At 68.3% G+C, this 57,671-nt stretch carries 42 protein-coding genes (1 of these 42 running past the window's edge); 20 read left to right on the top strand and 22 right to left on the bottom strand.

Translation table 11 applies throughout. The features are described 5' to 3' along the window. The 3 genes from MEU52_RS21930 to dxs all read left to right on the top strand — a co-directional run. Positions 1-1,217 carry the 3' portion of a glycosyltransferase family 9 protein gene (locus tag MEU52_RS21930; protein WP_238120844.1) on the top strand. 10 nt of this gene lie to the left of the window's left edge, so only the last 1,217 of its 1,227 coding nucleotides appear in the window; its start codon lies off the left edge, out of view; the stop codon is at positions 1,215-1,217. A 49-nt stretch (positions 1,218-1,266) separates the two neighbouring features. Further along, entirely contained in the window at positions 1,267-2,172 is a 906-nt protein-coding gene (locus MEU52_RS06050; RefSeq protein WP_238120845.1) for a glycosyltransferase family 2 protein, read from the top strand. A 128-nt stretch (positions 2,173-2,300) separates the two neighbouring features. Next, entirely contained in the window at positions 2,301-4,232 is a 1,932-nt protein-coding gene (gene dxs, locus MEU52_RS06045) for a 1-deoxy-D-xylulose-5-phosphate synthase (RefSeq protein ID WP_238120846.1), read from the top strand. A 117-nt stretch (positions 4,233-4,349) separates the two neighbouring features. Here dxs and MEU52_RS06040 read toward each other — a convergent pair whose 3' ends face one another. The 7 genes from MEU52_RS06040 to MEU52_RS06010 all read right to left on the bottom strand — a co-directional run bounded on the left by MEU52_RS06040 (position 4,350) and on the right by MEU52_RS06010 (position 15,540). After that, positions 4,350-5,279 carry an MBL fold metallo-hydrolase gene (locus MEU52_RS06040; RefSeq protein ID WP_337927102.1) on the bottom strand — a complete coding sequence of 310 codons (930 nt, stop codon included), beginning with the start codon at positions 5,277-5,279 and terminating at the stop codon, positions 4,350-4,352. Continuing rightward, entirely contained in the window at positions 5,276-7,432 is a 2,157-nt protein-coding gene (gene scpA / locus MEU52_RS06035) for a methylmalonyl-CoA mutase (protein WP_238120847.1), read from the bottom strand. Before scpA ends, MEU52_RS06040 begins: the two co-directional genes overlap by 4 nt. 102 nt (positions 7,433-7,534) lie before the next feature. Then, complete coding sequence (locus MEU52_RS06030; protein WP_238120848.1) at positions 7,535-7,882, bottom strand: hypothetical protein; 348 nt, start codon at positions 7,880-7,882, stop codon at positions 7,535-7,537. 22 nt (positions 7,883-7,904) lie between these two features. Continuing rightward, the gene (locus MEU52_RS06025) at positions 7,905-9,743 is read right to left on the bottom strand and encodes a methylmalonyl-CoA mutase subunit beta (RefSeq protein ID WP_238120849.1); all 1,839 of its coding nucleotides are present in this window, start codon (positions 9,741-9,743) and stop codon (positions 7,905-7,907) included. Between the two features lie 103 nt (positions 9,744-9,846). Beyond that, positions 9,847-11,076 carry an SAM-dependent methyltransferase gene (locus tag MEU52_RS06020; protein ID WP_238120850.1) on the bottom strand — a complete coding sequence of 410 codons (1,230 nt, stop codon included), beginning with the start codon at positions 11,074-11,076 and terminating at the stop codon, positions 9,847-9,849. A gap of 710 nt (positions 11,077-11,786) precedes the next feature. Continuing rightward, positions 11,787-13,814: an acetyl-CoA carboxylase biotin carboxylase subunit gene (locus MEU52_RS06015; RefSeq protein ID WP_238120851.1), complete on the bottom strand. Its 2,028-nt coding sequence runs from the start codon at positions 13,812-13,814 to the stop codon at positions 11,787-11,789. Between the two features lie 193 nt (positions 13,815-14,007). Continuing rightward, entirely contained in the window at positions 14,008-15,540 is a 1,533-nt protein-coding gene (locus MEU52_RS06010) for an acyl-CoA carboxylase subunit beta (protein WP_238120852.1), read from the bottom strand. 229 nt (positions 15,541-15,769) lie between these two features. Here MEU52_RS06010 and MEU52_RS06005 point away from each other — a divergent pair, with 229 nt between their 5' ends. The 3 genes from MEU52_RS06005 (at position 15,770) to MEU52_RS05995 (ending at position 20,440) form a co-directional block, all read left to right on the top strand. Continuing rightward, positions 15,770-17,194 carry a short-chain fatty acyl-CoA regulator family protein gene (locus MEU52_RS06005; protein WP_238120853.1) on the top strand — a complete coding sequence of 475 codons (1,425 nt, stop codon included), beginning with the start codon at positions 15,770-15,772 and terminating at the stop codon, positions 17,192-17,194. Positions 17,195-17,307: 113 nt separating this feature from the next. Beyond that, complete coding sequence (locus MEU52_RS06000) at positions 17,308-18,939, top strand: SH3 domain-containing protein (RefSeq protein WP_238125006.1); 1,632 nt, start codon at positions 17,308-17,310, stop codon at positions 18,937-18,939. A 103-nt stretch (positions 18,940-19,042) separates the two neighbouring features. Further along, the gene (locus MEU52_RS05995; RefSeq protein ID WP_238120855.1) at positions 19,043-20,440 is read left to right on the top strand and encodes a glutamate--tRNA ligase; all 1,398 of its coding nucleotides are present in this window, start codon (positions 19,043-19,045) and stop codon (positions 20,438-20,440) included. A gap of 42 nt (positions 20,441-20,482) precedes the next feature. Here the strand turns inward: MEU52_RS05995 and MEU52_RS05990 are convergent, their stop codons facing one another. Further along, positions 20,483-21,631 (bottom strand): DUF2865 domain-containing protein, encoded by a 1,149-nt coding sequence (locus tag MEU52_RS05990; protein WP_238120856.1) that lies wholly within the window; start codon positions 21,629-21,631, stop codon positions 20,483-20,485. A gap of 264 nt (positions 21,632-21,895) precedes the next feature. Then, entirely contained in the window at positions 21,896-22,984 is a 1,089-nt protein-coding gene (locus MEU52_RS05985) for a TRAP transporter substrate-binding protein (protein WP_238120916.1), read from the bottom strand. 217 nt (positions 22,985-23,201) lie between these two features. On the opposite strand from MEU52_RS05985, the gene MEU52_RS05980 reads away from it, so the two are divergent. Continuing rightward, positions 23,202-23,735, top strand: coding sequence for a CreA family protein (locus MEU52_RS05980; protein WP_238120857.1), 534 nt, complete (start codon positions 23,202-23,204; stop codon positions 23,733-23,735). Positions 23,736-23,757: 22 nt separating this feature from the next. Here MEU52_RS05980 and MEU52_RS05975 read toward each other — a convergent pair whose 3' ends face one another. Then, positions 23,758-24,093, bottom strand: coding sequence for a hypothetical protein (locus tag MEU52_RS05975; RefSeq protein ID WP_238120858.1), 336 nt, complete (start codon positions 24,091-24,093; stop codon positions 23,758-23,760). Between the two features lie 463 nt (positions 24,094-24,556). Between MEU52_RS05975 and cysS the strand changes: the two genes are divergently transcribed. From cysS to MEU52_RS05955, 4 genes are all read left to right on the top strand, one after another. Continuing rightward, positions 24,557-25,945 (top strand): cysteine--tRNA ligase, encoded by a 1,389-nt coding sequence (gene cysS / locus MEU52_RS05970; RefSeq protein WP_238120859.1) that lies wholly within the window; start codon positions 24,557-24,559, stop codon positions 25,943-25,945. Continuing rightward, complete coding sequence (locus MEU52_RS05965; protein ID WP_238120860.1) at positions 25,942-26,442, top strand: GNAT family N-acetyltransferase; 501 nt, start codon at positions 25,942-25,944, stop codon at positions 26,440-26,442. The genes cysS and MEU52_RS05965 overlap by 4 nt, the downstream gene beginning before the upstream one ends. Before the next feature lie 44 nt (positions 26,443-26,486). Beyond that, entirely contained in the window at positions 26,487-28,085 is a 1,599-nt protein-coding gene (gene cimA, locus MEU52_RS05960) for a citramalate synthase (protein ID WP_238120861.1), read from the top strand. A gap of 261 nt (positions 28,086-28,346) precedes the next feature. Beyond that, positions 28,347-28,748, top strand: a complete 402-nt coding sequence (locus MEU52_RS05955) for a DoxX family protein (RefSeq protein WP_238120862.1) — start codon at positions 28,347-28,349, stop codon at positions 28,746-28,748. An 82-nt stretch (positions 28,749-28,830) separates the two neighbouring features. Here MEU52_RS05955 and MEU52_RS05950 read toward each other — a convergent pair whose 3' ends face one another. The 8 genes from MEU52_RS05950 to MEU52_RS05915 all read right to left on the bottom strand — a co-directional run bounded on the left by MEU52_RS05950 (position 28,831) and on the right by MEU52_RS05915 (position 36,487). After that, positions 28,831-30,894 carry a heavy metal translocating P-type ATPase gene (locus tag MEU52_RS05950; RefSeq protein ID WP_238120863.1) on the bottom strand — a complete coding sequence of 688 codons (2,064 nt, stop codon included), beginning with the start codon at positions 30,892-30,894 and terminating at the stop codon, positions 28,831-28,833. Positions 30,895-30,902: 8 nt separating this feature from the next. Continuing rightward, complete coding sequence (locus tag MEU52_RS05945; protein WP_238120864.1) at positions 30,903-31,511, bottom strand: hypothetical protein; 609 nt, start codon at positions 31,509-31,511, stop codon at positions 30,903-30,905. Between the two features lie 82 nt (positions 31,512-31,593). Beyond that, positions 31,594-32,064, bottom strand: coding sequence for a hypothetical protein (locus MEU52_RS05940; protein WP_238120865.1), 471 nt, complete (start codon positions 32,062-32,064; stop codon positions 31,594-31,596). Between the two features lie 121 nt (positions 32,065-32,185). After that, positions 32,186-32,491: a hypothetical protein gene (locus MEU52_RS05935; RefSeq protein WP_238120866.1), complete on the bottom strand. Its 306-nt coding sequence runs from the start codon at positions 32,489-32,491 to the stop codon at positions 32,186-32,188. Continuing rightward, the gene (locus MEU52_RS05930) at positions 32,481-32,750 is read right to left on the bottom strand and encodes a FeoC-like transcriptional regulator (protein WP_238120867.1); all 270 of its coding nucleotides are present in this window, start codon (positions 32,748-32,750) and stop codon (positions 32,481-32,483) included. Before MEU52_RS05930 ends, MEU52_RS05935 begins: the two co-directional genes overlap by 11 nt. Positions 32,751-32,763: 13 nt before the next feature. Then, positions 32,764-35,148, bottom strand: coding sequence for a Fe(2+) transporter permease subunit FeoB (gene feoB, locus MEU52_RS05925; protein ID WP_238120868.1), 2,385 nt, complete (start codon positions 35,146-35,148; stop codon positions 32,764-32,766). Beyond that, positions 35,148-35,621 carry a FeoA family protein gene (locus MEU52_RS05920; RefSeq protein ID WP_238120869.1) on the bottom strand — a complete coding sequence of 158 codons (474 nt, stop codon included), beginning with the start codon at positions 35,619-35,621 and terminating at the stop codon, positions 35,148-35,150. Before MEU52_RS05920 ends, feoB begins: the two co-directional genes overlap by 1 nt. A 308-nt stretch (positions 35,622-35,929) precedes the next feature. Continuing rightward, positions 35,930-36,487, bottom strand: coding sequence for a manganese efflux pump MntP (locus tag MEU52_RS05915; RefSeq protein ID WP_238120870.1), 558 nt, complete (start codon positions 36,485-36,487; stop codon positions 35,930-35,932). A 364-nt stretch (positions 36,488-36,851) separates the two neighbouring features. Here MEU52_RS05915 and MEU52_RS05910 point away from each other — a divergent pair, with 364 nt between their 5' ends. Further along, entirely contained in the window at positions 36,852-37,220 is a 369-nt protein-coding gene (locus MEU52_RS05910) for a hypothetical protein (RefSeq protein ID WP_443266071.1), read from the top strand. A gap of 24 nt (positions 37,221-37,244) precedes the next feature. Here MEU52_RS05910 and MEU52_RS05905 read toward each other — a convergent pair whose 3' ends face one another. Together MEU52_RS05905 and MEU52_RS05900 are read right to left on the bottom strand one after the other, a co-directional pair. Then, entirely contained in the window at positions 37,245-37,610 is a 366-nt protein-coding gene (locus MEU52_RS05905; RefSeq protein ID WP_238120871.1) for a DUF167 family protein, read from the bottom strand. A 3-nt stretch (positions 37,611-37,613) separates the two neighbouring features. Further along, positions 37,614-37,904, bottom strand: coding sequence for a YggT family protein (locus MEU52_RS05900; RefSeq protein WP_238120872.1), 291 nt, complete (start codon positions 37,902-37,904; stop codon positions 37,614-37,616). Positions 37,905-38,247: 343 nt separating this feature from the next. Here MEU52_RS05900 and MEU52_RS05895 point away from each other — a divergent pair, with 343 nt between their 5' ends. From MEU52_RS05895 to MEU52_RS05885, 3 genes are all read left to right on the top strand, one after another. Continuing rightward, on the top strand, positions 38,248-39,198 hold the full coding sequence (locus MEU52_RS05895; RefSeq protein WP_238120873.1) for an acetyl-CoA carboxylase carboxyltransferase subunit alpha: 951 nt from the start codon (positions 38,248-38,250) through the stop codon (positions 39,196-39,198). A 356-nt stretch (positions 39,199-39,554) separates the two neighbouring features. Continuing rightward, complete coding sequence (locus MEU52_RS05890) at positions 39,555-40,730, top strand: L,D-transpeptidase family protein (protein WP_443266069.1); 1,176 nt, start codon at positions 39,555-39,557, stop codon at positions 40,728-40,730. A gap of 498 nt (positions 40,731-41,228) precedes the next feature. Next, a complete protein-coding gene (locus MEU52_RS05885; RefSeq protein ID WP_238120874.1) occupies positions 41,229-41,633 on the top strand; it encodes a hypothetical protein in 405 nt (134 codons plus the stop codon). Positions 41,634-41,774: 141 nt separating this feature from the next. Here MEU52_RS05885 and secA read toward each other — a convergent pair whose 3' ends face one another. After that, a complete protein-coding gene (gene secA / locus MEU52_RS05880; protein WP_238120875.1) occupies positions 41,775-44,555 on the bottom strand; it encodes a preprotein translocase subunit SecA in 2,781 nt (926 codons plus the stop codon). A 521-nt stretch (positions 44,556-45,076) separates the two neighbouring features. On the opposite strand from secA, the gene MEU52_RS05875 reads away from it, so the two are divergent. The 5 genes from MEU52_RS05875 (at position 45,077) to MEU52_RS05855 (ending at position 56,702) form a co-directional block, all read left to right on the top strand. Then, a complete protein-coding gene (locus MEU52_RS05875; protein ID WP_238120876.1) occupies positions 45,077-46,321 on the top strand; it encodes an efflux RND transporter periplasmic adaptor subunit in 1,245 nt (414 codons plus the stop codon). Between the two features lie 31 nt (positions 46,322-46,352). Then, entirely contained in the window at positions 46,353-49,541 is a 3,189-nt protein-coding gene (locus MEU52_RS05870; protein ID WP_238120877.1) for an efflux RND transporter permease subunit, read from the top strand. A gap of 152 nt (positions 49,542-49,693) precedes the next feature. Continuing rightward, positions 49,694-53,068, top strand: coding sequence for a transglutaminase family protein (locus tag MEU52_RS05865; RefSeq protein ID WP_238120878.1), 3,375 nt, complete (start codon positions 49,694-49,696; stop codon positions 53,066-53,068). Between the two features lie 214 nt (positions 53,069-53,282). Continuing rightward, complete coding sequence (locus MEU52_RS05860; RefSeq protein ID WP_238120879.1) at positions 53,283-55,811, top strand: circularly permuted type 2 ATP-grasp protein; 2,529 nt, start codon at positions 53,283-53,285, stop codon at positions 55,809-55,811. Positions 55,812-55,817: 6 nt separating this feature from the next. Continuing rightward, on the top strand, positions 55,818-56,702 hold the full coding sequence (locus MEU52_RS05855; protein ID WP_238120880.1) for a transglutaminase family protein: 885 nt from the start codon (positions 55,818-55,820) through the stop codon (positions 56,700-56,702). On the opposite strand, the gene MEU52_RS05850 is transcribed toward MEU52_RS05855, so the two are convergent. Next, the coding region (locus MEU52_RS05850; RefSeq protein WP_238120881.1) for a malonyl-CoA decarboxylase domain-containing protein at positions 56,683-57,671 on the bottom strand (989 nt) is incomplete at its 5' end. The genes MEU52_RS05855 and MEU52_RS05850 overlap by 20 nt on opposite strands.

The raw sequence follows: 57,671 nt of genomic DNA, 5'->3' as shown, positions 1-57,671 counted from the left end.
AAAATCTTTTCCGCTTCAAAAGCGCGTTTCGCTCCAAGGGCACAAGCCCTCCCCCACTCGGCACCCCGGTTCCGCAGATCTGGCCCGCGGCGTGGCAGAAGCTGCAAAGCCTGGGGCCATCGCCCTCGATCCTGGTGGTCAAGCTCGACCATATCGGCGACTTCATCTCGGTCTTGCCCGCCCTGCAGCGGCTCAAGGCGTGCTTTCCCACCTCGCCTCTCGCGCTCCTGTGCGCGCCCTTCCTGCGGGATCTGGCCGCGTCCACGGGCCTGTTCGAGACCATCCACGTCTATGATTTCTTTGGCGAGCGGCGGCCGGTCGCGGGCTATGCGGGCGCCACGCATGTGGCGGAGCTGAAGGCCCTGGGCTTGCCGCCTTATGATCTCGTGATCGATTTTCGCTATGACGACGATGCCCGCGTGCTGCTGTGGGGCGTCGATGCGCAGATGCGGGTCGCCTACGCCGGGCCCCAGCGGCTCCCGCTGGATTTTGCGGTGCCGGAAATCTACCCGCTGACACGGCCGCAGGCTGCCGCCGCCGCCCTCGACGCCAAGACGCGCATGATCGTTCTGGTGGAGGCCCTGGCCACGGCGGGGGAACGCGGCGCCTATCAGGGTCCCCTGGGGCGGGCCGGCCAGCCGTTGGACCCGGCCTATGTGGTGCTGGCGCCCGGCGCACGCCTGCAGATCAAGCGCTGGCATCACGCCGGCTGGCTGGGGCTCGCCCGGGCGCTGCTGGAACGCACGGAACTTGATCTGGTGCTGATCGGCCATGGGGATGAGGCGGCAGAAGCCCGGGCCCTGGCGGCGGAGCTGGGCTCGGACCGGGTCCGCGATCTCGTCGGCCAGACGACCCTCGAGCAGGTGCCGGACCTGCTGCGGGGGGCGCGTGCCTTCGTCGGCGTCGATTCCGGCATGGCGCATCTGTCGGCGGCGCTGGGGATCCCCTCTGTCGTGCTCTTCTCCGGTTTCGCCGACATTCGCGTGTGGGCGCCGGCCGGCCCGCGCACCGTCGTTCTGCATTCCGCCGCCGCCTGCGCGCCCTGCCGCCTGCCCAGCCACGCGCAGTGTCCCCACGCCTTCGCCTGCATGACGGTGATCGGACCGCAGAACGTCCTCGCTGCGCTGGCGCTGGTGGCGTGTGACGAGAGCTTGGCCGCGCTGGGGGGTGGCGCCGCGCCGACACTTGCGGCACAGGTGTGGGAGACGCGGGCGTAGCCTGTCGCCCCCGTGCCGAGGGCGCGCCCGCGAAAACCGAGGCTGCCTCTTGTCGACCCTTTCTCCCGAACCCGCGCCGCGTGTGACCGTGGTGTTCGTGACCTATAATTCCGGCGCCGTGATTGGGCGCGCCATCGCCAGCGTGCCACCCGAGTGTGCCGTGGTGGTGGTGGACAATGCGAGCCCGGAGGGCACCGCCTGGGCGGCCCATCTCTCGCGACCGGCGGAGCTCGTTCCCTTGCCGCGCAACACCGGTTTCGGCACCGCCTGCAACGCGGGCGCCCGGCGTGCGACGACGCCCTATGTGCTGTTCCTCAACCCCGATGCCGCCTTGGCGCCGGATACGGTGGCGCGCCTGCTGGCAGCGGCGGCAGCCTACGGGGAAGACGCGGTGCTGATGCCCGCCATCATCGGCGAGGACGGCCGGTTGATGCGCAAGGAGGGCACCATCTTCGAGAAGGTGCGCCGTTCGGCCCGCCTTTCGGCCGAAGAGATCGCCGGCGACTATTGCACCCGCTTCATCCATGGCGCCGCCTTCCTGATGGCGCGAGCCGCCTTCTTCCGCCTGGGCGGGTTCGACGAGCGCATCTTCCTCTATCATGAAGATGACGACCTTTCCTGGCGGGCGCTGGCCCAGCATATGCCCATCATCGTGGTGCCGGCGGCGCGGGTGATCCATGCCGGCGGCGGCTCCTCCACCCCCAGCCTCTCCCAGACCTTCCGCATCAATCGCTTCAAGCAGCAGTCCGAGCTTTACGTGCGCGCCAAATATGGCCGCGCCCGCCCGCGCGCGGTGACGGCGCTGAAGCTCTTGGCCGGCTGCGGGCTGGCGGCGCTGCTGCTCAATCCGCACCGGGTGGCGGTGCGCGCCGGCAAGCTGCGCGGGCTGTTCGATGCCGTTCCGTCCGCTCAGGCCTCCGATCGCGGCGCTGCGGATGCCCCCCCGGCGCCTTGAAGCCGCCCCATCCCAGCGCAAGAAGCGGACCAGACACAGGTCGAATGGTTAATGTGGTGCGTTGCGCCATCCGATTTCCCTGTGTAAGCCTCGCGTGTCGCCGGCGCGGACCGGTGCGGAGTGGTTCCGTGACGTCTTTGAAGACCCCGTTGCTCGATACCATCACTGATGCGGCCGACGTGCGGCGCCTGCCCCAGGACAAGCTGGCTCAGCTTGCGGCCGAGCTGCGGGCGGAAACCATTGATGCGGTCTCCGTCACCGGTGGGCATCTGGGCGCGGGACTGGGCGTGGTGGAGCTCACGGTGGCGCTGCACCACGTCTTCAATACGCCCCATGATCGGTTGATCTGGGACGTGGGCCACCAATGCTATCCCCACAAGATCCTCACCGGCCGGCGCGACCGCATCCGCACCCTGCGCCAGGGCGGAGGGCTTTCCGGCTTCACCAAGCGCTCGGAAAGCGTCTACGACCCGTTCGGCGCGGCCCATTCCTCCACCTCCATTTCCGCCGGGCTCGGCATGGCGGTGGCGCGTGATCTCGCCGGTGAAGACCGCAACGTGGTGGCGGTGATCGGCGACGGCGCCATGTCGGCGGGCATGGCCTATGAGGCCATGAACAATGCCGGCGCCATGGATTCGCGCCTCATCGTGATCCTCAACGACAACGACATGTCCATCGCCCCGCCCACCGGGGCCATGTCGGCCTATCTGGCGCGGCTCATCTCCGGGCAGACCTATCTGTCGCTCAGGGAGATCGGCAAGCAATTGGCCGGCCGCCTGCCCAAGTTCGTGGAGCGCGGCGCCCAGCGAGCCGAGGAGTTCGCCCGCGGCTTCTGGACCGGCGGCACGCTGTTCGAGGAGTTGGGCTTCTATTACGTGGGCCCCATCGACGGCCACAATCTCGACCACCTGCTGCCGGTGTTGAAGAATGTGCGGGATGCCAAGCATGGGCCCATCCTGGTCCATGTGGTGACCCAGAAGGGCAAGGGCTACGCCCCCGCCGAGGCCAGCGCCGACAAATACCATGGCGTGGTGAAGTTCGACGTGCTCACCGGCACCCAGCAGAAGGCCAAGTCCAATGCCCCGGCCTATACGCGGGTGTTCGCCGAGAGCCTGATCGCCGAGGCGCGGCGTGACGACAAGGTGGTGGCCATCACCGCCGCCATGCCGTCTGGCACCGGGCTCGACCTGTTCGGCCAGGTGCACCCGGATCACACCTTCGACGTGGGCATCGCCGAGCAGCATGCGGTGACATTCGCGGCCGGGCTCGCCACCGAGGGCTTCAAGCCCTTCTGCGCCATCTATTCCACCTTCCTGCAGCGCGGCTATGACCAGGTGGTGCATGATGTGGCCCTGCAGGGGCTGCCGGTGCGCTTCGTCATCGATCGCGCCGGGCTGGTGGGGGCGGATGGGGCGACCCACGCCGGCGCCTTCGACATCGCCTTCCTCGCCTGCCTGCCGGGCATGACCGTGATGGCCCCCGCCGACGAGGCGGAGCTGACCCATATGATCGCCACCATGGTGGCCCACGACGCCGGCCCCAGCGCCGTGCGCTTCCCCCGCGGTGAAGGGGTGGGCGTGGAGCGACCGGCCACGGGTGAGGTACTGCCCATCGGCAAGGGCCGCCTGGTGCACGGCACCGGCACTGGCGACGTGGCTTTGCTCTCCCTCGGCACCCGCCTCGGCGATGCCGTGAAGGCGGCGGAGCGGCTGGAGGAGCAGGGCATTCAGGTGAGCGTCGCCGACGCCCGCTTCGCCAAGCCCCTGGATCGCGAGCTGGTGCTGGGTCTCGCTGCCGGCCATGGGGCCCTGATCACCATCGAGGAAGGCTCCATCGGCGGCTTCGGCAGCCATGTGCTGCAACTCCTCACCGACGAAGGCGCGCTGGACCAGGGCACCTTGAAGGTGCGCGCCATGGTGCTGCCCGACCTCTATATCGACCAGGATACCCAGGCCCGCCAGCTGGCCGAAGCCCATCTCGACGCCGACGCCATCGTCGCCAAGGCGAAGAGCCTGCTGATGCCGGCTAAGGCCGAGCGGGGGCTGTTCAAGGCCGGGTGAGGGGTTGGGTTTGTCCGGTACCCGGATGGCCCTCTCTTCTCCCGCGTGCTGAAGAGGCGGCGGATGATCGAGATCCTCGCCGTGAAGCATGCCGCCCGGCATTTTCCCTAGGCGCGGCTATGCCCCCAGCACCGCCGCCACATTGCGCCGGTGCACCGCCTCGTACGGCGCGAAGGCGCCAATGGCGCCGGTGGCAAAGGCGTCTGCGGCGAAGGTTTGGAGGTCGAGGGTGGCCAGCGTCGGTTCGGCCTTCAGGCGCAGCAGTTGGGCCAGATAGAGGCGGGTGGCGGTGATGAGGCCGGGGCCATAGCCGCCGGTGGCGATGACCACCTCGGCGCCGTGGTTGGGCAGGATGCGGCGGGTGGCGAGGGCCTCCAGCGCATCGAGATGGGCGAGGTGCGCCGCCAGCCGGTCCGGCTCGTCCACATAGGTGATGGGATCTTCCAGCGTGTCGCCGGCCAGCAGCACCCGGTCGGGCACCAGCGCCACCAGGCCGTCGCGGCTGTGAATGTCCATGGGGTGGAGCGTCACGGTGAGCCCGCCGATGGCAAGGGTCTCCGGTCCATCGATGGTGCGGGTGGGCAATACCAGGGGACGGATCGGCGGGTCGCCGCTCTCCAGCCGGACGCGGTGCCGGGCCAGCAAGGCGGCGGTCGCGGCGGTGGCCATGATCTCGCAATCGGCGAACACCCCGTTGCCGGCCACATGGTCGTCATGCCAGTGGCTGAGCACCACGGTGATGCGACGCACCCCGCGCGCCTCCAGGCAGGCGCGGATCAGATGGGCGTGGGTGAGGGAGATGTGGGTGTCATAGACCAGCGCCGCCTCGCCGTCCCACACCGCGTAGGAGGCGATGCCGAGGGCATAGGCGCCGTCATCCAGCCAGTTCTCAGTGGCGCTGTGCAGGCGGGTGCCGGGCACGCGCCCATCATAGAAGGCGAGGATGTGGGGCGCCGGCTCCAGAATGCGCAAAGTGGAGCCCATCGGCGCCAGACGGCAGCTCCCGGCGGCAGGCGAGGGCGCGCCGCCGGGGAAAGCGCTTGTCACTCGGCCGCTTCCAGCGTGTGGCCGAGACGGTGGGACAGAGTGTGGAGCAGCTCGGTGGCCGCATCGGCGATCACCGTGCCGGGCGGGAAGATGGCCTCGGCGCCGAACGCCTTGAGGGCCTCGTAATCCTGCGGCGGCACCACGCCGCCCACCACCACCATGATGTCGGGCCGGCCTTCGGCTTCCAGCGCCTTCTTCAGCGCCGGAACGAGGGTGAGATGGCCGGCGGCCAGAGAGGAGATGCCCACCACGTGCACGTCGTTCTCCACCGCTTGGCGGGCGGCTTCCTCCGGGGTGGCGAACAGCGGGCCGATATCCACGTCGAAGCCGAGATCGGCGAAGGCGGAGGCGATCACCTTCTGGCCACGGTCGTGGCCGTCCTGGCCCACCTTGGCCACCAGGATGCGCGGCCGGCGGCCTTCCTGCTGCTCGAAGGTCTCCACCAGCTTCTGCACCTTGCCCACCTTGTCGGTCATGGCCGAGGCCTCCCGCTTGTAGACGCCGGAAATGGCCCGGATCTCCGCCCGGTGGCGGCCGAACACCTTCTCCAGCGCATCGGAAATCTCGCCCACGGTGGCCTTCACCCGGGCGGCGTTAATGGCGAGCTCCAGGAGGTTGCCGTTGCCGGCCGCGCCATTGGTCAAGGCGGTCAGGGCGGCGTCCACCTCGGCCGGGTTGCGCTCGGCGCGCAGGCGCTTGAGCTTGTCGATCTGGGCGGCGCGGACGGTGGCGTTCTCCACCTTCAGCACGTCGATGATGCGATCTTTCTCGGGCTTGAACTTGTTCACGCCCACCACGGTCTGTGCGCCGCCGTCGATGCGGGCCTGGGTGGTGGCCGCCGCCTCCTCAATGCGCAGCTTGGGAATGCCGGCCTCGATGGCCTTGGCCATGCCGCCCAGCTCTTCCACTTCCTGGATGTGCGCCCACGCCTTGGCGGCGAGATCGTAGGTGAGCTTCTCCACATAGAAGGAGCCGCCCCACAGATCGATCTGCCGGGTGGTGCCGCTTTCCTGCTGCAGCAGGATCTGGGTGTTGCGGGCGATGCGGGCGCTGAAGTCGGTGGGCAGGGCCAGCGCCTCGTCCAGCGCGTTGGTGTGCAGCGACTGGGTCTGGCCCTGGGTGGCCGCCATAGCCTCGATGGCCGTGCGCATCACATTGTTGAACACGTCCTGGGCGGTGAGCGACCAGCCGGACGTCTGCGAATGGGTGCGCAGGGGCAGCGACTTCGGGTTCTTGGCGCCGAGGTCGGTCATCAGCCTGGTCCACAGGAGGCGGGCGGCGCGCAGCTTGGCCACCTCCATGTAGAAGTTCATGCCGATGGCCCAGAAGAAGGAGAGGCGTGGCGCGAACTTGTCGATGCCGAGGCCGGCGGCGACGCCGGCGCGGCCATATTCCACGCCGTCCGCCAGGGTGTAGGCCAATTCCAGGTCCTGGGTCGCACCGGCTTCCTGCATGTGGTAGCCGGAGATGGAGATGGAGTTGAAACGCGGCATCTCCTTCGATGTATAAGCGAAGATATCGGAGATGATGCGCATGGAAGGCGCGGGCGGATAGATATAGGTATTCCGGACCATGAACTCCTTCAGAATGTCATTCTGAATGGTTCCGGAAAGCTGGTCGTGCCGCACGCCCTGTTCTTCCGCCGCCACCACATAGAGCGCCAGAACCGGCAGCACCGCGCCGTTCATGGTCATGGACACGCTCATCTGATCCAGCGGGATGCCGGAAAACAGGGTGCGCATGTCATAGATGGAATCGATGGCGACGCCCGCCATGCCCACGTCGCCGGCCACCCGCGGATGGTCGCTGTCATAGCCGCGGTGGGTGGCGAGATCGAAGGCCACCGAAAGGCCCTTCTGGCCGGCGGCGAGGTTGCGCCGGTAGAAGGCGTTGGAATCCTCGGCCGTGGAGAAGCCCGCATATTGGCGGATCGTCCAGGGCTGGGTGGCATACATGCCCGCATAGGGCCCGCGCAGGAACGGGGCGATGCCGGGATAGGTGTCGATATAGCCAAGATCGGCGATGTCGGCGGGGCCGTAGAGCGGCTTCACCGCGATGCCCTCGGGCGTGGTCCACGGCGCGGCGGCGGCGGACGGCTGGGCGAGGTCGGGGGCGCGCCAGTCGATGGCGGCGAAATTCGGGATCTGGCTCATTGTTCTATCCCCTTGAATGCGTCGGCTCGGGCGTGTCGCCCCTGGCCGGTCCGGGTGGCGTCCCGGGCCGGGCTGCGATCTCGTGTTTGGTCGCGGGCGCCATCAGGCGCGCTGCGCGAACCGGGACCCGGAGCCACGCGGCTTCGGCGCGGTCCAGTGGCCGGAAGCGGCGTCCCTCTTCCTCCGGCCCCCTCCGGAAAACCCTTCCATCTGCCGCTCCAGCTGCCCCTTCGCGATGCCGCGCAGGTGGCCGAGGACGAAGGGCATGCGGCTCACCGTGCCGGCGCGGATGCCTGTGGTTGCTCTCACCAGTCGAGAACCCGCATAGGTCACTTTGCCACCCTTCCCCTCCGGCTTGAAGTCGGAAGTGGCAGAAGGGGCCCGGTCCGCGACGACGGCTCTGGTTGCCGCCGCGCGGAGGGGCGTGGGGAGGAGGGGCGAGCGCGCCATGCCGAGCTCCTTCCGCTGCCGCTCAGGCGAGCCCGGCGGCGCTTTGCGCGGCCGCCAGGGTGTCGAGCAGGTTGCAGCCCATGAAGACGAAGCCGTCGACCCCGGCCGCCTTCAGCTCCGCCTCGATGGCCGCCGGCTTGCCGGCCAGCCACACGGCGCTCGCGCCAGCGGCTTTGAGCGCCTTCACGGCCGCAGCCGCCTCGGTGCCATAGACCTCGTCGGAGGAGGTGAGGCAGGCGAAGGGCGTGCCGGAGGCCTTGAAGGCGGCGACCAGCGCATCGAGATCGGCGAAGCCGTCGGGCACCGCCGCGGCAATGCCGCCGGCCTCGAAGAAATTCTTGGCGAAGGTGGCGCGGGCGGTGAAGGCCGCCACCGGGCCCAGCACCGCCAGGAACACCTTAGGCGCGCCGGTTTCGGCCTTGTCGCGCAGGGCTTCATACGGCTCGGCGATGCGGTAGGGCGTCAGCGCGCCATCGCCGGCGGTCGTATGGTCAGCGCTGAGCGGCGCCAGCACCTCGGGCATCTCCTGCACCAGGATGGGGAATTCAGAGGTGCCGGTGATGGGGGCCTTGCGGGTGGCCACATCCTTGTCGCGGGCCGCCTTCACCTCGGCGATCTCCGCCTGCAGCCAGCGCTCTTCCAGCACCGGCAGAATGCCGCCGCGCTGCTCGATGGTGCGGAACAGATCCCAGGCGGCGGCTGCGAGGCCGTCCGTATAGGCTTCCACCGCGCCGGCGCCGGCGGCGGGATCGGCCACCCGGTGCACGTTGGATTCCTCGATCAGCATCACCTGGGTGTTGCGGGCGAGGCGGCGGGCAAAGGCATCGGGCAGGCCCAGCGCCTGCGTGAAGGGCAGCACGGTGACGCTGTCGGCGCCGCCCACGCCGGCGGCGAAAGCGGCCACCGTGCTGCGCAGCAGGTTCACATAGGGATCACGCCGGGTCATGGACCGCCAGGCGGTGGTGGCATGCACTTTCAGCGGCATTGCGGCGAGCCCGCATTCGCGCAGCACGGCGCCCCACAGCAGGCGGATGGCGCGGAACTTGGCGATGGTCGCGGTCTGGTTCACATCCGCCACCAGGGAGACCTCGATGCGCCGCGCCGCCTCTTCGAGCGTCACGCCGTCTTCCGCATACATCTTCAGGTAGCGCACCGCCGCGGCGAGCACCGCCGCCAGCTCCTGCGCATCGGAGGCGCCGGCCTCGTGGAACACCGCGCCTTCGGCCCGGCAGATGGGGCCGGTGAAGCCCTTGGCGGCCAGGGTGGCGGAGGTGTCGCAGAAGCGCCGCGCCAGGTCCGCCCAGGTCATGGGCGGGTTCACCGGCAGGCCGCCCATGGCGGCATAGCTGCCGAGCGGGTTCAGGCCGAAGGAGGCTTGAACGCTCTTGGGATCGAGCCCGCGCTTTTCCACCAGATCGGCGAAGGCGAGGGCGCTGGCCGGGCCGACGAAGCCGCCCAGCTCGAAGCGGGTCTCGATGAGATCGAGCATCACCCCCTTCAGCACCACATCGAGATCGGCGCCGTTGGGCAAGCCGAAGCCATAGGCCAAGGGCGAGCTGGCGAACACCAGCGACAGGCCGGAGGCGCCGCCGTCCAGATCTTCCAGGGCCTGGGCGTTGGCGGCGGCGAGGTCCGGCTGGTCCACCCGCATGGAGATGGTCCAGGGCGCCCCGGCGGGCCGGCCGGCGACGATGGGGGCCGCGGGCTTGCGCTCGGGCAGCGCGTCGAGGGCGAGCCCGTCATAGGTGCGGGTCACCATCTTCTTGTCATAGGGCGTGCCCTTGAGCACGCCTTCCACCAGCTTCAGCCAATCCTCACGGGTCACGTGGGGCAGGTCGGTGGCGAAGGGCAGGGTGGTCATGGCTAAGCCTCCGGGACGAAAGGATGGACGCCGATAGCGCCCGCGCACCGCGCAAGGGCGGGGCGGGCTGCGGCGGTGAAGGGAAGGAGTGGGGCACGGCGCATCAGCGGGCCTCCCGCGCGGCGAGGGCGCGCTCGTCGTCGATCATGTAGTCGCGCAGCACCGGCACGTCGTCGCGCTTTTCGGACAGCAGCAGCTGGAACACCATGTTGGAGCCGTGCAGGAAGCCGAGCTCCACCGCGGCGAGGTAGAATTCCCACATGCGGCCGAAGCGCTCGCCCATCATGGCATCCACCTCGGCGCGCTTGGCCATGAAGTTCTGCCGCCAGGCGCGGATGGTCCAGTAATAATGCAGCCGCAGCACCTCGCAATCGTCCACCCAAAGGTGGCTGCGCTCGGTGGAGGCGAACACTTCCGACAGGGCCGGCACATAGCCGCCGGGGAAGATGTATTTGCGGATGAAGGGGGCGGTGGTGCCGGGCGGCGACATGCGGCCGATGGCATGCACCAAAGCGAAGCCGCCTTCGTCCAGAAGGTTGCGGACGGTGGTGAAATAATCGTCGAAATGGGCGACGCCCACATGCTCCATCATGCCGATGGAGACGACGCGGTCGAACTTGCCCTTCAGCTGGCGGTAATCCACCTCGCGGAAATCGATGCTGTCGGCCACTCCCGCCGCCTCCGCCAGTCGCCGGCTCTCGGCCAGCTGCTCGGGCGAGACGTTGATGGCGGTGACCTTGGCGCCGCATTCCTTGGCCATATAGATGGCGAGCGCGCCCCAGCCGGAGCCGATCTCCGCCACCCGCATGCCGGGGGTGATCTTCAGCTTGGCGGCGATGTGGCGGAACTTGTTGCGCTGGGCATCGGCCAGCGGCTCGTTCGGCTCGCGGAAATAGGCGCAGCTGTAGGTCATGGTCTCGTCCAGCCACAGCCGGTAGAACGTGGCCGGGTGGTCGTAATGGGACGAGACGTTCTCCTTGGCCTTGCCGATGGGGTTGGCCTGCTGGAACCGCCGCACCGAGCGCCACGCCTGGCGCAGCGCCTGCTGCACCGGGTGGCTGCCGAGGCCCTTGCGGTTGATGGAGAACAAGGAGAGCAGTTCGAACGCGCCAGCCCCATCCTCGAAGCTGAGGCGGCCATCCATATAGGCCTCCGCCGCCACCAGTTCGGGATTGAAGAACAGCTCGCTCTCCAGCTTCTTGTCATGCATGCGCACGGTGACCGACGGGCCGTTGACGCCGGTGCCGAACACGTGGCGGGCCCCATCGGCGGTGAGAACCGTGAGCTGGCCCTTCTCGACGAAGCGCTTCAGAAGGTGGGAGAGAAGGCGCATTCAGAAGGCTCCGATGGTCGCTGCCGGAAAAGCGGCGCAGGGGGGAGCCCTTCTCATATCCGAAATACCTCCGCCGCTCACCTCGCTCCCGCAGGGCCCCGCGCCCGCGACCCAACCGCCGTCACTCACACCCCAACCTCCGTCGCCCTCCGGCTTGACCGGAGGGCCCATGAGGCGCTCGGCACCAAGCGCGGCGCTCTGGATGCTCCGGTCAAGCCGGAGCACGACGGTGGTGCGGGGGAGCGGCGGGAGCGCGCGCTCGTCCAGCGCGACGCCTCGCGGCGCGATCGGGTCGGTGCCGTCGCCGTCGTCCCAACCGCTGTCGCCGTCGTCCCACTCCCCGTCGCCGCACCCCCCGTCGCCCTCCGGCTTGACCGGAGGGCCCATGGGGCGCGCGGCATCCGGCGTTGCGCCAAGGATGCTCCGGTCAAGCCGGAGCATGACGGTGGTGCGGGGGAGAGGCGTGGGGGTGGCGCTGGGCGGCGTGGCCCGGTGCGGTGCCGTCTCCGGTCGAGCGATTCCGTAGGATGCTGGCGCTTGTGGTGCGGGGGGCACGATCCCGTGCGCCCCCGTTGCCGGCCACTGGTCGGCCGCCCCCGTCCCCACCCTTTCCTGCGCGCAGGGAAAGGCGGCCGCCTGGTGGCGGGCAAGGCCCGCCCCCGCAGGTGCGGGAGGGGCGGGATGGGGGAGAGCCGGATCCATGGCGCGGATCACGCGAACTCGAGGATCACCGCATCCACCGCCAGGCTGTCGCCCGGCTTGGCGTGGACCGCCTTGATGATGCCGTCGCGTTCCGCGCGCAGCACGTTCTCCATCTTCATCGCCTCGACGATGGCGAGGATCTCGCCGTTCTTCACCTCCTGGCCGGGAGTGACGGCGATGGAGACCACCAGGCCCGGCATGGGGCAGAGCAGTTCCTTGCCGCCGCCGGCATTCTCCTTCTTCGGCATCAGGGCGGCGAGGCCGGCGGACAGCTCCGTATAGACCCGCGCCTTGGTGGCAATGCCGCGATGGGCGAGGGCATAGCCATTGGTGATGGGGCGCACCTGCATGGCCACCTGGTCGGCGTCGATGGTGCCGGTCCACACCGGCTCGCCCGGCTTCCAGCTGGAGCGCAGCAGGTGGGCGTGGCCGGGGTTGCCGTCCGTGTCGAAGATCTGGACCTTGTAGCCGCCGTCCACCGCTTCCACCTCGCAGGGGGTGGCGATGGTGTCCTCACCGGCGGAGAGGTTGACGATGCGCCGCTTGGCAAAGGCCACCGGCACGCCGGAGGTCTGGCCGGAGATCTGACGCTTGCGGGTATTCTGGATGTGGTCCACCACCGCCGCCACGGCGGAGAGGTAGTGCACCAGCTCGCCTTCCGGCGCGCGGGGGAAGAAGCCGTCCGGATATTCCTCGGCGATGAATCCGGTGGAGAGGCGGCCGTCCTGCCAGCGCGGATGGGCCATCAGCGCCGAGAGGAAGGGGATGTTGTGGCCGATGCCGTCGATGGCGAAGGCGTCGAGCGCATCCGCCTGGGCCTCGATGGCCATGGCCCGGGTGGGGGCGTGGGTCACCAGCTTGGCGATCATGGGATCGTAGAAGATGGAGATTTCGCCACCCTCATAGACGCCGGTGTCGTTGCGCACGGTGATGGGGCCGTCCTTGCCTTCCTGCGGCGGGCGATAGCGCACCAGGCGGCCGGTGGAGGGCAGGAAGTTGCGGTAGGGATCTTCCGCATAGATGCGGCTTTCCACCGCCCAGCCGGTGAGCTTCACGTCGTCCTGGGTGACGGTGAGGGGCTCGCCAGCGGCCACGCGGATCATCTGCTCCACGAGGTCGATGCCGGTGATGAGCTCGGTGACCGGATGCTCCACCTGCAGGCGGGTGTTCATTTCCAGGAAGTAGAAGCTCTTGTCCTGGCCGGCGACGAATTCCACGGTGCCGGCGCTGTCGTAGCCCACCGCCTTGGCGAGGGCGACGGCCTGCTCGCCCATCTTCTTGCGGGTGGCCTCATCGAGCAGCGGCGAGGGGGCTTCCTCCACCACCTTCTGGTTGCGGCGCTGGATGGAGCATTCGCGCTCGCCCAGATAGATCACGTTGCCGTGCTTGTCGCCCAGCACCTGGATTTCGATGTGGCGCGGATCGACGATGAACTTTTCCACGAACACGCGGTCGTCACCGAACGAGGACTTGGCTTCGGAGCGGGCGCGGTCGAAGCCGTCCTGCACCTCGTCGCGGGAGTGGGCGATGCGCATGCCCTTGCCGCCGCCGCCGGCGGAGGCCTTGATCATCACCGGATAGCCGATCTCGTCGGCGATCCTCGCGGCTTCCTCGCCGGTTGCGATCTCGCCGAGATAGCCCGGCACGGTGGAGACCTTGGCCGCGGCCGCCGCCTTCTTGGATTCGATCTTGTCGCCCATCGCCTCAATGGCGTGGGGATTGGGGCCGATGAAGACGATGCCGTGCTCGGCCAGCATCTGCGGGAAGGAGGCGCGCTCGGAGAGGAAGCCGTAGCCGGGATGCACCGCCTCGGCGCCGGTGAGCTTGCAGGCCTCCACGATCTTCTCGGCGATGAGGTAGGACTGGGCGGCGGGCGGCGGGCCGATGAACACGGCCTCGTCGGCCATCTCCACATGCAGGGCGTCCTTGTCCGCCTCGGAATAGACGGCCACGGTCTTGATGCCCATCTTGCGCGCCGTCTTGATGACGCGGCAGGCGATCTCGCCCCGGTTCGCGATCAGGATTTTCGAGAACATTGAAGTGTCTCCTGCGCTCAAGGCGCCGAATATCTTAGGAAACCAAGGGTCCCTCCCACTCTCCGGCTGCCCCCACCCCAACCTTCTCCCGCAAGCGGGAGAGGGAGCGATGCGGCGCCTGAAGAAAAGCCCTTTCCCGCGTGCGGGGGAGGGTTGGGAGGGGGCACGCTCCCCAATTGGGGAGCGCCGCGTGTCACAGCGGCACGTTGTCGTGCTTGCGGTGGGGCTGCTCCAGCTTCTTGGTGCGCAGCATGGCGAGCGCGCGGGCGAGGCGCCGGCGGGTGGAATGGGGCATGATCACCTCATCCACGAAGCCCCGCTCCGCCGCCACGAAGGGCGAGAGGAAGCGCTGCTCGTAATTCTTGGTCTGGGCGGCGATCTTTTCCGGGTCGTCCATGTCGGCCCGGAAGATGATTTCCACCGCGCCCTTGGCGCCCATCACCGCGATCTGAGCGGTGGGCCAGGCATAGTTCACGTCGGCGCCCACATGCTTGGAGGCCATCACGTCGTAAGCGCCGCCGAAGGCCTTGCGGGTGATGACGGTGACCAGCGGCACGGTGGCCTGGGAATAAGCGAACAGGAGCTTCGCGCCGTGCTTGATGAGGCCGCCGTATTCCTGCGCGGTGCCGGGCAGGAAGCCGGGCACGTCCACGAAGGTGACGATCGGGATCTCGAACGCATCGCAGAAGCGCACGAAGCGGGCCGCCTTGCGAGAGGCGTCGCTGTCGAGCACGCCGGCCAGCACCATGGGCTGGTTGGCGACGAAGCCCACCGTGCGGCCCTCGATGCGGCCGAAGCCGGTGACGATATTCTTGGCGTAGGCGGCCTGGATCTCGAAGAAGTCGCCCTCGTCCACCACCTTGAGGATCAGTTCCTTGATGTCATAGGGCTTGTTCGGGTTGTCCGGCACCAGGGTGTCGAGGCTCTCGTCATAGCGGCCGGGCTCGTCGAACGAGGGCCACTGCGGCACGCCTTCCTGGTTGTTGGAGGGCAGGAAATCGATCAGCCGCCGGCACTCCAGCAGCATCTCCACATCGTTCTCGAACGAGCCGTCGGCTACCGAGGACTTGGAGGTGTGCACCTTGGCGCCGCCCAGCTCTTCCGAGGTGACGGTCTCGTTGGTCACCGTCTTCACCACGTCCGGGCCGGTCACGAACATGTAGCTCGTGTCGCGCACCATGAAGATGAAGTCGGTCATGGCCGGCGAATAGACGTCGCCGCCGGCGCAGGGGCCCATGATGAGCGAGATCTGCGGGATGACGCCCGAGGCCTGGACGTTGCGCTTGAACACCTCGCCGTAGCCGCCCAGCGCCGCCACGCCTTCCTGGATGCGGGCGCCGCCGGCATCGAACAGGCCGATGATGGGGGCGCGGGTCTTCAGCGCCATGTCCTGGATCTTGGTGATCTTGCGGGCATGCTCCTCGGAAAGGGAGCCGCCGAACACCGTGAAGTCCTTGGCGAACACGAAGACCTTGCGGCCGTTCACGGTGCCCCAGCCGGTCACCACGCCGTCACCGGGGATCTTCTGATCCTCCATGCCGAAATCGACGCAGCGGTGCTGCACGAAGGTGTCGTATTCCTCGAACGTACCGCGATCCAGCAGCAGCTCGATGCGCTCGCGGGCGGTGAGCTTGCCGCGGGCGTGCTGAGCCTTGATACGGCGCTCGCCGCCGCCGAGGCGGGCGATTTCGCGCCGGCTTTCCAGCTCTTCGAGGATTTCCTTCATGGGACGCGCCCCTCTTGCGGGTGGTTGTAATGCGAGTTTAACCGCGCGGAGGGCGAAGAAAAGCGCGAGAGGCATTTCGCCCGTCGCGCTCTTCTCCCGCCCTGACCGGCATGCGGCCTCGGCGCTCGCTAGCAGGAGTTGCAGGGCATTTGAAAGTGTAAAAGTTTTGTGTTGTAATTTGTGAAAATTTTACAAATTGGTACTGGTGGCTCTCGGGCGGAGGTGTGCGGTGCGGCAGAAGGTCTATGCGGGCCACGCGGTGCGCCGCCTGCGGGAAAAGCTCGGCCTCAGGCAGAGCGAGCTGGCGCAGCGGCTCGGCGTCTCGCCCTCTTATGTGAACCAGATCGAGAGCAACCAGCGGCCGCTGACCGCCTCGATCCTGATCGCCATTTCCCGCACCTTCGCGGTGGACATCACCTCGTTCGGCGCCGAGGACCTCGACCGGCTGGTGGCGGACCTGCGCGAGGTGGCGGCCGATCCGCTGTTTGGCGATCTCGACCTCGGGCTGCAGGATGTGAAGGCGGTGGCCAATCTCTCGCCGGCCTTCGCCCATGCCTTCCTGCGCATGCATGTGGCGCTGCGGCGCACGGCGGAATGGCGCGCCTCCCTTGATGACATGCTCACCGCCGGGGTGCCGCCCCGGGCGGACGAGGCCAAGCTCATCCCCTATGAGGAGGTGCGCGACTTCTTCCATTACATCGACAATTATGTCGACGGGCTGGATCGGGCGGCGGAGGCCACGGCGCTGGCGCTCGGCGTGCTGGATGGGGCGGACCCCGCCGCCGCGTTCGCCCATCACCTGGCGGACCGCCATGGGGTGGCGGTGGAGATCGGCCCGGCCGATCCGGCGGCGCCGCTCGCCCAGCTGGATCTGCGCATGCGCCGGCTCACGTTGTCCGGGGTGCTCCCCAGCTCCACCCGGGCCTTCCGCATGGCCGCCACCATCGCCCAACTGGAGCATGTGGACCTGGTGCGCGAGACAGTGGCCTCCGCCAGCTTCCGCAGCCAGACCGCCGCCGACATCTGCCGGCTGGCCCTGTTCAACTATTTCGCCGGCGCCGCCATGCTGCCCTATCGTCGCTTCCTGGAGCGCGCGCGCACCCTGCGGCACGATCTCGACCGGCTGGTGCTGGAAACCGGCGCGAGCCTGGAGCAGGTGTGCCATCGCCTCTCCACCCTGCAGCGGCCCGGCGCCAAGGGCGTGCCCTTCTATTTCGCCAAGGTGGATCGCGCCGGCAACATCACCAAGCGCCATTCCGCCACCCGTTTCCAGTTCGCCCGTCACGGCGGCGCCTGCGCCGTCTGGAATGTGCATGAGGCGTTCGAGCTGCCCGGCCGCACCCTGGTGCAACTGGGGGAGATGCCCGATGGGGTGCGCTATATCTGCCTGGCGCGGGCGGTCACGGCGCCGCCCCTGCGCCATGGCGCGCCGGTGCGGGCGTTCGCGTTCGGGCTCGGTTGCGAGGTCTCCTTCGCCCATGACATGGTCTATGCCGATGGGCTGGACCTGAAGACGGCGCCCGTGGGCCGGCTGGGGGTGTCCTGCCGCATCTGTCCGCGGCGGGATTGCGATCTGAGGGCGTTTCCACCCCTCGACCGGGATATCCGGATCGACGAAAATGTGCGGGATATCATCCCGTTCACCATCTCCTGACGCAAAAGCGCCGTGCTCTCGCTTGGGAATGGCCCCGCCTTCGCACATGAAACGCCATGGCGCGCGGGCTAAATTGCAGAATCGGCTCGCGTGAGCCGCACAGGGAGTACTCCATGAGGATGCTGAGACTTGCCGGCATGTTTGCCGGCTTGGCCGTGGCGGGCATCGGGGGGGTGGCTCAGGCCGCGGCGCCGGGTTTCTCCACGGCGAATGTGAATATCCGCACCGGGCCGGATACCGAGTTCCCCTCCCTTGGGGTGATTCCCGATGGATCGCCGCTGCAGATCGAGGGCTGTCTGCAGGACGAATCGTGGTGCGACGTGGACTGGAACGGCTATCGCGGCTGGGTCTACAGCGAATATCTCGGCTATGAGCTGCCGGCCGCCGCGGGTGTTCCCGTGGCGCAGCGCCGGGTGGAGGTGGTGCCCGACATCGGCCTCGCCGCCATCGGCATTCCCATCGTCGCCTTCGCGGCCGCGGACTATTGGAATCGGAATTACGTCAATCGGCCCTGGTATGTGAACCAGCCCTGGTATGCCGACCGCTACCGGTGGGAACGCTATGCGCCGCCGCCGCGCCCGGGCTGGCGCCCGCCGCCGCCCGGTCCACGTCAGCCGGGCTGGTGGCGCAACAATTACGCGCCGCCGCCGAATATGGCCCCACCGCCGCCGCCCGGCGCTTGGCATCGTCCCCCGCCGCCGGCCCAGCCGGCCCCCGGTCCCGGCTGGGCCGGCGGCCCGGGCGGTCCCGGTCGTCCGGGCGGTCCCGGCGCGCCTGGAGTCATGCCCGGGGCGCCCGGTGGTCCCGGCCGTCCGGGTGGCCCCGGCGCGCCTGGAGTCATGCCCGGGGCGCCCGGTGGTCCCGGCCGTCCGGGTGGCCCCGGCACGCCTGGAGTGACGCCCGGGGCGCCCGGTGGTCCCGGCCGTCCGGGTGGTCCCGGCACGCCTGGAGTCATGCCCGGGGCGCCCGGTGGTCCCGGCCGTCCGGGCGGTCCCGGCACGCCCGGAGTGACGCCCGGGGCGCCCGGTGGTCCCGGCCGTCCGGGCGGTCCCGGCACGCCCGGAGTGACGCCCGGGGCGCCCGGGGCGCCCGGCCGTCCTGGCGGTCCCGGCGCTCCCGGTGTGATGCCCGGGGCGCCCGGTGGTCCCGGCCGTCCTGGCGGTCCCGGCACGCCCGGGGCGCCCGGTGGTCCCGGCCGTCCGGGTGGTCCCGGCACGCCTGGAGTGACGCCCGGGGCGCCCGGCGGTCCCGGCCGTCCGGGTGGTCCCGGCACGCCCGGAGTGACGCCCGGGGCGCCCGGTGGTCCCGGCCGTCCGGGTGGTGCCGCTGCTCCCGGAGCTCCCGGCGGCCAGCGTCCGGCGCTGACCCCGCAGCAGCAGCAGATGCAGCGTCAGCAGCAGATGCAGTTGCAGCAGCAACAGCAGCGGGCCCAGCAGATGCAGCGGGCTCAGCAGGAGAAGGCGCAACAAATGCAGCGCCAGCAGCAGATGCAACAGCAGCAGCAACAGCAGCGGGCTCAGCAGATGCAGCGGGCCCAGCAGGAGAAGGCGCAACAACTGCAGCGCCAGCAGCAGATGCAACAGCAGCAGCAACAACAGCGGGCGCAGCAGATGCAGCGGGCCCAGCAGGAACGGGCGAAGCAGATCCAGAAGATCCAGCAGCAGATGCCGCAGCAGCGGCAGCAGCAGGGTCAACAGGGCAACCGGCCGCAGTGCCAGGGCCCCAACTGCCCGCCTCAGCGCTGAAACCCTTGAAGCCGGGCGGTGCGCCGCCCGGCTTCCTCACAGGTGCGCGCAAGCCCAACTGCGCCATCGACGCGGGCCCGAGACCGGTTTATGGCCTTGGCCCATGTCCACAGCGTCCGATCTCCCCACCTCCCAAACACCCGCTGCCTCGTCCGAGGGGCGCGCGGTGCTGCGTTTCGCGCCCTCGCCCACCGGCCTGCTGCATGTGGGCAACGCCCGCACGGCGCTGCTCAATGCCCTGCTGGCGCGGCGCGATGGCGGCACCTTCATTCTCCGCCTGGACGATACCGATACCGCACGCTCCCGCCCCGCGTTCGCGCAGGCCATCGTCGAGGATCTCGCGTGGCTCGGTATTCCGCCCGACCGCTCTTTTCGCCAGTCGGATCGCCTGCCCCACTACGAGGCGGCGGCGGCGCGGCTGAAGGCGGCGGGGCGCCTCTATCCGGCCTATGAGACGGAAGACGAGCTGGAGCTGAAGCGGCGCCTGCAGCGGGCGCGGGGGCTGCCGCCGGTCTATGATCGCGCGGCCCTCGCCCTCACCGACGCGGCGCGGGCGGAGCTGGAGGCCCAGGGGCGCCGCCCCCATTGGCGGTTTCGCCTCGCCCACCGCACGGTGACCTGGAACGACGGGGTGCGCGGCCCCCAGCATGTGGACACGCAGAGCCTGTCCGATCCGGTTCTGGTACGCGCCGACGGCTCCTTTCTCTACACGCTCCCCTCGGTGGTGGATGACCTGCTGATGGGCGTGACGCAGGTGGTGCGCGGCGAGGACCATGTCACCAACACCGCCGTGCAGATCGAGATCATGGACGCGCTCGGCGGCACGCCGCCCGCCTTCGCCCACCACAATCTGCTGACCTTGCCCAGCGGCGAGGGCCTGTCCAAACGGCTCGGCCATCTCTCACTGCAGGCGCTGCGGGAGGCGGGCGAGGAACCCCTGGCGGTGGCTGCGGCGGCGGTGCTGGTGGGCACCTCTGCGGCGCTCCAGCCGGTGCCCAGCCTCGCGGCCTTGGCGGCGCTGGTGGATCTGTCCCATATCTCCCGCGCGCCCGCGCGGTTCGATCCCGATGAGCTGCACGGCCTCACCGCCCGCACCCTGCATGGGCTGCCTTTCGCGGCGGTGGAGGCGCGGCTGGCGCAGGCGGGCATCGGCGGGGGCGAGAGCTTCTGGCTGGCGGTGCGCGGCAATCTCGCCACCTTCGCCGATGCGGCCGAGTGGTGGGCCATCTGCGCCAGCCCCATGGCGGGACAGGTGAGCGACGAGGATCGCGATTTTCTGGCCGCCGCCGCCGCGCTGCTGCCGCCGGCGCCGTGGGATTCCACCACCTACGGGGTCTGGATCAAGCGGGTGAAGGCGGAATGCGGTCGCGGTGGCCGCGCCCTGTTCCATCCCCTGCGGCTGGCCTTGACCGGGCGCGAGACCGGGCCGGAGCTGGCCAGCCTTCTGCCGCTGCTGGGTCGGGAGCGCGTCGCAACCCGGCTCGCCGGCAAGGCCGGCTAAGCAGCGCCGGCCCAGCCGCTAGGTCGTCCCTCCGGGGGCGGCCTATTGCGCGTCGGCGGCGGGCTGGGCGTTGCGGGAGCGGGGCAGGGGGATGATCTTCACCGGCCGCTGGCCGGGCTGTTCCGAGGCCGGTGCCAACGGGGCGGAGGCGGTGGCGGTGGGGCTGCCCTGGGGCGCATCGGTCACCGCGGGGGCCTGGGCCGCCGCGGTCTTGCCCTTGGCGCCGGGGGCAGTGTCCACGGGCTTGGGCTGCGACATCTCGCGCGCCTGCTCCTCGGTCACCAGAATGTCGCCCTTCTGCAGGGTGGTGGCGTCCTCGATGCCGGCAAGGGCCTGTGACCAGGACTGGCCGGGCGCGCGGCACGAGCAGGAGGGCACCACTTCCTTGCGATAGCGCAGGGCGTTGGGCAGCGACATGTAGGACTGGCCGGAGATGCTGACGGCGCTGCGGATGTCCTCACCGGAGAAGGTGAACAGCTGGGTATCCGCATTGGGGCACAGGCGCTTGCACTGCATGTCTTCCGACGCAAACCGGCTGGCGTTGGAGGAGCGCGAAAGCGGGAAGAAATAGCCGTCGCAGGTGCGCACGCAGACGGTGCGCGAATAGCTGGACGGGGCGGCCGGCGCCACGGCGCTCAGGTCCACATCGGGAGAACTGTCCTCGGAATCGCTCTGCACGGGGGCGCCGAAGATGGCTTCCAGGAAGTTGCGCGGGCGCTGGGGCTGGGCGCCGCCGCCACTGCCGCGCACGGCGGCCGTGTATTGCGCGCCGCAATTGTTCTGCGCCAGGGCCAGGATGAGCGCCCGCCGCTGGCCGGCCTGGTCGCCACCGCCCCGCTCGAGGCCGGCGACGGACGAGCGCAGCCGGGAAATCTGGTCGTCGATCTGGTCGCACTGGGGCGGGCGCGGCGGGCCCTGGAAGATCAGGAAGCCGCGGGGCGCGTCGCAGCCCATGCCGCGGGCCTGCGCCGACAGGCGCTCCAGATCTCCGCGCAGCTTGGCCGCCTGGCGCTGCCGGGCGGCCCAGGAATCGTTGCCCCGATCAAGGGAGGCCAGCGAGGCTTCCAGCTGCGCGCAGCTCGCACCCTGCTGGGCCCAGGCGTGGGTCGCGGTGGCGGAGACGGCGGCCGGAATGGCCAGGGCGGCGAGCAGCCCGCGAGCGAGGGTGCCGAAGCGTCGCGAAAATCCCATCCTGAAGTCTTCTCAGATCCGTCGATGCCGCCGCGCGGTGCGCGCTGGAATGCGAATGGCGCCCCTGATCCGGGAGACGCCGCCTGCCTCGTCTATAAACCGGCGGGCCACCGAAATGGTGACCAAACTGTGGAAATCCACCTCGCCCGCCCGCCTTAACCGCCCCATCCGCGCAGCGGTGGGCTCAGGGCCTGATGCTGCCGCGGCCGGCTCACGCACCCGTGATGCCGGTCCGCGCCAGAACTGGCCGCGGCTCCGCGCGCGTCAGCTTTTGCCGCGATTGCGGATGTTGAAGCCGTCGAAGGCGTATTCGGCGATCTGCCACCACACCAGCTGCTCGGTGCGGATGGCGTTCATGGAGTCGAGGCCGCGCTTGAACATGGGGTTGGCGGCGGCGAGCTCCGCATAGAGCTCCTGGGCCGCCTTGTAGCCCGCTTCCATGATGGACGGGGGGAACGGCTTCAGCTCGGCCCCCTGCTGCACCAGGCGACGCAGCGCCGGCGGGTTCACCCAGTCGTATTTGCCCAGCATCCAGTTGTTGGCGGCCTCGCAGGCGATCTTGAGGATGCCCTGGTAATGCTTGGGCAGCGCATTCCACTGTTCGTTGTTCACCACCAGGTGGAGCATGGCGCCGCCTTCCCACCAGCCGGGGTAGTAGTAATATTTCGCTACCTTCACCAGACCGAGCTTCTCATCGTCATAGGGGCCGACGAACTCGGTGGCGTCGATGGAGCCGCGCTCCAAAGCGGGGTAGACGTCGGAGGGGGCGATCTGCTGCGGCACCACGCCGAGCTTGGCCAGCACCTGGCCGCCCAGCCCGCCAATGCGGAACTTCAAGCCCTTCAGGTCCTCGACGCCCTTCAGTTCCTTGCGGAAGAAGCCACCCATCTGGCAGCCGGAATTGCCGGCGGCGAAGGCGGTGACATTGTATTTGGCCAGGATCTCGTTGGTGAATTCGGATCCGCCGCCGAAGTGCCACCAGGAATGCTGCTGGCGCGAGTTGAAACCGAACGGGATGCCGGTGCCGAAGGCGAGGGCCGTGTCCTTGCCAGTGTAGAAATAGGTGGCGGTCTGGGCGCACTCCACCGAGCCGGTGGAGGCGGCATCCAGCGCCTGGAGGCCGGGCACGATCTCGCCGGCGGGGAAGGTCTGGATCTGGAACTTGCCGTCAGTGGCCTCGGCCACATAACGCGAGAGCATCTCGGCGGTGCCGTAGATGGTGTCCAGGGAACGGGGGAAGGACGAGGTCAGGCGCCATTTGATCTCGGGCTGGCTCTGGGCGAGCGCCGGGCTCGCCACAGCGCTGCCAGCGAGAGCGGTGGCCGATGCGCCAATGAAGGTGCGGCGCTTGATGTCCATTCCAATCCTCCTTGGGCCCGGATCGCCTTGGGCGTCGGTCCGGTTGTCCGATGCGCCGCTTGGGCGGCCTGGGCGTGGGCTCTTCGACGGCCTGCGCGAGGCACGGCGCAGGGGTGGTGTCACGCGCAGGCGGCCGCGTCAATCGTCGAGCGGCTTCCGTTGACGGTTTCGACCCCCATATGAGAGGGGTCGCGTTCCCCGAGGGGTCCTTATGATGGCGATTGTGACTTTAATGCGTGCCGTGGTGGTGGCGGCGGGTCTGGCCGCGGCGCTCGGGGCTTCCGCTGGTGGCGCGGCGGCCCAGGAGCCGAACCTCATCTTCAAGAAGTCCACCGTGTGGAAGTTCCTGACGCCCGACGACAAGCTGGCCGTCTATGGCATCGACGACCCGCTGGTGGAGGGGGTGGCCTGCCACTACACCACGCCGGAGAAGGGCGGCATGTCCGGCATGCTGGGGGTGGCCGAGGAGGTCTCCGACATCTCCCTGGCCTGCCGCCAGGTGGGGCCCATCTCGTTCAAGGGCAAGTTCGACCAGGGCGACGTGGTGTTCCGCGAGGGGCGGTCCTTCTTCTTCAAGAAGATGCAGATCGTGCGCGGCTGCGATACCAAGCGCAACGTGCTGGTCTATCTGGTCTATTCCGACAAGCTGATCGACGGCAGCCCGAAGAATTCCACCTCCACCGTGCCCATCATGCCGTGGGGCGCCAATGGCGAGGTGCCGCGCTGCTCTGACTTCGTGCGTTGAGTGGCGGCGGGGCCGCCGGTTGTCACCGCGTGCAGGTGATGGCCACGGCGCTGGCGCAGAGCGGGCCGGGGCAGATCCCTTCCGCGGTCGCATCGGCGGAGGCGCGGCGCAGCGGGCCGTCTTCCACCCGGCCGAACTCCACTGCCCGGGCATAATCGTGGGAGCGGCACCAGGCGCTGGCGATCCGCTCGCCGCAGGGCGCGCCGGACGACAGGCAGCCATCCACCCCATAGCCGTCGGAATTGTCGATGACGAACACCCGGGTATCGGCATGGGCCAGCGGCGCGGCCAGCACCAGGAACGCCGGGAGAACGAGAAGCGACAGGAGGCGGGCCGAGGGTGTTCGATTGGTGTGCATCAGAAGAGTCCGCCAGATAGGGGCCCGTGGTGAGGTGATCGCCGGGCCGGTGGCGGCAGGACCGCCCGGCCGGCAGGGGGCGGTGGCATAGCTGCGCCTCCCGCACCGGGTCAAGGCGGTTGCTGCAATGCAGCATCGCGCCGTCCGCGGGGCGGCTTGCCCCGCCAGAACCGGTGAGATGCGCGCGGACTGCGAAAATCCTTGATGGAAATCCTTGACGGACGCACGCGTGGGCACCATTGTCCCGCGCCATGAACGGCCTTTTTTCCATCTTCGGCATTCGTCTGCCGATTATTTGCGGTTAGCCCGAGAAGCTGGCCGCGGCCGTCCCTTGCTGCACCCTTAAGCCCGTTTAAGGACCTGGACGCCCCGGCCGGTGGACCGGCTGTGCGCGCATGCCCGTTTGGCAGGCGTGTGTCCGTTGCGCGATGTCGCGGAACGCGGAGCGACGAGGGGAGCATCCATGGAGCTGCGGCTTCACAACACCCTGACCCGGTCGAAGGACGGCTTGCGTCCGCTCGATCCCACCAATGTGCGCATGTATGTGTGCGGGCCCACGGTCTATGACCATGCCCATATCGGCAATGCGCGGCCGGTGATCGTGTTCGACGTGCTGTTCCGGCTGCTGCGCCGGCTCTATGGCGCGGACCACGTGAAATACGTGCGCAACATCACCGACGTGGATGACAAGATCAACGCCCGCGCCGCCGATCGCGGCATCTCCATCCGCGAATTGACCGAGGAAACCTATCGCTGGTTCCGTGAGGATACGGCGGCGCTCGGCTGCCTGCCGCCCACGGTGGAGCCCCGCGCCACCGAGCATATCGCCGAGATGCGTGCGCTCATCGAGCGACTGGTGGCGGCCGGCCATGCCTATGTGGCCGAGGAGCACGTGCTGTTCAACGTGCCCTCCATGCCCGATTACGGTGCCTTGTCCCGCCGCCCGCTGGACGAGATGATCGCCGGCGCGCGGGTGGATGTGGCCCCCTATAAGCGCGACGCCATGGACTTCGTGCTGTGGAAGCCCTCCGACGCCGGCGTGCCCGGCTGGGATTCCCCGTGCGGCATCAAGACCCCCGGCCGGCCGGGCTGGCATATCGAATGCTCGGCCATGAGCTGGCGGCACCTGGGCGAGACCTTCGACATCCATGGCGGCGGCATCGATCTCATCTTCCCCCACCACGAGAACGAGATCGCCCAATCCCGCTGCGCCTTCCACACCGGCGTCATGGCCCAGATGTGGCTGCACAACGGCTTCCTGATGCTGGAAGGCGAGAAGATGTCGAAGTCGCTCGGCAACTTCGTCACCATCCGCGAATTGCTGGAGGAGTGGCCCGGCGAGGTGCTGCGCCTCACCATGCTGTCCACCCATTATCGCCAGCCCATCAACTGGACCCGCCAGGGCCTGGGCTTCGCCGCCAAGACCCTGGACAAATGGTACAAGGTGATCGGCGAGGTGGAGGCCGAGGACGGCGAGGGCAATCCGTTCGAGTACGAGATCGCCGAACGCCTGGCGGACGATCTGAACACCCCTTCCGCCATCGCCCATCTGCATCACCTGGCCGATGTGGCCGAGCATGAGGAGACCTCCTCGGCGCTGCGGCGGCGCTTCAAGGCGGCGGCCAACCTCATGGGCCTGCTCACCGATACCGAAAGCGGGTGGCGGGCGCGGGCGAAGGCGTCCATCTCCCTCGACGAAGGGGTCATCGCCGGCCTCATCGCCGAGCGGCTGGCCGCCCGCAAGGCCAAGGACTTCAAGCGCGCCGACCAGATCCGCGAGGAACTGGCGGCGCAGGGCATCGTGCTGATGGACAACAAGGACGGCACCACGACCTGGGAGGTGGCGCGATGAGCACTCTCCGTCTCGCCCTGCGCCCGTTCCTGCCGGCGGATACGCCGGTGCTGGCGGCGCTGTTCACCGCCGCCATCCTGGAGCTCACCGGCGAGGATTACGACCTCGACCAGCAGGAGGCCTGGGCCGCCGCCGCCGAGGACGAGGTCGCGTTCGGTGAGCGCCTGGGCGCGCTGCTCACCCTGGTGGCGGTGCGGGCCGGCACGGTGGTGGGGTTCGTGGCGGTGAAGGACAATGCCCATATCGAGATGCTCTATGTGCATCCCGAGGCGGCCGGTAGCGGTGTCGGGAAGGCCTTGTGCGATGCCGCCGAGACCCTCGCGCGGGCGCGCGGCACCACGGCGCTGAGCGTGGATGCCAGCGACACCGCCCTCGGCTTCTTCCAGCATCGCGGCTATGTGCCCGAGCGGCGCAACACCGTGGCTCGCGGCAACGCCTGGCTCGGCACCACCACCCTGCGCAAGACGCTGGGCGAGGAAAAGGCCCGCCTGCAATGACAGCGGCCGCCGCCCCGGGGGACACGCACGAAAAGGGTTCGGACATGCCGACCAAAGAGCGCCTGTATCTGTTCGACACCACCCTGCGCGATGGGGCGCAGACCAATGGGGTGGATTTCACCGTCGCCGACAAGGTGAAGGTGCTCGGCCTGCTGGATCGCCTGGGGGTGGATTATGTGGAGGCCGGCTATCCCGGTGCCAATCCCACCGACACCGAGCTGTTCAGCACCCCGCATCCTGCCCGCGCCCGGGTGACCGCCTTCGGCATGACCAAGCGGCCGGGCCGCTCGGCCTCCAATGATCCCGGCCTTGCCGCGCTGCTGGAGGCCAAGGCCGATGCCATCTGCTTCGTCGCCAAGGCCTCCGCCTATCAGGTGCGGGTGGCGCTGGAGACCACCAAGGAGGAGAACCTCGCCTCCATCCGCGACAGCGTCGCGGCGGCGGTCGCCGCCGGGCGCGAGGCGCTGCTGGATTGCGAGCATTTCTTCGACGGCTACAAGGAAGATCCGGAGTTCGCCCTCGCCTGCGCCCGCACCGCCTATGCGGCCGGCGCCCGCTGGGTGGTGCTGTGCGACACCAATGGCGGCACGCTGCCCCATGAGGTGGAGACCATCGTGCGGGAGGTGGTGAAGGTGGTGCCGGGCGATCACCTCGGCATCCATGCCCATAACGACACCGAGCAGGCGGTGGCCAATTCGCTGGCGGCGGTGCGGGCCGGGGTGCGGCAGATCCAGGGCACGCTGAACGGCCTCGGCGAGCGCTGCGGCAATGCCAATCTGTGCGCGCTGATCCCCACCTTGATGCTGAAGCGCGACTATGCGGAGCGCTTCGACATCGGCGTCGCGCCCGACGGGCTGGCGGAGATCGTGCAGGTGTCCCGCGCCCTCGACGAGATGCTGAACCGGGCGCCCAACCGCCATGCCGCCTATGTGGGCGAGAGCGCCTTCGCCACCAAGGCCGGCATCCATGCCTCGGCGATCCTGAAGGACCCGGCGACCTATGAGCACGTGCCCCCGGAGGCGGTGGGCAACCGGCGCAAGCTCCTGGTGTCGGACCAGGCCGGCAAGTCCAATGTCATCGCCGAACTGGAGCGGCTGGGGGTGAGCGTGGACAAGGCCGATCCGCGCCTCGCCCGCCTGCTGGACGAGGTGAAGACCCGCGAGGCCCTGGGCTATGCCTATGAGGCGGCGGATGCCTCGTTCGCGCTGCTGGCGCGCCGCGCCTTGGGCGAGGTGCCGGACTTCTTCGCGGTGGAGCGCTTCAGCGTGAAGGTGGAGCGGCGCTACAACGCCAAGGGCGAGCTCACCACCGTGGCGGAAGCCATCGTGAAGGTGCATGTGGGCGAGGAGACGCTGATCTCCGCCGCCGAGGGCAACGGCCCGGTGAATGCCCTCGACCTCGCCCTGCGCAAGGATCTGGGCAAATACCAGCCGCTCATCGCCGGCCTGCACCTCACCGACTACCGGGTGCGGGTGCTGAACGGCGGCACCGAGGCGGTGACCCGGGTGCTGGTGGAAAGCACCGACGAAAATGGCGATCGCTGGACCACCGTCGGGGTCTCTCCCAACATCATCGACGCCTCGTTCGAGGCCCTGCTCGATTCCATCACCTGGAAGCTGCTGAAGGAAGGTGCCACCGCCTGAGGTGGGGCGCGCGGCGATCCCGCCATCCCCATCTTTGCGGGTCGTGTGCGAAAGCGCACCAACCAGCTGTTGTGGGCGTTTTCGTGGGTGCAAATGCGCAGTGCATGGGAGCAAGCGCATGCTTGCTTCAAGTCAATGTGGTCATAGTGGTATCGACGCCATTTCCTGCCACGGCGCGGTCATGATGGTCGCGTACGGATGCAGAAATTGGAATATAGCGTCATGTCCACCGCATCTGGAAGATTTGATTTCACGGATCCCATGGTGGTTGTTCGGGTCATCTGCGGCCTGTTCTATTTCCCGCACGCGATCTCGAAGATCGTCGGCTTCGCCGGGACGGTGGGATTCTTCACAAAGGCGGGGTTTTATCCGCCGGAAGCGTTCGTGGTGCTCTCGGTCATCATGGAGCTCATCTGCGCCATCGGCCTCACCTTCGGCCTGTTCCCCAAGTATCTCGGTATCGTCTCCGCCGGCCTGATGCTGGTGGCGGCCTACGCCACCGCCCGGGTGCACGGCCTCGGCTGGTTCTGGGCCGGCCATGGCGTGGAATATCTGGTGTTCTGGGGTGTGGCCTCGCTCGCCGTGGCCCTAGATGCCTGGAACAAGAACCCCGGCTTCTTCGGCTATTTCGCCTGGCCCCTGCGCAAGGAGAAGGCCGCCTGAGGCGGGCCCTTTCAGGCTGATATGAGAACGGCCCCGGAGCCTGGCTCCGGGGCCGTTTTTGGGCCACCCCATCCGTGGGCGCTCAGTGGGCCTTGGCGCTGCCGTGTCCCGCCAGCAGGGAGCGGATCAGCACCGCGATGGTGGTGCCGTTGTGGAGCGCGGCGGTGGCGATGGGCGAGAGATAGCCCAGCACCGCGGCCGCCAGGATGGCCGAGTTGGCGCCCACCGCCACGTTGAAGTTGGAGCGGATGAGGGCCATGGTGGCCTGCGAGATGCCCAGCACGGTGGCGAGCGAATCCAGCCGGTCGTCGGTCAGCACAATGTCGGCGGTGGCGCGGGCAATGTCGGCGGCCCGCGGCATGGCGATGCCCACATGGGCGGTCATCAGCGCCGGCCCGTCGTTCACCCCGTCCCCGACGAACGCCACCTTGGCGCCCTCCGCCTTCAGTTCGCCGATGATGCGGGCCTTATCCTCCGGCTGCTGCTCGTAATAGACGGCGTCGAGGCCAAGGGAGGCGCCCAGCGCCAGAGCTTTCGCCTTGGCATCGCCGGTGATCATCACGATCTTCTTGATGCCGAGGGCGCGCAGCCGCGCCAGGGTTTCGGGCGTCTCTTCCCGCACCCGGTCGCGCAGGGCGAACATGGCGAGCGGGCGCTGGTTCCGTGCCGCATAGAGCAGGGATTTGCCCTCCGCCTGGAACTCCGCCACCTGGGCCCGCTGGCGGGCGAAGGAGATGTTTTCGTCATCCTCCAGGAAGTGGCGGCTGCCGAAGCGAATGACGTCATCGCCCACTTCCGCTTCCACGCCGTGGCCGACGATGAAGTTGACCTCCTCGTGGGGCACGTGGGCTAGCTTGCGCTGGCGGGCGAGGTTCACCACCGCCCGGGCGATGGGGTGGTTGGTGTGCTCGCCCAGGGAGGCGACCACCGCCAGGGCCTCTTCCTCGTCCACATCCGAGCGCAGGGGGCAGATGTCGGTGACCTGCAGGGTGTTGTGGGTGAGGGTGCCGGTCTTGTCGAAGACAATGGTGTCGATATCCGCCAGCGCCTCGATGGCCTGCCCGCTCTTGACGAGGCAGCCCTGCTTGGCGGCCTGGAACATGGCGGTCTTCAGGGCGATGGGGGTGCCCAGCTTCACGGTGCACGAATAGTCCACCATGAACACGGATTCCATGCGCCGCAGGTCCCGCGTCAGCGCGAACACGCCGGCCGCCGAGCCGAGGGTGATGCCCACCCGCCGGTCGGCCAGGGCATCGGACACGGACTGGATCTCCGCCGGCCGCTCCAGCGCATCCTGGATATAGCGGGCGATGCGGCCGGTGGTGGTGGCTTCGCCCACCCGGTCGGCACGGATGACGAGGCGGCCCTCGGTGATGATGCCGCCGGCCAGCGCCATGCCACCCGGCGCCCGGGGAATGGGCAGGCTCTCGCCGGTCACCGCCGACTGGTCCACATACGCGTCGCCGGACACCACCGTGCCATCCACCGGTATGGTCTCGCCGAGGCCGACCACCACGTGCTCGCCGCCGTGCAGGCTGGCGAAGGGCACCTGGCGCATCTCGCCGTTCCCGGTCTCGACCCAGACATCGTCCGGCGCGCGATGCAGCAGCGAGCGCAACAGCTCGTCGGACCGCTCGATGGTGGTGGATTCGATATATTCCGCCAGTTCCACCAGGAAGCGGGTGAAATTGGCGGTGGTGTATTCACCGCGCAAGGTGGGCAGGCCGATAGCGATGGCGTCGAGCACCTCGACCTTCAACCCGTGCTGGATGGCGGCGGCGATGCCGCGCAGCACGGTGCTCGCCACATTGGCATAGGTGAGGGCCGCGGCGGCGGGCCGCGGCAGCAGGCGGGAGGCGATGAGGGTCGCCACCGACAGCACCAGCGGCGCCGAATCGACGCCCGGCGGCTGCACCAGCGCCGGCACCTGGGCCGGCGGATGGGCCGCAAGGGCCAGGATGGCGGCACGGGTGGCGCCGGTGCCGTCATAGCTGACGATGAGCGAGCGGGCGCCGGCATTGAGGCGCACCGCGGACACACCGCGAATGTCGCGGACGGCGGTGGCCGCCCGCGACAACAGATCGAGGTCCGCGCCGAGCCGCAGACGCAGCCGGCGCGGAACCTCATGAACGATGCGCACGCTCACGGGCGATCTCAGCTCCGCGCGGCGGTCAGGTCGGCCACCGGTTCCTCCGCCGCGGGCGCGGGGGGCTGGGTGGCGGCAGCCACTTCCGCTTCCGCGTCATGCAGGCGCTCCTTCAGCTCCTCGACCCCGCCCTGGAGGAAGCTCCATACCTGCACGGCGGTGCGCATGATGGTGCGCTGGGCGGTCTCGTTGGTCAGCAGGTAGGCCGCCGCGGCGCCCACCGCGAGGCCCTTGATGAGCGAGTCCGCATTGGGATGCTGGTGCCAGTTGAAGCCGCTGGCCTGTGCGCCGGCCTGTCCCGCGTTCGCGCCGCCGGCCTGGCCCGGGTTCTGGCCCGCGCTGGGACCGAAGGGGAAGCCTGCAGGCGGGAAGCCGGGGGGCATCTGGCCGGCGGGGCCGCCAAAGGGCGCGCCCTGGCCAGGCCCGTAACCACCCTGGCCCTGGCCGCCCTGGCCATAGCCGCCCTGACCATAACCACCTTGACCCTGGCCGCCTTGGCCCGGGCCGCCCTGGCCATAGCCTTGCCCATTGCCTTGGCCGGCGTCGGCGCCGGGGGCGGTGCCATAGAAGTGGTAATGATAGTGCACGCCCTGATCGGTGCTCTTCTCATCGGACATGGTGCTTGCTCCTGAATGGGGGGCCGGCGCGCGCCGTGGGGCGTTCACGCGCGGCGGGGGATGGGGGAGGGACCGGGCGCGATCAGACCTTCGGCTCGTCGGCCGGGGGCTCGCCGGCGGCCTTGCTGAAGACGCCGGAGACGGCGGAGCGCACATCGGGCCGGTTCATCAGCACCACCAGGCCGGCGCCGATGGCCGCGCCGATCCAGAAATTGGAGCCGCTGGCCCGGGCAATGCGGGTGAGGTTGGACATGCTGAAGCCGTCGCGCAGCACGCCTTCCAGCACGTCGAGCGCATCAATGCGCGGTCCACTGCCGGGTTGCGGGCCGGCACCCTGGGGGCCCGCTGCCTGCGGGCCATAGCCGGGGCCCGGGCCATAGCCCGGGTTTGCGCCGGAGCCGGGGCCATAGCCCGCGTTCGGGCCATAGCCGGACTGTCCCGCGTTCCAGCCGTAGCCGGGCCAGGAACCGGAGGACTGGGCACCTGCATTCTGCGGGCCTGCCTGGGTCGCACCGGCTTGAGAGTTACCCCATTGTGGGTCCTTCTTCGACATCGGTTCTTCCTTGGATCACAGCGCCAATTCAAAGGGAAAGCCACCGGCCCGGCGGCACTGCGGCGGGCGGTGGCAAAGAGCGGGTGAGAAAGGGGAGGGGGCGGCCATGGGCGCCATCCCCTCAGCTGACATGGGTGGCCAGAACCTGGGCCACCTCCTCGGCATCGGCCACCAGCAGGCGCGGCCACAGCGGCGCCGGGATGAGGTGGGGATCATATTCCACCACCACCGACAGGGCCGCCGCATTCACCCGTGTGGCGGTGACGCCGCGGATGCGTCCCACGAGCTCCACGAACGGCTTGGGGTCCGCCTTCGGCAGGTGCGCCAGGGCCGCGAAATCCAGCTTGAGGCGGATGCGGCCTGGCACGTGGTGGGCGATGGAGACGTAGCGGCGCAGGTGCAAGAACGGGCCGAGATCAGGAATCATGAGTGCTCTTGTCCTCGTCGCTCACCCATTCGTAAACCTCCGGCACGACGGCCGCCATGGGGCAGCTGCAGCCACCGAACGGCCCTTTGCCGCAGCTGCCGCAGGCGCTGGGAATGAAGCGCACCCGAGATTTGGCGCGCCACATCTCCAAAAGGCTGCGGGCATTGTCGGGCGTGGTGGAGAGCCCCACCGCCAGATCGCCGACGGTGGTGCGGTGGTGGTCCTGCATATAGGCCTTCACGGCGGACAATGTGGTCATGACCGGATCTCCTTCACGGCCGCATTTCCTTGAAGGTGCCGCCGGGCAGCACCAGCCGTTCCTCGCGGGTGCGACGGGCCGCTGCGGCCTTGCCCACCTGGTAGAGCGTCACCATGGCCCCCAGCAGCAGGATCAGGCAGAAGCAGATCCAGAAGGTGGCGGTGGCCGGCGAACGCTCGAACCGCGCCGCCTGATAGAACACCACCGCCGCGCACCAGCCGAGGCCGGTGGTCCAGGAGGCGGCGAAGGCGGTCCAGCGCCAGCCGGTCTCCTGATAGATGGCGCCCACCGCCGCCACGCACGGCATGTAGAGCAGGATCATCAGGAGATAGGCGAAGGCGCCGGCCTGGCCGTCGAAGCGGGCGGCCATGGCGGTGAAGGCGCTGGGTGCCACCTCCAGCTGCTCGGCCGCGCCCTCGCCCTCCGCCGTGTAGCCCACGTTGAGGCCCATGGGGTCGGCGAGATTGCCCAGCGCATCCTTGAGGTTGGCGGGAATGGTGGCGACCGCCGCCATCAGCTTTTCCGCAATGGTGGCCTCCGGTTCGGGTTCGGCCGGGCTCGCCGCATCACCGGCCTTGGCCGCGTCGGCGGCACCCAGCTGGCCATAAAGGGCGTTGAGGGTGCCGATGACCGCTTCCTTGGCCAAGATGCCGGTGAACACGCCCACCGCCGCCGGCCAGTTCTCTTCCTGCATGCCCATGGGCTCGAACACGGGCACGATGGTGCGGCCGATGGCGGAGAGCACCGACTTCTCACTGTCCTGGTTATTAAAGGTCCCGTCGGTGCCCACCGCATTGAGAAAGCTCAACAGCACCACGATGGGTACGATCACCCGCCCGCAGCGGAAGATGAAGGCGTTGAGCCGGTCCCAGGCCCGCAGCAGCACGGTGCGGAAGGTGGGGATGTGATAGGGCGGCAATTCCATGATGAAGGGCGACACCGTGCCCTTCAGCACCGTGTTCTTCAGGAGGAAGCCGGTGCCGATGGCCGCCAGGATGCCGATCAGATAGAGGGCGAACACCAGATTCTGCCCGCTCTCGGGGAAGAAGGCGGCGGCAAACAGCGCATAGACCGGCAGCCGCGCCCCGCACGACATGAATGGCGCCATCATTACCGTGAGCAGCCGGTCGTGGCGGCTTTCCAGAGTGCGGGTGGCCATGATGGCCGGCACGTTGCAGCCGAAGCCGACGATCAATGGCACGAACGACTTGCCCGGCAGGCCGATGGCGCGCATGGCGCGATCCATCACGAAGGCGGCCCGGGCCATGTAGCCGGAATCCTCCAGGAAGGAGAGGAACAGATAGAGGAAGGCGATGACCGGGATGAAGGTGGACACGGTCTGGATGCCGCCGCCGACGCCTTCCGCCAGCAGCACCACCAGCGCTTCCGGCAGGCCGAGGGCGGTGAGCACCTGCGTGCCCCCATCCACCAGCACCGCGCCCACCGCCTTGTCGAAGAAGTCGATGAACGCGCCACCGATGGAGATGGTGAACACGAACATCAGGTACATCATGACGAGGAAGATGGGGATGCCGAGGAAGCGGTTCAGCACCACCCGGTCGATATGGTCGGAGACCGTGCGCGAGGCATCCCGCGGGCGCGTCAGCACCTTTTCGACGATGGCGGTGATGAAGCCGAAGCGGGCGTCCGCCACCACGATGTCCGTATCCTCGCCCAGGCTCGCCTGCACCTTGTCGCGGGCCGTGGTCACATCGGCATCGAGGGCGCTCTCGGTTTCGCCGGTGGTCAGCGCGTCACCCTCGATGAGCTTCAGCGCCCGCCAGCGCGGCTGGGCGACGCCCATGGCCTCGAGCTTGGCGGCGACGGCGCCGATGCCTTCCTCGATGGCCGGCCCGTAATGGGGCTCCACGGTCGGGGGATGGGGCGCGGCGGCGAGCTCGGCGATATGGGTCTTGAGCTTGGCGACGCCGGTGCCGCGCGCCGCCACCAGCTCCACCACCGGGCAGCCGAGCGCCGCGCTGAGCGCCTTCACGTCGAGGGCGAGGCCGCGCCGCTCAGCGATGTCCATCATGTTGACGGCGGCCACCATGGGCACGCGCATCTCCAGAAGCTGGGTGGTGAGATAGAGGTTCCGCTCCAGGTTCGAGGCGTCGATGATGTTGACGATCAGGCTCGCCGCGCCGGACAGCACGAAGTCCCGCGCCACCCGCTCGTCCTCGGAGATCTGGATTGTGGCGCCCAGCGAATAGACGCCGGGCAGGTCCACCACCTCATAGAGCTGGCCCTCATACGTATAGGTGCCGAACTTCTTCTCCACCGTCACGCCCGGCCAGTTGCCCACTTCCTGGCGGGCGCCGGTGAGGGCGTTGAACAGGGTGCTCTTGCCGCAGTTGGGATTACCGACGACGCCGATGACGATCTTCTCTGCCCCAGCCATCACAACTTCTCCACGGCGATCGTTTCCGCTTCCGCCTTGCGCAGGCTCATGGCGAAACCGCGCACCTTGATTTCCACCGGGTCGCCCAGCGGCGCCACCCGGGTGATCTCGAACTCCACCCCGGGGGTCAGCCCCATGGACATCAGCTTCTGGCGATATTCGAGCCGGCTCTTGCCGAGGCCGACGATGCGGGCGCGATCGCCGGGCACCAGGGCCGAGATGGTCAGCGCCGGCAGGGTCTGCTCCAGCGGGCGCACCACCACGCGGGTCGCCGTGCGCGCGTCCACCACCACCCGGCAGTCGTCGTTGATGGCGACCAGCAGGCCGTTCTCGCCCGAGTGCTGCACGATCTCCACCCGGCTGCCCAGATGCAGGCCGAGGTCGGCGAGGCGTTTTTCGTCGCTGGCATCTCCTTCCCACGCGATGACGCGGACCGTGCCGCTTTCGACTTCAGATAGCTTGAGATGACTCATCGACCATGCCCCACTGACTGACGGGAGAGCATCCCCTGCGCCGCAGTCTCGGTTTCATTATGAGCATAGTTGCACTGGAACGGGAATACGGACTTTGACGTAAATCAGCACGAATGCTTCAAAAGTGCTTTTAGAACATGGATAAATACAAATCTGGAATGACTCTAAATTGTGGGTTGCTCTTCTTCCTTTAGGGGAATGCGGGCCAGTGCGTGGCGTGCGCCCGCCTTCCGCCCGCCGTCGGCGGACGCGGCAAAACCCCCGGTGCCGCGCGGGCGCCAGGGGTGGCAGACGATGTCGGGCGGCGCCTACTGGGCCAGGTGTTCGGCGAGGATGGAGAAGCCGACGGCGATCAGCGTGATGCCCGCGGCCAGTTCCGCAATGCGGCTCCAGCGGTCGCTGATGAGGCGGCCCAGCAGCATGCCGCTGGACGACATGACGAAGGTGGTGAAACCGATGGCCAGGGCTATGACGACGATGTTCACGTCGAGCAGGGCCAGCGACACCCCGACCGCCATGGCATCCAGGCTGGTGCCGATGGCGGTGACGATGAGCATCCAGAACGAGCTCTTGGGCGGCGGGGCATCCGCGCCCCGGCGCAGGGCCGCCAGCAGCATGTGCAGTCCCACCCCGCCCAGCAGCGCGAAGGCGATCCAGTGATCGACGCTTTCGACGAGGCGGCTGGCGGCGACGCCGGCGGTCCAGCCGATCACCGGGGTGAGGGCTTCGACGATGCCGAACACGACACCGGTGCGCAGGGCCTCGGAATAACGCGGCCGCCCCAGGGCGGCGCCGCGGCCGACCGAAACGACGAAGGCGTCCATGGACATGCTGAGCGCCAGCACGGCGATGGTGAGAGCCGACATATTGAACTCGACGGACGCAGGAAGGACCGCGTGCCATGCATCCCGTCCGAAGAAAGCATGGTTCACGACGGTCTTGCCGGGCCGACACATTCGGCTGACCGCGCCACGCATGGATGCCTGAGGCACCCTCGCGAGTCTGTTGACGCGATCCCGCTCGGAAGCGGTGGCTACTCCCCGATGGGGTGCAGATAGCGGTCGTGCGCCGCCAAGTCAAATCCGCGCGCTGCAGGGCAGCATGACGCATGGGGCGACGCCCCCTTTGTGCCGGCGCGGTGCGTTTGCTACAGCGGGACGGCCGCCATGGCGCGGCGCGAACCTGGGGGATGGGATGTCAGCTTGGCAGAAGGCCTTAACGGCGGGCTTCGTGGCCGCAATGATCTCGGCCGCGCCGGCCTGGGCGCAGGGTGATCCCCTGGCGCCGCCCTCGGACCTCGGCGCCTCCGGCGTGCCGGTGCCGCCGGATGGCACTGCCATTCTCGGCACGGCCGCCCCGGCCGGAGAGATCGCGATTCCGGTGCCGCCCAGCACCTGCCCGGGCCTTCAGGCCATGATGCGCAGCCAGGGGGTGGTGCTGCTTCCCACCGGCGGCGGCAATGCACAGCGCTATGTGCGGGACCAGGCCTATTGCGACTCGGGCCAGGAGGCCAACCCGGCGTGGGTGCCCACCTCCGATAATCCGCAGTGCTTCATCGGCTACACTTGCGCCGAGCCCAACGACGACGGCGACAACTGACGGCCGGCGGCGCGCCGGGCCGGCTCAGCGCCGGCGCGGCCTGGCTTGAGGCGGGGCGGAAGGGGCCGGCGCCGGCGGTGCCACCGGCACGTGCCGCGCCAGAGCCTGCACGAGGGCGTCGGCATCCCCTTCGATGCGAAAGGTCTTCTGCCGCGCGGTGGCGCCGGCGCTGAGGCTGACCCGGGAGGCCGGCACGCCGAGGGCCGCCGCGATCACCCGCGCCACGGCGGCGGTGGCCGCGCCATCTTCCGGCGCGGCGCGCACCCGCACCTTCAACACCTCGCGGCCGTCGGAAAGGGTGGCGACCCCGTCCAGGGCGTCGCGGCCGCCTTTCGGCGTGGCGCGGACGAACAGCTCAATGCCGCCCGCCACCGGGCGCCAGATGCTCACGGCTCAGAAGACGTTGGGATAGACGTAGAGGCCGATCACCCGCTGAACGAAGAAGATGAGCAGAATGAGAATCATCGGCGAGATGTCGATGCCGCCCAGCGAGGGAATGACCGAGCGGATCGGCGCGAGCACCGGCTCGGTGATGCGATACAGGAACTCGCCCACGGAGTGGATGAACTTGTTGTAGGGGTTCACCACATTGAAGGCGACCAGCCAGGACAGGACGGCGGCGGCAATCAGCAGCCACACGTAAAGGTTCAGCACAATCAGGATGACGTCGAGAACGGCGCGCATGTCGGTGAGGATCCCCGCAGCAATAGCGGTTCAGCAATAGCCTTGAGAAGGGGGCCGGAACAAGGCCATTGCGCAGCGCGGGATGTCACGGTGGGGCCGGGCAAAGGCGTTTGCGGCGCCGTCGCGGACCCCGCGGGGAGTGGCGCAGGGCGCGTGCAGAGGCGGGCGCAGGGGCGGGCGCTGGCCGGGAGCACGCCGGCAGCCTCGGCGGTGGAGGTGGTCGCGCGCCGGCGGGTGCATGGATGCCCCGCGATGGCCGCCCTTGACTTGCCGGCCGGCCGAAGGCAGCTTCCCGCCCCATCGGAGGGGCTAAAATTGACCCTTTCCAACCTCACGGACAAGCATGCGCAGCTATCTGGACTTCGAGAAGCCGGTGGCCGAACTCGAGGCCAAGGTGGAAGAATTGCGGGCGCTTTCCGCCGCGAACGGCGTCGCCATCGGCGACGAGGTTCAGCGGCTGGAAACCAAGGCGCATGATGCGCTGGTGGCGCTCTATGCCAATCTCACACCCTGGCAAAAGACCCTCGTGGCGCGTCACCCGCTGCGGCCGCATTTCGCGACCTTCGCCGATGGCCTGTTCGAGGATTTCACGCCGCTGGCGGGCGACCGCAAGTATGGTGAGGATGAAGCGATCATCGGCGGGTTTGCCCGTTTTCGCGGCGAGCCGGTCTGCGTGCTCGGCCACGAGAAGGGCTCCACCACCGAGACCCGCATCCGTCACAATTTCGGCATGGCGCGGCCGGAGGGCTACCGCAAGGCGGTGCGCCTGATGGAGCTGGCGGACCGCTTCGGTCTGCCGGTGATCTCGCTGGTGGATACCGCCGGCGCCTATCCCGGCATCGGCGCCGAGGAGCGCGGCCAGGCCGAGGCCATCGCCCGCTCCACCGATGCCTGCCTCGGCCTGATGGTGCCCAATGTGGCGGTGATCATCGGCGAGGGCGGTTCGGGCGGCGCCATCGCGCTGGCCACCGCCAACAAGGTGCTGATGCTGGAGCACGCCATCTATAGCGTGATCTCGCCGGAAGGCGCCGCCTCCATCCTGTGGCGCGACACCGCCAAGGCGCAGGACGCGGCCACCAACATGAAGATCACCGCCCAGGACCTGCTCCGGTTCGGCGTCATCGATTCCATCGTGAAGGAGCCCGTCGGCGGCGCCCACCGCGATCCGGAAGTGGCCGTGGCGGCGGTGGGTGATGCCATCTCCGATGCCCTGTCCTCGCTGGTGGAGCTGGACGGGCCGGCCCTGCGCAAGGCGCGGCGGGCGAAGTTCCTGGCCATCGGCCGCAACCTCTGAGCCCATCGGGCGCGGCCTGGCCGCGCCCGTGGCGCCTGTTTCCTCCCGCTCCTTGCCCGCATCTGCGCCGAGTTGGTGCCCTCGCCTGCGGCTGTTTGGCGCCGGCGCAAGGGGGTGTCGCCACCGGTGGAAAAATCCTGGCGGGTCCCACGTCCGGCCGGTGCGTGGATCTCATCTTAGCCGCAATTGCCCCGTTTGTTCGCCGCTGGATGCGGGCGCCTGCCGCCGTGCTCCGCGCCGAAAGCGCGTGGGCCGGATGGCCAGCTCAATTCGGTCACATTGTGGTAACGCGCCGTCAAGATTCAGGGGCGGATGATGTGGTTTAACGTGCCCGGACAGGTATCAGGAGTTCCGCGTTGAGCCGTCCGTTGACGATAGTCTCGTCCCGCGTCCGCATGGCGGCGTTGGCCGCCACCGCGGCGCTCGCCCTCGCGGCGTGCAATCAGACCGATTCCGTGGCGCGCAAGGCCAACAAGCCGCTCTCGCCGCAGATGGTCGCCCTTATCAGCGAGAAGGGCATGACCCCGGCCACCCCCATCATGGTCCGCATCTTCAAGGAAGAGGCGGAGCTGGAGGTGTGGAAGGAAACCTCCTCGGGGCGCTATGCGCTGCTGAAGACCTATCCCATCTGCCGCTGGTCTGGCGAGCTCGGCCCCAAGGTGCGCACCGGCGACCGGCAGGCGCCGGAAGGCTTCTATGCCATCAGCCCGGGGCAGATGAACCCCAATTCCAGCTATTATCTCTCGTTCAATCTCGGCTTCCCCAATGCCTTCGACAAGGCCTATGGGCGCACCGGCGACTTCCTGATGGTGCATGGCGATTGCTCATCGGCCGGCTGCTACGCCATGACCGACGAGCAGATCTCGGAGATCTTTTCCCTGGCGCGGGAGAGCTTTGCCGGCGGCCAGCGGGATTTCCAGGTGCAGGCCTATCCGTTCCGCATGACGCCGAAGAATATGGCCCGCCACCGCAACAATCCCAACATGGCTTTCTGGCGCAACCTCAAGCAGGGCTACGACCATTTCGAGGTCAGCCGCCAGGTGCCGAAGGTGAATGTGTGCGAGCGGCGCTACGTGTTCGATGCCCAGGCGGTGCCCGGCGCGCGCTTCGATGCCGAGGCCGCTTGCCCGCCCTATCAGGTCGACCCCTCGGTGGCGCAGGCGGTGGCGGCCAAGACCCGCAGCGACGATGCCCAGATCGCCGCGCTCTCCAGCGGGCCCACCGCCCCCGTGCGCACCAATGCCGACGGCGGCATGCATCCGGTGTTCCTGGCCGAGATCAAGCGGCGGGAAGGCGGCAGCGAATCCGCTTTCGCGCCGCAGGCGCCCGGCACCATTCCCGAAACCACCCGCCCGCCGCGCATCGTCGACGACAAGTCGGTGGCCGACGTGGGGGGACCGGAGAAGCCGGTGGCGGCCCCCGCTTCCACCGGGGCGCAGATGGCGGCGCAGCAGCCGCCCGTCGCCACCACCACCGCCGACGGGGCGGTGACCACCAGCACCGTGCCCCTGCCGGCGGTGGCCCCGCGCTAGGGTGCGGGTCCTCGCGGGTGCTGGCCGGCTCGACCGTCCGGTGCCCGCCGCTGGCCCGCGCATGGCGCGTGGCTCATATCCGTTTGCTCACCTCTTGCTCGTGCTTCCGTGGCTCCCGCAAGGCGGACAGGGAATGCGCCGTGCCGCCATCTCTTGATGCGCTCGCGTCGCGGGCGGTCGCCGCCGTGTCCTGCTCCGCGTCGATGCCTCAGGCGCCGGCGGCCGCCAGGGCCGAGGGGGAGACCTGCAATCCTCTTTTCTGCTGGGGCGGAGGCCGGCGCGGTCTGCGTCGCTCGCGCGGCGGAGGGGCGCGTCCACGCCGGGCTTTTCCGGTTGGCCCGGTGGCAGGCTCTGCTGAGGCACGGAAGGTGAAACAGGGAAGCTGAAGCATAGCTTGGCCGCAGGGCGGGCGATCCGGCTTGACGGGCGCGCGCTTTCGCCGTGCTCTGGACGGAGCGAAGGGGCGACGGCCGGGCCGGCCGACAGGGGAGGGGGGCTATGCGGCGGGGAATGGTGATGGTGGCGGCGCTGCTGCTGAGCGGGGCACCGGCGCTGGCGGACAGCTGCTGGATGCACAATGGCTCGCTGGTGCGGCTGGTGGCGGCAGGCGACGCGCGCAGCTTCGTTTATGAGGTGCCCCGGCCCGGCTTGCGCGAGATCGGCGTGAAGCGCGGCACACTGCTGTTCAAGGGCAAGCGCCATGGCCGAACCTACAGCGGCATCGCCCGCATGTTCTCCACCGAATGTCCCGGAGCGGTGACGGAATATGCCGTGGAGGGGCCCGTCAGCGGCGATCAGACCCGGATCGTCCTCAGCGGCTGGCGCGAGGTCTACCGCGCGTGCGTGCCCACAGATCAGCCGGTGGAAGACCGGCTGGTGTTCACCTATGCCCGCAGATGCTGAGGCTTGAGCGGGCCCGCGGCGGACGGCGCTGAGGCCGGCGGCCCCAATGCAGATCGGGCGCAACCGCCCGGCGGCCGCGCCCGATCCTCAGGTCTTGAATGCGTCGAGCCGTGATCCGTTGGACCCGGCGCCGCCACAGCGTCAGGCGAAGCGGCCGTGGCAGTGCTTGTATTTCTTGCCGGAGCCGCAGGGGCAGACCTCGTTGCGGCCCACCTTGCCCCAGGTGGAGGGATCGTTGGGGTCGCGCTCGGCCACCGCCAGGTCACCGGAGAGGAGCGGTTCGGGCCGGCTGCCGATAGCGGCGGCGGCGCTCGCCAGTTCGTCCTCGCCGGTGATGGGATCGGCGTGGTGCGCCTCCATCTCCGGCAGGTCCTCCATGGGCGGCGCCTGGGTGACGATCTCCACCCGCATCAGCTGGGCGGTGACCACCTCGCGCAGGCGGTTCAGCAGGCTGGAGAAGAGGTTGAAGGCCTCGGACTTGTACTCGTTGAGCGGGTCGCGCTGGGCGTAGCCGCGCAGGCCCACCACCTGGCGCAGGTGATCGAGCATGGCGATATGCTCGCGCCACAGATGGTCGAGGGTCTGGAGAAGGATCGACTTCTCCACATAGCGCATCAGCTCGGGACCGTATTTGGCGGCCTTGGCGGCCATCCATTCGTCGGCGGCGCGGGTGATGCGCTCGCCCACCTCGTCACCGGCGATGCCTTCTTCCTTGGCCCATTCCACCACCGGCAGGTCGAGGTTCAGCACCTCCAGGAGCGCGGCGTGCAGGCCGGCGGTGTCCCACTGTTCGGGATAGGCGTTCTCGGGGATGAACTTGGCCACCGTGTCGGCGATTACGGCGTGGCGCATGTCCTCCACCGTCTCGGCCACGTCGTCGTCGTTCATCAGCTCCAGGCGCTGCTCGAACACCACCTTGCGCTGGTCGTTGAGCACGTCGTCATATTTGAGGACGTTCTTGCGCATGTCGTAATTGCGCGCTTCCACCTTCTGCTGCGCCTTTTCCAGCGCCTTGTTGATCCAGGGGTGGATGATGGCCTCGCCTTCCTTGAGGCCGAGCTTCTGCAGCATGCCGTCAAGCCGGTCGGACCCGAAGATGCGCATCAGGTCGTCGTCCAGCGACAGGAAGAACTTGGAATGGCCGGGGTCGCCCTGGCGGCCGGAGCGGCCGCGCAGCTGGTTGTCGATGCGCCGGCTCTCGTGCCGCTCGGTGCCGAGCACGTAGAGGCCGCCGGCTTCCAGCGCCTTGTGCTTCAGCTCCTCCACTTCGGCGTGGATCTTCTCCTCCGCCGCGACGCGCTCGGGGCCTTCCGGCAGGTCCTTGAGCTCGTTGACGATGCGCATCTCGGCGGAGCCGCCGAGCTTGATGTCGGTGCCGCGGCCGGCCATGTTGGTGGCGATGGTGATGGCCCCCGGCACGCCCGCCTGGGAGACGATATAGGCCTCCTGCTCGTGGTAGCGGGCGTTCAGCACCGAGAACACCTTGCCGCTGGTGTCGATCTCGGTGAGGGCGGCGGGATCGGCATAGTCCTTCTGCCTGAAGCCGTCCTTCTTGAGCAGGTCGGCCAGCAGCTCGGACTTCTCGATGGAGGTGGTGCCCACCAGCACCGGCTGGCCGCGCGCGGCGCAGTCTTTGATCAGCTCGATGATGGCGTGGTACTTCTCCATCGCCGTCCGATAGACCTCGTCGTCATCGTCGATCCGGGAGATGGGCAGGTTGGTGGGAATCTCCACCACCTCGAGCTTGTAGATGTCGGCGAACTCGGCCGCCTCGGTGTTGGCGGTGCCGGTCATGCCGGCCAGCTTCTCATAGAGCCGGAAATAGTTCTGGAAGGTGATGGAGGCCAGCGTCTGGTTCTCGGGCTGAACCTGGACGTGCTCCTTGGCTTCCAGCGCCTGGTGCAGGCCTTCGGAATAGCGCCGGCCGGGCATCATGCGGCCGGTGAACTCGTCGATGATCACCACCTCGTCGTTGCGGACGATATAGTCCTTGTCGCGCTGGAACAGGGTGTGGGCGCGCAGGGCCTGGTTCACGTGATGGACCACCGAGACGTTCTCGATGTCGTAGAGGCTGTGGGACTTCAGGAGCCCGGCCTCGGTCAGCATCTGCTCCATCTTCTCCATGCCGGCTTCGGTCATGGTGACGGAACGCTGCTTCTCGTCCACCTCATAGTCGGCCTTGTCCAGGCGCGGGATGTAGGTGTCGATGGTGTTGTAGAAATCCGAGCGGTCGTCGAGCGGGCCGGAGATGATGAGCGGGGTGCGGGCCTCGTCGATGAGGATGGAGTCCACCTCGTCGACGATGGCGAAAAAATGCGGGCGCTGCACCATCTGGCTGCGCTCATACTTCATATTGTCGCGCAGATAGTCGAAGCCCAGCTCGTTGTTGGTGGCATAGGTGATGTCGCAGGCGTAGGCGGCGGCGCGCTGCTCGTCATCGAGCCCGTGCACGATAATGCCGGTGGACAGGCCGAGGAAGCCGTAAAGCTTGGCCATCCACTCGGCGTCGCGCTTGGCCAGGTAGTCATTCACCGTCACCACGTGCACGCCCTTGCCGGCGAGCGCGTTGAGATAGACGGGCAGGGTAGCCACCAGGGTCTTGCCTTCGCCGGTCTTCATCTCGGCGATGCCGCCTTCGTGCATCACCATGCCGCCGATGAGCTGCACATCGAACGGGCGCATGCCGAGCGCCCGCTTGGCGCCCTCGCGCACGGTGGCGAAGGCGGGCACCAGGAGGTCGTCGAGGCTCTTGCCATCCGCCAGCTGGCGGCGGAACTCCTCGGTGCGCGCGCGCAGCGCGTCATCGGAGAGCCCCTCCAGCTCCTTTTCCAGGGCATTGATGGCCTGGACGCGGGGGCGGTACCCCTTCACCCGGCGATCGTTTGCGGAGCCGAAGAGCTTGCGGGCAAGTCCACCTAACATGGGTTATTCTCTGTTCCGATCCGTCGGGTCGCGAGGAGGGCGGAGACGGGCCGCCGGACCCTCCGGGAAATGGCGCGCCTTTCGACACCCCTAATGCGGCGTCAGCAAGTCCGAACCAGTCTGGCGGCGGAGAGGCTCTCCCCGCGCCGGACCTACGCCGTTCCGCCTTGTCCCCCGCGCGCGCGTCGAGATAGGGCGGTACCGACGACGGACAGCACACCACGCGGACACTTATGAACGGCCCCGCCCATTGTCAATGTGAGGCGGCGCGCCCTGCCGCAACGTCGGCACCGGCGCTGGTGCGCCAGCATGGCAATTTTGCAGCACCGTCCGCGCTTCCGCGCGCGCGCGGAAGCGGTGCATGGACACTCTCGCGGGGGGCCCTTAGTATCCGCCCGGCTGCGGATGCCGGGGGAATAAGCATGGGCCGTTGGGAGTTGCGGGCGGGTCGCCGACAGGAGAATGAGAATCTCGGGTCGCGCGCCACGCGAGCGGGCGTTGCCGCCCGCTGGGTCGCCCTGATGTCCGCCGGTCTCGTCCTCGCCGCGTGCGAGGAAAAAAATACCTATGTGCCGCCGCCCCCGCCCACCGTGACGGTGGCCACCGTGAGCGATCAGCCGGTGACTCGCTACCTGGAATTGACGGGTAACACCGCCTCCATCAATTCGGTGGATCTGAACGCCCGCGTGCAGGGCTTCCTCACCTCCATCAATTATGCGGACGGCCAGCTGGTGAAGAAGGGGGATCTCCTCTTCGTGATCGAGCAGGATGTCTACAAGGCCAATGTGGAGCAGGCGAAGGCGACCCTCGCCGCCAAGCAGGCGTCCCAGGTGCAGGCCGAGGCGGAATTCAACCGCCAGAACCAGCTGGCCAAGCAGGACTTTGCCTCCCAGGCCGTGCTCGATCAGGCCCGCGCCAAGCGCGATGCGGCGGTGGCCGATGTGGAGAACGCCCAGGCCTCGCTGGATCTGGCGCAGATCAACCTCGGCTATACCGAGGTGCGCGCGCCGTTCGCCGGCGTGGTGACCGCCCACTTGCAGGATGTGGGCGCTCTGGTGGGCTATTCCGGGCCCACCAAGCTCGCCACCATCGTCGAGGTGAACCCCATCTATGTGTGGTTCTCCCTGAGCGAGCAGCAGGTGCTCAACATCAAGGAAGGCATGGCCAAGGCCGGCCATCAGATGATGACCCTGCGGGAGAATCCCGGCGCCATTCCGGTGGAGATCGGCCTGCAGACGGAAACCGGCTTCCCCCACGTGGGCAAGCTCGACTACATCGCCCCCCAGGTGGATCCCAACCTCGGCACCCTCACCGTGCGCGGCATCTTCGAGAATGCCAATGTGGCGCTGCTGCCCGGCCTGTTCGCGCGGGTGCGGCTGCCGCTGGGTAAGGCGTTGCCCACCATCCTGGTGCCCGATTCCATCATCAGCGAGAACCAGCTCGGTTCTTATGTGCTGGTGGTGAACGACAAGGACGAGGTGGCGCAGCGCCAGGTCACCCTCGGCCAGCTGCAGCCTGATGGCCTGCGGGCCATCGAGGGCGGCCTGTCGGCGGGGGATCGGGTCATCGTCAATGGCATCCAGCGCGCGGTGCCCGGTTCCAAGGTGACGGTGGAGGCCGGCAAGATCGCCGCGCCGCTGCAGCCGACGCCGGTTCAGGATGGCGGCAAGTCGGTGGACACCAGGCAGCCGGACACCAAGCCAGCGGACACTAAGCCGGCCGATTCAAAGCCGGCGACCGCGCCGCCCGCGCCGCAGAAGAATTGATCCGTCCCTCGAACGCCAGGAACCAGCGCCCATGATTTCGCGCTTTTTCATCGAGCGGCCGGTCCTCTCGAACGTGCTGGCCCTGGTCTTCGTGCTGATCGGCCTTGTGTCGCTCATCCGCCTGCCGGTGGCGCAATATCCCAACATCGTGCCGCCCACGGTGTCGGTGAGCACCAGCTATCCGGGCGCCTCGGCCAAGACCATCGTCGATACGGTGGCGCTGCCCATCGAGCAGCAGGTGAACGGCGTCGAGGGCATGATCTACATGCAGTCCTGGGCGGCCTCGGACGGCACCTATACGCTGGTGGTGACCTTCGCCATCGGCACCGATCCGAACATGGCCCAGGTGCTGGTGCAGAACCGGGTGAACATCGCGCTCGCCTCGCTGCCGACGGCGGTGCAGACCCAGGGCGTGACCATTCTGCAGAAGGGCACCTCCATCCTGGAGTTCGTGACCCTCACCTCGCCCGATGGCCGGTATGACGGCCTGTATCTGAACAATTACGGCATCATCAACATCCAGAACGAGCTGGCCCGCGTGGAGGGTGTCGGCAACGTCGCCATCTTCGGCACCGGCACCTATGCGCTGCGCGTCTGGATGGATCCGGCCAAGATGCAGGCGTTCGGCCTCACCCCCAGCGACGTCGGCAACGCCATCCAGAAGCAGAGCCAGCTGGTGACCCCCGGCCAGCTGGGCATCCCGCCGGCCCCCTCCAGCGCGGCCTTCCAATATACGGTGAACGTGAAGGGCCGGCTCAACGATGCCGCCGAATACGAGAACATCATCGTCAAGGTGGACAATCAGGATGGCGGTCGCATCGTCCGCATCCGCGACATCGCCCGGGTGGAACTGGGCGCGCAGAGCTACTCGCGCGACTTTACCCAGGACGGCAAGCCCGCGGCCGGCGTTGGCATCTTCCTCCTTCCCGCCGCCAATGCGCTCGATGTGTCGAACCGCATTGCCGCGAAGATGGAGGAGCTGAAGAAGAACTTCCCCGAGGGGTTGGAATATTCCATTCCATTCAACACCACGTGGTTCGTCTCCGCCTCCATCAACGAGGTCTACAAGACCCTTTATGAGGCGGCGCTGCTGGTGCTGGTGGTGATCCTGATGTTCCTTCAGGACTGGCGGGCGACGCTGGTTCCGGCCACCACGGTGCCGGTGACCATCATCGGCGCCTTCGCCGCCATGGACGCCATGGGCTTCACCATCAACATCTCGACCCTGTTCGCCATCATTCTGGCCATCGGCATCGTGGTGGATGACGCCATCGTCATCGTTGAAGGCGTGGCGCGGCATATCGAAGAGGGCATGGAGGGCCAGCCCGCCGCCGAAAAGGCCATGGACGAGTTGTTCGGGCCGGTGGTGGGCATCACCCTGGTCCTCATGAGCGTGTTCCTGCCGGCCTCGTTCATTCCGGGCCTGTCGGGGCAGATGTTCAAGCAGTTCGCGCTGGTCATCGCCGCCACCGCCTTCATCTCGGCCATCAACGCCGCCACGCTGAAGCCCACCCAGTGCGCCCTGTGGCTGCGCAAGCCGGTGCCGCCGGAGCAGCGCAACGTCATCTTCCGCGGCTTCAACGCCATCTATGGCAAGGCCGAGCACTGGTATGCCGGCCTCATCGGCCGCATGGTGCACCATTCCCACGCCATGGTGCTGATCGCCTTCGCGCTGATCGGCGTCGCCGGCTATGGCATCACCCGCGTGCCTACCTCGTTCCTGCCCATCGAGGACCAGGGCTACTTCCTGGTGGCGGTGCAGCTGCCCGACGGCGCCAACATGAACCGCACCAAGGTGGTGATGAACGAGGTGTCCGAGCGGGTGCGCAAGGTGCCGGGGGTGCAGACCGCCCTCGCCATCTCCGGCATCTCGGTGATGGACAATTCCTCCACCCTCGCCAATGCCGGCGTCATCTACGTGACCCTGACGCCGTGGGACGAGCGCTATTCCGGCAAGGTCAAGGGCGAGGATCTGTTGTCGCTCTACGAGAACCTCAACAAGGCGGTCGCGCCGGTGCAGGAAGCGCAGGTGCTGATCCTGGTGCCGCCGGCCATTCAGGGTATCGGCAACGCTGCCGGCTTCACCATGCAGCCACAGCTGCGCAACGGCAATTTCGACTATCGGCTCCTGGAGCAGATCACCACCTCGCTGGTGGAGAAGGCCCAGGCCCAGTCGGCCCTGCAGCACGTGGCCACCTCCTTCCGCATCGGCGCGCCGCAGCTGGAGGTGGAGGTCAACCGCACCATGGCCGAGACCCTCGGGGTGACCGTGGGGCAGGTGTTCGAGACCATCTCGTCCTATCTCGGCTCCACCTACGTCAATCAGATCACCCGGTTCGGCAACACCTTCCAGGTCTATATCCAGGCGGATTCGCGCAGCCGCGTGACCCCGGACGACCTCATGGCGCTGAAGGTGCGCACGCCCCAGGGCAACATGGTGCCGCTCGGCTCCATGGTGACGGTGCGGACCATGCAGGGCCCGCCGCTGATCTCGCTCTATAACCTCTACCCGACCGCCACCATCGTCGGTTCCAACGCCGCCGGCTTCTCCTCCGGCCAGGCCATGGATCTGATGGCGCAGATCGCCGCCGCCACCCTGCCGCCGGGCACCGGCTTTGAATGGACCGCCATGTCGTTCCAGGAAGCGGCGGTGGGCAACCAGATCTATTACGTGTTCGGGCTCGCCATCCTGCTGGTCTATTTCGTGCTCGCCGGCCAGTACGAAAGCTGGATCCAGCCCATGTCGGTGATCCTGGCGGTGCCGCTGGCGCTGCTCGGCACCGTGGGGGCGCTGCTGGGGCTCGGGGTCTCCAACAATCTCTATACCCAGATCGGCCTGGTGCTTCTGATCGCGCTCGCGGCCAAGAACGCCATCCTGATCGTCGAATACGCCCGCGAAAAACGGGCGGAGGGCATGGAGATCATGGATGCCGCGGTGGAGGCGGCGCGGCTCCGGTTCCGCCCCATCCTGATGACCTCCTTCGCCTTCATCCTGGGCGTGCTGCCGCTGGTGTTCGCCACCGGCGCCGGCGCCAACTCGCGCAAGTCCATCGGCATCGCCGTGGTCTCGGGCATGCTGGCGTCCACCTGCCTTGCGGTGTTGTTCGTGCCGTCCTTCTTCACGGTGCTGCAGCGGTTCGAGGAACGGGGCAAGAAAAAGAAGGTGGCGCCGCAGCAGCCGCCACAAGAGCCGCCGCCCGCGGAACCCGCATCTGCCTGAGAATGGATCTCGGGAGTTGCGCGCCTCATCGGCATCTGCCTGTTTTTATGGCAGATGCCGCCATAAAGTCGCGCTTTCGCCCCGGCACAGCCTTGTCTAACCTTGTTCCGTTCACCCAAGGGCTTGATGCCCGCCGGACCAGGTGTCTTTGAATGTCGATCCTCGCGAGCCTGCATCACGTCACGCGCTATACTTACGAGCGGCCGGTGTCGCTCGGCGCGCAGACCATCCGCCTGCGCCCGGCGCCGCACAGCCGGACGGAGATTCCGGCCTATGCGCTCAAGATTTCGCCAGCCGAACATTTCATCAACTGGCAGCAGGACCCGTTCGGCAACTGGCTCGCCCGCATCGTGTTCCCCGAGCGGGTCACCGAGTTCAAAGTCGAGGTGGACCTGCTCGCCAAGCTCGACGTCATCAATCCGTTCGACTTCTTCGTCGAGGAATATGCCGAGCACTTCCCCTTCACCTACGCTCCTGAGCTGAAGGCCGAGCTCGCGCCTTATCTGGAGCTTGAGACCGAGGGCGCCCTGTTCGACGCCTTCGTCGCCTCCATTCCGACGGAGAAGCGGCGCATCGTCGACTTCCTCGTCGAGCTCAACCAGCGCCTCCAGGGCGAGATCGGCTATGTGATCCGCATGGAGCCGGGGGTGCAGACCCCCGACGAGACCCTCTCCAAGAAGCTCGGCTCCTGCCGCGACACCGGCTGGCTTCTGGTGCAGATCCTGCGCCACCTGGGCCTCGCCGCCCGGTTCGTTTCCGGCTACCTGATCCAGCTGAAACCCGACGTGAAGTCCCTCGACGGCCCCTCCGGCACCGACGTGGATTTCTGCGATCTCCATGCCTGGTGCGAGGTTTACGTCCCCGGCGCCGGTTGGATCGGCCTTGATCCCACCTCCGGCCTGCTGTGCGGGGAGGGCCACATTCCGCTGGCGGCGACCCCCCATTATCGGTCCGCGGCGCCCATCACCGGCTATCTCAACGAGAAGGCCGAGGTGGAGTTCGGCTTCGAGATGGCGGTCGCCCGCGTCGCCGAGGCGCCCCGCGTCACCTACCCCTTCTCGGACGAGACCTGGGCCGCCCTCGACGCCCTCGGCCAGAAGGTCGACCAGGACCTCGCCGCTGGTGACGTGCGCCTGACCATGGGCGGCGAGCCCACCTTCGTCTCCATCGACGACTACCAGGCGCCGGAATGGAATACCGAGGCGCTCGGTCCGCAGAAGCGGGTGCGCGCCGACGATCTGATCCGCCGCCTGCGCGAGCGCTTCTCCACCGATGGCGTGCTGCACTACGGCCAGGGCAAGTGGTATCCCGGCGAAACCCTGCCGCGCTGGTCGTTCGACCTGTTCTGGCGCAAGGACGGCCAGCCCATGTGGCGGCGACTGGACCTGATCGCCGATGAGACCAAGGATTACGGCGCCACCGCCGCCGATGCCGAGCACTTCTGCAAGGCCGTGGCAGAGAAGCTGGGCGTCGGCGCCCAGTTCGTGCAGCCGGCGTTCGAGGACAATATCTATTATATGTGGAAGGAGCAGAGCCTTCCCGAGAACCTCGCGCCGGGCGACGAGCGCCTGGCCGATGAGGTGCACCGCCGCATGTTGGCGCGCACCTTCAACCAGGGCCTCGGCACCCCCACGGGCGCGGTGCTGCCGCTGCGGCGGGTGTGGGCGCCGGAGGGCTCGCGCTGGTGCTCGGAGGCCTGGACGTTCCGCCGCGACTACCTGTTCCTGATTCCCGGCGAAAGCCCGATGGGTTATCGCCTGCCCTTGGAATCGCTGCAGTATCTCGCCCCCACGCGCTATCCGCACATGGTGCCGACGGACCCGTTCGAGCCGCGCGGCCCGCTGCCGGATGCGGAGACGCTGGCGGCCCGCTATCGCGGCACCGGCGTTGACGGTCGCGAGCGCTACAGTGTGGCCCCACGCACCGAGGCCTATGGGGTGGGCGAGCGGGCGCAGACCCTGGTGCGCGAATATCTGCTCAAGCATGACCAGCAGATCGGCACCGCCGATACCCGCACCGCTTTGTGCGTGGAACCCCGCGGCGGCCGCCTGTGCGTGTTCCTGCCACCGGTGGAAGTGCTGGAAGACTATGTGGATCTCATCGCCGCCGTCGAGCAGGTGGCCATCGAGCTCGAGATGCCGCTGCACCTCGAGGGTTATCCGCCGCCGTTCGATTATCGGCTGAACCTGATCCGGCTGGCGCCCGATCCGGGCGTGCTGGAGGTGAACGTTCACCCCTCCAACAGCTGGGAAGGCTGCGTCAACATCACCCGCATCCTCTATGAGGAGGCGCGGCTGGCCCGCCTGGGCACCGAGAAGTTCATGGTGGATGGCCGCCACACCGGCACGGGCGGTGGTAACCACGTGGTGGTGGGCGGATCCACCCCCGCCGACAGCCCGTTCCTGCGCCGGCCGGACCTGCTGAAGAGCCTGCTGCTCTATTGGCAGCGCCACCCCTCGCTGTCCTACATGTTCTCCGGCCTGTTCATCGGCCCGACCTCGCAGCATCCGCGCATCGACGAGGCGCGCCACGATAGCCTGTATGAACTGGAGATCGCCCTCTCCAAGATCCCGGCGCCGGGGGGCGAGCTGCCGCCGCCGCCGTGGCTGGTGGACCGCTTGCTGCGCAACCTGTTGGTGGATGTGACCGGCAACACCCACCGCACAGAGATCTCCATCGACAAGCTCTATTCGCCGGATGGCCCTACCGGCCGGCTGGGCCTGGTGGAGTTCCGCTGCTTCGAGATGCCGCCGGACTGGCGCATGAGCCTCGCCCAGCAACTGCTGCTGCGGGCGCTCATCGCCCGGCTGTGGCGGGCGCCCGTGTCGGGCGATTGCGCGCGCTGGGGCACTATCCTCAACGACCGCTTCATGATGCCCCATTATGTGTGGGCCGACTTCCTCGACGTGCTCGATGATCTGGGCGACGCCGGCTACGTCTTCGATCCCGAGTGGTTCAAGGCACAGTACGAGTTCCGCTTCCCGGCCTATGGCAAGGTGCAGCGGGCGGGCGTGGATCTGGAGGTGCGCCAGGCGCTGGAGTGCTGGAACGTGCTCGGCGAGGAGGGGGTCGTCGGCGGTACCGCGCGCTATGTGGACTCCTCGGTGGAGCGTCTGCAGGTGAAGGTGGAGGGCTTCAATCCCGCCCGCCACGTGCTCACCTGCAACGGCCGCCGCATTCCGCTGGCGCCCACCGGCCGCAATGGCACCTTCGTCGCCGGCGTGCGCTACAAGGCGTGGCAGCCCTGGTCGGGCCTGCATCCCACCATTCCTGTGCACACGCCGCTGACGTTCGACATTGTCGACACCTGGAGCCAGCGGTCCCGTGGCGGCTGCGTCTATTATGTGTCCCATCCCGGTGGCCGGAACTATGACACCTTCCCGGTCAATTCCTATGAAGCGGAGGCCCGCCGCCTCGCCCGCTTCCAGGATTACGGCCATACGCCGGGGGTGACCCACGTGCCGGCGGAAACGGCGCCGGACGAGTTCCCCACCACCCTCGATCTGCGCCGACCCATCGGCGTCTGATCAGGACTGTCCTGCTGCGGCAGGGCAGGGCGCTCGCACCCGGCGCTCCGCATTCGCTCCCGGGGCGCCGGGGGCGGGACGGCGCGCGCGGGGGCTTTGCGCCGCCAAGGGGGCATTTTCAATCCGATCTGGCAGCACCCAGCCGGGGATGGCGGCCGTTGGCGGGTGGTGCACCCAGGGGTGTGTCTGCCATAATCACGGGCCCGGTCGGTGGATGGCGGGGCTGAAAGGGTTATTCGTGTCCGGGGCGGAACAGCGCAGCGAAGCATTTGAACGAGCTGCGGCCGAGAGCTTGCTCGGCGGCTATCGGACCTTGCCCGGTGTGCGCGACGAGATGATGGACGCCGAGGGGCGTCCACGGCCCCATTGGGTAAGCTTCCTCGCCACCCTGGCGGAGTTCGGCCCGGAGGAACTGGGGCGGCGTTTTTCCTCCGCCGACCGCTATCTGCGGGATTCCGGCGTTTTCTATCGGGTCTATGACGATGCTGGCGGCGGCGAGCGGCCCTGGTCGCTCAGCCATATTCCCCTGCTGCTGGAGCAGCGTGATTGGGATGTGCTGTCCGCCGGACTGATCCAGCGCGCCGAGCTTTTGGAGACGGTTCTTCAGGATCTCTATGGTCCCGCCCGGCTCGTCAGCGGCGGCGATCTGCCAGCGGCGGCGGTGGCCGGCAGCCCCGAGTTCCTGCGGCCGCTGGTGGGCGTGAAGCCGGTGGGCGGGCGCTATCTGCGGCTCTATGCGGCCGATGTGGGGCGCGGCCCCGATGGCCGCTGGTGGGTGCTGGCAGACCGCACCCAGGCCCCGTCCGGTTCCGGCTACGCGCTGGAGAACCGGCTGGCCATGACCCGCGCCCTGCCGGATGTGTCGCGCGCCCTGCACATGCAGCGGGTGGCGAGCTTCTTCCAGGCGCTGCGCACCTCGCTCAAGAAGCTGGATCGCAGCGGCGAGGGCCGCATCGGCATGCTCACCCCCGGTCCCATGAACGAGACCTATTTCGAGCATGCCCTGCTGGCCCGCTATCTCGGCTTCCTGCTGGTGGAGGGCGAAGACCTCACCGTGCGGGGCGATGCGGTACATGTGCGCACGGTGGCGGGGCTGAAGCGCATCGACGTGCTGCTGCGCCGGCTCGATGCCGATTTTGCCGATCCTCTTGAGCTGAACTCCGGTTCGCGGCTTGGTGTGCCGGGCCTGGTGCAGGCCCTGCGGCAGGGTGGGCTGGCGCTCGCCAACGCGCTCGGCAGCGGCCTTGTCGAGGCCCCGGCGCTGCTGGCCTTCCTGCCGCGCATCGCCACCCGCATCCTGGGGGCGCCGCTGGCGCTGCCGCATGTGGGCACCTGGTGGTGCGGCCAGGATGCCGAGCGCGCCCAGGTGATGGAGCACTTGGATGAGCTGGTGATCGGCTCGGCGTTCGGCCGGCGGGTGCCCGAACTCCCCCGGGGCGGCTCGGTGCTCGGCGCCGATCTCGGGCCGGCCGAGCGCCGTCGGCTCTCCACCCTGCTGGCCCGCCGGGGTGTGGATCTGGTGGGCCAGGACATCGCCCGCCTGTCCACCACGCCCGTGTGGACCGGCGAGCGGCTCACCCCGCGCCCGTTCATGCTGCGGGTGTTCCTCACCGCCACCGACAAGGGGTGGGAGGTGATGCCGGGCGGCTTCTGCCGCATCTCCTCCACGCCCGATGCTCGGGCCATCTCCCTGCAGAAGGGGGATCGCTCCGCCGATGTGTGGGTGATGACCGGGGGCGAGGTGTCCGATGCCACCCTGCTGCCGAGCCCCGAGCATGTGAAGGTGCGACGCTCGTCGGGCGCGCTGCCCAGCCGGGCGGCGGACAACCTGTTCTGGCTGGGTCGTTATGTGGAACGGGCCGAGGCCACCTTGCGCCTATCCCGGGTGCTGGTGGGCCGGCTGGCGGAAACCGGCGACAGCGGCACCAGCCCGCTGGTGTCACGGCTGTTGGGCCTGCTGGGCGCCTGGGGCGCCATGCCGCGGGATCTCGCCCGCGCTACGCCGGCGCGATACGCGGTGGCGGTGCTCACCCGGCGCGATGTGCCCGGGGCCCTGCCGCAGCTGGTGCTGGCAGCGCGCGCCGCTGCCTCGGTCATCCGGGATCGGTTCTCCCCCGATGCCTGGAAGGCGCTGGTGGATCTCGAAACCTGCGTGCTGGCGCCGGCCTCTTCCGCCGTTTCCGAAGCGGAAGCCCACGAGCGCGCCGACGCGGCCCTGCGGATCATCGCCGCCTTCTCCGGCCTTGCCAGCGAGAACATGAACCGCCTCACCGGCTGGCGCTTCCTGGAGCTGGGGCGCCGCACCGAGCGGGCCATCAGCACCCTGCGGTTTGCGCGCACCTTCGGCGAACACGGGGTGCCCGGCTCGTTGAGCGCCCTGCTGCAGGTGGCCGATAGCCAGATCACCTATCGCAGCCGCTATGTGATGATCGAGGCGCGGGGGCCGGTGCTCGATCTGGTGCTGCTCGATCCCGACAATCCGCGTTCCGTGGCGTTCCAGGTGGAGCGCATCGCCGCCCATCTGCGGGTGCTGCCCGGGCGTGATCACGATGCGCCGCCGCCGCTCTGGGAACGCCTCGCCGCGCGCATGCAGGCGGAACTGGCCTCGGCCACCGCGGAAAGCTTCGAGCCCGCCTGGTTCGATGAGATGGAGCACATTCTGATGCAGCTCTCGGACGAGGTCGCCGCCCACTACTTCCTGCAAGGGCACGTGCCCGAGATGACCATGACCTTGGCCATGTGAGGCGGCATGCTCTACGACATCCGCCAGACCACCACCTATTCCTATACGGTGCCGGTGCGCGTCGCTCGCCAGGTGCTGCGCATGACTCCGGTCGATCGGCTCGGCCACCAGCATGTGATCGCCCATATGCTCGATCTATCGCCGGAGGCGGCGGAAATCGAGCATGGAAGCGATTTCTTCGGCAATGGGCTGACCTGGCTGACCCTCGAGCAGCCCCACGATTATCTGGAAATCTCGACCCGCAGCCGGGTGGAGGTGACGGCCACGCCACTGCCGGAGCCGGCGGCCACCGAGAGCGTGGATGCGGTGCGCGCCGCCGGCCAGACCGAGTTCGACGTGGGGCCGCGCTCGCCGGTGCACGGGCTGTTTCCCAGCCGGGCGATTCCCCTCGATGCGGCCATCACCGAATGGACTCAGACGAGCTTTCCCGCCGATCGGCCGATCCTGGAGGCGGGCCTGGAGCTGATGCATCGCATCAAGGATGATTTCGTCTACGAGCCCGGTTCCACCCTGGTGACGACGCCGCCACACGAGGCGTTCGCGGCGCGGCGCGGGGTATGTCAGGATTTCGCGCAGGTGATGATCTGCGGTTTGCGCGGCCTCGGCCTGCCGGCCCGCTACGTCTCCGGTTATCTGCGCACGGTGCCGCCGGAAGGCCAGCAGCGCCTGGAGGGGGCCGACGCCACCCATGCTTGGGTGGAGCTGTGGTGCGGCCGGGAGGTGGGCTGGATCGGCCTTGATCCCACCAATGCCATTCCCGCCGGCGACGACCACATCATCCTCGCGGTGGGCCGCGATTATGCCGACGTGGCCCCGGTGGATGGGGTCATCATCGCTTCGGGCGAGCATATCCTCGCGGTTGGCGTCGACGTCATTCCCGTCGAGCGGTGAGGCCGTCGTCCGCCGTGTCGGCGCTGGTGACGAGGGCGCGCGGGGCCCCCTCTTGGCGCAGGATGTCTTGACGCAGGATGTCTTGGCGCAGGAGCTTCTTGACGGGGGCGCTGGCGACCACGTCGCCCTTGGCGGCGAAGGCCTCGTGGTTCTTCTCGATATCGGCCAGCACGTAGCGATAGTTCACCATCAGCCCGGCGGCCTGGCTGAGGCCCTTGGGGGAGAGATCGCCCATGGGATTGATGCGCTCCAGCCGCGCCCCGTTGCCGAGATGAAAGCGCGCCACCGGATCCAGCGGCTTGCCCTTGGGGGTCTTGGCGGTGAGGTAATAGGCCGCCGCCGCCGCGCTCAGCACCGGCGCCAGGGTGGCGCGGGCCTCCTCGTTCTTGGCCCAGTCGGGCGCGTCGAGCCCCTTCAGAGCGTCCACATCAGCGGGGGAGAGCACATTGGGCGCCCGCCGTTCCGTCTCCAGCCAGGCGCGGAAGCCCGGGGCCGGGGAGAGGGTGACGAAGGTGGTGAGCCAGGGCATCTCGCGGGAGATCTCCTCCACCACCTGCTTGATCAGGAAGTTGCCGAAGGAGACGCCGGCCAGCCCTCGCTGGCAGTTGGAGATGGAATAGAACACCGCGGTGGTGGCTTTTGCCGGATCGAGCACCGCGCGTTTCTGGTCGAGAATGGGGGCGATGGCGTCGGGGCTGTCCTTCACCAGGGCCACTTCCACGAAGATCAGCGGCTCGTCCACCAGGGCCGGGTGGAAGAAGGCGTAGCAATGGCGGTCCGGGCTGTCGACCCGGGCGCGCAGGTCATCCCAGTCGCGGATTTCGTGCACCGCCTCGTAGCGGATGATCTTTTCCAGCACGTTGGCGGGGGTGGACCAGTCGATGCGGCGCAGCACGAGAAAGCCCCGGTTGAACCAGGAAGAGAACAGGTGGCCGAAGTCGCGGTCGACGGCGGCAAGGTCACGGCGAT

It is taken from the genome of Xanthobacter sp. NM-25 (assembly GCF_022138605.1).
Taxonomy (GTDB): Bacteria; Pseudomonadota; Alphaproteobacteria; order Rhizobiales; family Xanthobacteraceae; genus Xanthobacter.
Note: the sequence above shows the minus strand (reverse complement) of the source record. Positions and strands in the feature narration are given on the sequence as shown.

Bases quoted from the DNA above. Each gene is read 5' to 3' on its own strand.
- scpA (WP_238120847.1), bottom strand. From the start codon at position 7,432: ATGAGCCAGATCCCGAATTTCGCCGCCATCGACTGGCGCGCCCCCGAC.
- MEU52_RS06030 (WP_238120848.1), bottom strand. From the start codon at position 7,882: ATGGCGCGCTCGCCCCTCCTCCCCACGCCCCTCCGCGCGGCGGCAACC.
- MEU52_RS06025 (WP_238120849.1), bottom strand. From the start codon at position 9,743: ATGACCACCCTGCCCTTCGCCACCGACCTGCCCCACGTGACCCGTGAG.
- MEU52_RS06020 (WP_238120850.1), bottom strand. From the start codon at position 11,076: ATGCGCCTTCTCTCCCACCTTCTGAAGCGCTTCGTCGAGAAGGGCCAG.
- MEU52_RS06015 (WP_238120851.1), bottom strand. From the start codon at position 13,814: ATGTTCTCGAAAATCCTGATCGCGAACCGGGGCGAGATCGCCTGCCGC.
- MEU52_RS06010 (WP_238120852.1), bottom strand. From the start codon at position 15,540: ATGAAGGAAATCCTCGAAGAGCTGGAAAGCCGGCGCGAAATCGCCCGC.
- MEU52_RS06000 (WP_238125006.1), top strand. From the start codon at position 17,308: ATGAGGATGCTGAGACTTGCCGGCATGTTTGCCGGCTTGGCCGTGGCG.
- MEU52_RS05995 (WP_238120855.1), top strand. From the start codon at position 19,043: ATGTCCACAGCGTCCGATCTCCCCACCTCCCAAACACCCGCTGCCTCG.
- MEU52_RS05990 (WP_238120856.1), bottom strand. From the start codon at position 21,631: ATGGGATTTTCGCGACGCTTCGGCACCCTCGCTCGCGGGCTGCTCGCC.
- MEU52_RS05980 (WP_238120857.1), top strand. From the start codon at position 23,202: ATGATGGCGATTGTGACTTTAATGCGTGCCGTGGTGGTGGCGGCGGGT.
- MEU52_RS05975 (WP_238120858.1), bottom strand. From the start codon at position 24,093: ATGCACACCAATCGAACACCCTCGGCCCGCCTCCTGTCGCTTCTCGTT.
- cysS (WP_238120859.1), top strand. From the start codon at position 24,557: ATGGAGCTGCGGCTTCACAACACCCTGACCCGGTCGAAGGACGGCTTG.
- MEU52_RS05965 (WP_238120860.1), top strand. From the start codon at position 25,942: ATGAGCACTCTCCGTCTCGCCCTGCGCCCGTTCCTGCCGGCGGATACG.
- cimA (WP_238120861.1), top strand. From the start codon at position 26,487: ATGCCGACCAAAGAGCGCCTGTATCTGTTCGACACCACCCTGCGCGAT.
- MEU52_RS05955 (WP_238120862.1), top strand. From the start codon at position 28,347: ATGGTGGTTGTTCGGGTCATCTGCGGCCTGTTCTATTTCCCGCACGCG.
- MEU52_RS05945 (WP_238120864.1), bottom strand. From the start codon at position 31,511: ATGTCCGATGAGAAGAGCACCGATCAGGGCGTGCACTATCATTACCAC.
- MEU52_RS05940 (WP_238120865.1), bottom strand. From the start codon at position 32,064: ATGTCGAAGAAGGACCCACAATGGGGTAACTCTCAAGCCGGTGCGACC.
- MEU52_RS05935 (WP_238120866.1), bottom strand. From the start codon at position 32,491: ATGATTCCTGATCTCGGCCCGTTCTTGCACCTGCGCCGCTACGTCTCC.
- MEU52_RS05930 (WP_238120867.1), bottom strand. From the start codon at position 32,750: ATGACCACATTGTCCGCCGTGAAGGCCTATATGCAGGACCACCACCGC.
- feoB (WP_238120868.1), bottom strand. From the start codon at position 35,148: ATGGCTGGGGCAGAGAAGATCGTCATCGGCGTCGTCGGTAATCCCAAC.
- MEU52_RS05920 (WP_238120869.1), bottom strand. From the start codon at position 35,621: ATGAGTCATCTCAAGCTATCTGAAGTCGAAAGCGGCACGGTCCGCGTC.
- MEU52_RS05915 (WP_238120870.1), bottom strand. From the start codon at position 36,487: ATGTCGGCTCTCACCATCGCCGTGCTGGCGCTCAGCATGTCCATGGAC.
- MEU52_RS05900 (WP_238120872.1), bottom strand. From the start codon at position 37,904: ATGCGCGCCGTTCTCGACGTCATCCTGATTGTGCTGAACCTTTACGTG.
- MEU52_RS05895 (WP_238120873.1), top strand. From the start codon at position 38,248: ATGCGCAGCTATCTGGACTTCGAGAAGCCGGTGGCCGAACTCGAGGCC.
- MEU52_RS05885 (WP_238120874.1), top strand. From the start codon at position 41,229: ATGCGGCGGGGAATGGTGATGGTGGCGGCGCTGCTGCTGAGCGGGGCA.
- secA (WP_238120875.1), bottom strand. From the start codon at position 44,555: ATGTTAGGTGGACTTGCCCGCAAGCTCTTCGGCTCCGCAAACGATCGC.
- MEU52_RS05875 (WP_238120876.1), top strand. From the start codon at position 45,077: ATGTCCGCCGGTCTCGTCCTCGCCGCGTGCGAGGAAAAAAATACCTAT.
- MEU52_RS05870 (WP_238120877.1), top strand. From the start codon at position 46,353: ATGATTTCGCGCTTTTTCATCGAGCGGCCGGTCCTCTCGAACGTGCTG.
- MEU52_RS05865 (WP_238120878.1), top strand. From the start codon at position 49,694: ATGTCGATCCTCGCGAGCCTGCATCACGTCACGCGCTATACTTACGAG.
- MEU52_RS05860 (WP_238120879.1), top strand. From the start codon at position 53,283: ATGGCGGGGCTGAAAGGGTTATTCGTGTCCGGGGCGGAACAGCGCAGC.
- MEU52_RS05855 (WP_238120880.1), top strand. From the start codon at position 55,818: ATGCTCTACGACATCCGCCAGACCACCACCTATTCCTATACGGTGCCG.